Genomic DNA, 56,992 nt, shown 5'->3' with positions numbered 1-56,992 from the left:
TGAAGCGTTCCGATACGGACGGGCTGACGATCCTGAAGGCCGGCAAGCTTGTCGGCGACTGGTCGGCGCCGCATATGCCGTTCGGAGCGCGCCATATCATCTTTTCGATCAGCAAGTCGGTGACGGCGATCCTCGCAGGCATATTGGAAGGCGAGGGGTTGTTCGATCCCAACGCGCCGGTAACGCACTACATCCCTGAAGCCAGAGGCTCGGCCTATGGCGATGCGAGCGTGCGCAACGTGCTCGACATGACCGTCAGCCTCGATTTCGAGGAAGCCTATCTCGATCCGGAAAGCGCCTTCGCCCGCTACCGCCGCTCGACGCTGTGGAATCCCGGCGGCGGGTCCGAAAGCCTCGCGGCATTCCTGATGACCATCCCGCGCCTTGCCGAGCCGCATGGCCAGATCTATCGCTATCGCTCGCCCAATTCGGATGTGCTCGGCATCCTGCTTGAGCGCGCCTCCGGCAGGCGTGTCAGCGAAGTGCTCAGCGAGAAGCTTTGGCTGCCACTGGGGGCTGCGACCGACATGTCTGTGACGGTCGACATGGAAGGCACGGCGCGCACGGCCGGCGGCATGTCGATGACACCGCGCGACCTTGCCCGCATCGGCGAGATGATGCGGCAGGGCGGCACGGCCAACGGCCGCCACATCGTGCCGGAAGCCTGGGTGCACGACACGGTCGCCACCGGCGGCAGTCATGAAGCCTGGCAACGCGGCACGATGGTGTTTTTGTTCCCGAAGGGACGCTACCGCAACAAATGGTACCAGACCGGCCACGACAGCGGCGCCTTCTGCGGCATCGGCATTCACGGTCAGTGGCTCTATGTCAATCCGAAGACGGAAGTGGTCATCGCCAAGATGTCGTCGCAGCCGGAGCCGGTGGACGACAAGCTGGATGGGGAGCTCGTGGCATTCTTCGAGGCGTTGAGCAGCATGGTCTGAGCCGACCAGAGGCTGGTTCCAAGGGCTGTTTTCTGTGGACCTTCGGCGCGTGATGGAACCGTTGCGGTTGGCGCAGCGGTTCTCCCGTCCTATGGTCGCCGCTCTTTTCGGCAGGGACCAGCATGGCATCGGACATCAAGCGCATCGCAGCAATCATCGCGGCCGAGATCGGCGCGCGGCCGGAACAGGCCGCGGCGGCAATCGGGCTGCTCGACGAAGGCGCGACAGTCCCCTTCGTGGCACGCTACCGCAAGGAGGTCACCGGCGGGCTTGACGACACGCAATTGCGCGACCTTTCCGAGCGGCTCGCTTATCTGCGCGAGCTCGATGCACGGCGCGAGACGATCGTCAGCTCGATCCGCGAGCAGGGCAAGCTGACCGAGGAACTGGAAGCCAAGATCGCCGCGGCCGCCACAAAGGCGGAGCTGGAGGACATCTATCTACCCTACAAGCCGAAGCGGCGCACGAAGGCCGAAATCGCCAGGGAGCGCGGGCTTGGGCCGCTCGCCGAGGCGATCCTTGCAGATCGCTCGAAAGTTCCGGCCGAGCTTGCGCTCGCTTATGTCAACGAAGAGGTGGCCGACGCCAGGGCGGCGCTTGAAGGCGCGCGCGACATCCTGTCGGAGCAGTTCGCCGAAAATGCGGATCTGGTCGGCAAGCTGCGCGCCTATATGAAGGAACGTGCCTTCCTGCGTGCTCGCGTCTGTGACGGCAAGCAGGAGGCCGGCGCGAAGTTCTCCGACTATTTCGACCATGTCGAGCGCTGGGCAGGCGTGCCCAGCCACCGTGCCCTGGCCATGCTGCGCGGCCGCAACGAGGAAGTGCTGTCGCTCGACATCGAGGTCGATGCCGACGATCAATCGCCGGTGAAACCGATCGAGCGGATGATCGCCAATGCCTATGCGATTGGCGCGACGCTACCCGGCGATAAATGGCTGATGGAAGTGGCCGGCTGGACCTGGCGGATCAAACTGTCGCTGCATCTGACGCTCGACCTGATGCGTGACCTGCGCGAGCGGGCCGAGGAAGAAGCGATCCAAGTCTTTGCCCGCAACCTGAAGGACCTGCTGCTGGCCGCGCCCGCCGGCTCGCGGCCGACCATGGGGCTCGATCCAGGCATCCGCACCGGCGTCAAGGTTGCGGTGGTCGACGGCACCGGCAAGCTGGTGGCGACCACCACCGTCTATCCGTTCCCGCCAAGGAACGATGTGCGCGGCACGCAGGCCGAGCTCGCCGCCCTCATCCGCCAGCACAAGGTCGAGCTGATCTCGATCGGCAACGGTACCGGCAGCCGAGAGACCGAGAAGCTGGTGGCCGACATGCTTTCGGACCTGCCGGCAGGTGCCGGGCCGAAGCCGCTCAAGGTGATCGTCAGCGAGGCTGGCGCCTCGGTCTATTCGGCCTCGGCGACGGCAGCGGCGGAATTCCCCGGTCTCGATGTCTCGCTGCGCGGCGCGGTGTCGATCGCCAGACGTCTGCAGGATCCGTTGGCCGAACTGGTCAAGATCGAGCCGAAGTCGATCGGCGTCGGCCAGTATCAGCACGATGTCGACCAGTATCGGCTCGGCCGTTCGCTGGAAGCTGTGGTCGAGGATGCGGTGAACGCCGTCGGCGTCGACCTCAACACGGCCTCGGCGCCGCTTTTGGCGCGCGTGTCGGGACTCGGGCCGTCGCTCGCCGAGGCGATCGTTGCGCATCGCGACGCGGCCGGGCCGTTTGCAAGCCGCAAGGACCTGCTCAAGGTGGCGCGGCTCGGGCCGCGCGCATTCGAGCAAAGCGCCGGCTTTCTGCGCATCCCGAACGGGACAGAGCCGCTTGATGCGTCATCGGTGCATCCGGAAGCCTATGGCGTGGCGAAGAAAATCGTCGCCGCTTGCGGCCGCGACGTGCGCGCGCTGATGGGCGACAGCACCGCGCTGAAGGCGCTTGACCCGCGCGTCTTCGTCGACGAGCGGTTCGGCCTGCCGACGGTGCGCGACATCATCGCCGAGTTGGAAAAACCCGGACGCGACCCGCGCCCCGGTTTCAAGACGGCGAGCTTTGCCGAGGGCGTCGACGACATCAAGGATTTGAAGCCGGGCATGCTGCTCGAAGGCACCGTCACCAATGTCGCGGCCTTCGGCGCCTTCGTCGATATCGGCGTGCACCAGGATGGGCTGGTGCATGTCTCGCAACTGGCCGACCGCTTCATCAAGGACGCGCATGAGGTGGTGAAGGCTGGCGATGTCGTGAAGGTGCGGGTCGTCGATGTCGACATCAAGCGCAAGCGCATCGGTCTGTCGATGCGCAAGGACGGCGGCGAGGGCGCGCCTCGCGGTGGCCAGCGGGACCACGGCGGCGGCAAGCCTGCCTCGCGCTCGCCAGCGCCGCAGCGCCAGCCGGAGCGGCCTTCGCAGGGCGCGTTCGGCGCGGCGCTCGCCGAGGCGATGAAGCGCAAATAGCTACCAGGCCAGGACAGCCGGCTCCTTGCCGATCTGACCCAGCAGCCAGTCGCGAAAACTGGCGACCGGCGGGTGCGCGCGCTTGTCGTGCGGCACGACCAGGTAATAGGCGCTGCGGCTCTGCATCGGTTGGCCGGGCGCCGGGACCAGCTGGCCGCGCTGCAATTCGCCGGCAATCAGGATTTCAGGCAGCAGCGCCACGCCAAGCCCGGCCATGCAGGCCTGGGCGACCGTGCCGAACTGCTCGAACTGCATGCCGGGACCGGTCGGCGCCTCCAGCCCTTGATGCTCGAACCATTCGCCCCAGGCGCCGGGGCGGGTCGCCATATGCAGCAGCGGCAGGCGGTTGATATCGGCCGGCGTGGCGATGACGCGGCTGGCGAGGAAACCGGGCGAAGCCACCGGCATCACGGTCTCGCGCATCAAGAGCGTGCAGTCGGCGTCCGGCCAGTCGGGCATGCCGTGATGGATGGCGGCATCCAGCCGCTCGCGGGCGAAGTCGAACCGTCCGATGCGGGTGGCGAAGTTGATGGTGATGTCGGGGTGGCGGGCGACGAAATCCGGGATCAGCGGCATCAGCCAGCGCGTTCCGAAGGTCGGCAGGATGGCAAGGTTGAGAACACCGCTATGCCGATTGCTCATCAGTCCGAGCGCGGCGTCGCGCAATTGGCCAAGCGCCGAACGCACCGCTTCGGCATAGATCTCGCCAGCCGGCGACAGCCGGACATTACGGCTGTCGCGTTCGAACAGCCGGCGACCGAACTGCTCTTCCAACAGGTTGACCTGCCGGCTGACGGCGCCTTGCGTCAGGTCGAGCTCACGCGCGGCGGCGGTGAAGGAGCCGAGGCGCGCGACGGCTTCGAAGGCAGCAAGGGCGGCGGTGTTCGGCAAAAGACGGCGTTGGACATTCATGATCCATTACTAACGCTCATTGATCCGTGATGCAATTTCGTTTGATTTTTCCTCTGCGGAAGCCGATAAGCCGCGCAATCCAAGAATTTGCCGGGAGTGTTGGCCATGGCCGCCGAGAAGAACGCCTTCGTCTGGAACGATCCTTTCCTGATTGAGGACCAGCTTTCCGAGGACGAGCGCATGGTGCGCGACGGCGCGGCAGCTTTCGCGGCCGACAAGCTGGCGCCGCGCATCGAGGAAGCCTATGCCGACGAGAAGACCGACCCGTCGATCTTCCGCGAGATGGGCGAGGCGGGTCTGCTCGGCATCACCATTCCGGAAGAATATGGCGGGCTCGGCGCCGGATACGTGACCTACGGCTTGGTGGCGCGCGAAGTCGAACGGATCGACTCCGGCTACCGATCGATGATGAGCGTGCAGTCCTCGCTGGTCATGTATCCGATCCACGCCTATGGCTCGGAAGCGCAGCGCAAGAAATACCTGCCGAAGCTGGCGTCGGGCGAATGGATCGGTTGTTTCGGGCTCACCGAGCCGGATGCTGGCTCCGACCCGGGCGGGATGAAGACGCGCGCCGAGAAGACCGCGAACGGCTATAAGCTCTCCGGCTCCAAGATGTGGATCTCGAACGCGCCGATCGCGGATGTGTTCGTCGTCTGGGCCAAGCTGAAGGGCGATAGCGGCAAGGATGAGATCCGCGGCTTTGTGCTGGAAAAGGGCATGAAGGGACTGTCAGCGCCGAAGATCGGCGGCAAGTTGTCGTTGCGGGCGTCGATTACCGGCGAGGTGGTGCTGGAACGCGTCGAGGTCGGCGAAGACGCGTTGCTGCCCAATGCCAAGGGCCTCGGCGGTCCGTTCGGCTGCCTCAACCGGGCTCGCTACGGCATCTCCTGGGGCGCCATGGGCGCGGCCGAGGATTGCTGGCACCGGGCGCGGCAATACGGCCTCGACAGGAAACAGTTCGGCAAGCCGCTCGCCGGCACGCAGCTCTTCCAGAAGAAGCTCGCCGACATGCAGACCGAGATCGCGCTTGGACTGCAGGGCTCGCTGCGCGTCGGCAGGCTGATGGACGAAGGCAAGATGGCGCCGGAGATGATCTCGATCGTCAAGCGCAACAATTGCGGCAAGGCGCTCGACATCGCCCGGCAGGCCCGCGACATGCATGGCGGCAACGGCATCCAGATCGGCTATCACGTGATGCGCCACGCGCAGAACCTGGAGACGGTGAACACCTATGAGGGCACGCATGACGTGCATGCGCTGATCCTCGGAAGGGCGCAGACGGGGCTGCAGGCGTTTTTCTAAGCCGGCAAGGCTGCTTAAATTAGGTGCAGTGCAGCATCTCTGCTTGGAGAATGGCCGCCAGATGTGTCAGGGTCTGGCGATAAAACGCCATTCTCCGGGGCACCATGGCAATTCTGGCAGCCGTCCATCACCTGACCCATTACAGATATGACCGGCCGGTGGTGCTCGGTCCCCAGGTGATCCGGCTGCAGCCGGCGCCGCATTCGCGCACCAAGGTGCTCAGCCACTCCCTGAAGGTCGAGCCGGCAAACCACTTCGTCAACCTGCAGCAGGATCCCTACGGCAACTTCCTTGCCCGCTTCGTCTTTCCGGAGCCGGTGACGGAACTGAAGATCGAGGTCGACCTCGTCGCCGACATGACGGTCTACAATCCGTTCGACTTCTTCGTCGAGGAGATCGCCGAGACCTTCCCGTTCGACTATCCCGAAGAGATCAGGGAAGACCTCGCCATCTACCGCGCGCCGGAGCGCGCCGGACCGCTGCTGTCGAAATTCCTGGCAAGCATCGACCGCAGCCCGAGAAACACCGTCAATTTCCTCGTCGACCTCAATGCGAGGCTGCAGCGCGAGATCGCCTACATCGTGCGCATGGAGACGGGTGTTTATTCGCCCGAGGAGACATTGGCCGCCGGCAAAGGCTCGTGCCGGGATTCCAGCTGGCTCTTGGTGCAGATCCTGCGCAATCTCGGCATCGCCGCGCGCTTCGTCTCCGGCTACCTGATCCAGCTCAAGCCGGATCTCGTCTCGCTCGACGGACCGCCCGGAACAGCTGTCGACTTCACCGACCTGCATGCCTGGTGCGAAGTCTATATTCCGGGCGCCGGCTGGATCGGCTTCGATCCGACCTCCGGACTGCTCACCGGCGAAAGCCATGTCCCGCTTACCGCGACGCCGCATTTCCGGAATGCCGCGCCGATCTCGGGCATGGCGAGCTTCGCCAATGTCGATTTCAACTTCGACATGCAGGTCGACCGGATTGCCGAGCATCCGCGCATCACCAAGCCGTTCTCGGACGAAAGCTGGGAGGCACTCGATCGACTGGGCGAAAAAGTCGACGCGGCGCTGAGGGATGGGGACGTGCGGCTCACCATGGGTGGTGAGCCGACCTTCGTGTCGATCGACGATTTCGAGTCCGCCGAATGGAATACTGCAGCCGTCGGCCCGACCAAGCGCGACAAGGCGGATGAGTTGATCCGCCGGCTGCGCGAGCGCTTCGCGCCGGGTGGTTTCCTGCATTACGGCCAGGGCAAGTGGTATCCGGGCGAGAGCCTGCCGCGCTGGACCTTCTCGCTCTACTGGCGCGCCGATGGCGAGCCGGTGTGGCGCGATCCATCGCTGATCGCGCGAGAAAAGAGTGGCGCTGCCGTGGGACCGGAGCAGGCCGAGAGCCTGCTCAAGGCAATCGCCGGCGAGCTCGGCATCGACAAGGCGATGGTGAGCGAGGCCTATGAGGATCCGGGCGAGTGGCTGCTCAAGGAAGGCAAGCTGCCGGACAATGTCGATCCGTCCAATTCGAAGCTGGAAGACCCGGAGGAGCGCAGCCGCATGGCCCGCGTCTTCGAGCGCGGCCTGACCAAGCCGTCCGGCTATGTGCTGCCCGTGCAGCGCTGGAACAGCCAGGCCGCGGGACAGCGCTGGCGCTCGGAGAAATGGAAGACCAGGCGCGGGCGCCTGTTCCTGGTGCCCGGCGATTCTCCGGTCGGCTACCGCCTGCCGCTCGGCACGTTGCCCTATGTTCCGCCGGCGCAGTTCCCTTACATCGTGCCGGTCGACCCCTCAGTGCCGCGTGGCCCGCTGCCGGCGCGCGCCGAAATCCTGCCGGAAGGTCCGGTCGGCGTCGCGGACGAAATGGCGCGCCAGCAGGCTGAGGCCTCGTTCACCGCCGCCACCGCCAAGCAGGACCGCGTCGAGCAGCGACTGACCGAGATCGGCGGCGCGGTGCGGACCGCGCTCACCGTCGAACCGCGCGACGGCCGGCTCTGCGTGTTCATGCCTCCGGTCGAGGCGCTGGAGGACTATCTCGAACTGGTGGCGGCGGCGGAGAACGCGGCGAAGACTATCGGCCTGCTGGTGCATATCGAAGGTTATGCCCCGCCGCACGACCCGCGCCTCAACGTCATCCGCGTGGCGCCGGATCCAGGCGTCATCGAGGTCAACGTCCATCCGGCCGCCAACTGGCGGGAATGCGTCGCGACGACCAGCGCGATCTATGAGGAGGCGCGGCAATCGCGGCTCGGCACCGACAAGTTCATGATCGACGGCCGCCACACCGGCACCGGCGGCGGCAACCACGTCGTGGTGGGCGGCGCAACGCCGAACGACAGCCCGTTCCTGCGCCGGCCTGACCTTCTGAAGAGCCTGGTGCTGCAATGGCAGCGGCATCCGTCGCTGTCCTACCTGTTCTCAGGGTTGTTCATCGGCCCGACCAGCCAGGCGCCGCGCATCGACGAAGCGCGGCACGATTCGCTCTATGAACTTGAGATCGCGCTGGCACAGGTGCCGCATCCCGACAAGGGAGAGGCGCCCTTGCCGTGGCTGGTCGACCGGCTGTTCCGCAATCTCTTGACCGACGTGACCGGCAACACGCATCGTTCGGAGATCTGCATCGACAAATTGTTCTCGCCGGATGGCCCGACCGGCCGGCTCGGCCTGGTCGAGTTCCGCGGTTTCGAGATGCCGCCCAATGCGCGTATGTCGCTCGCGCAGCAATTGCTGGTCCGCGCCATCATTGCGCGCGCCTGGAAGAACCCGCTGGACGGCCGTTTCACGCGCTGGGGGACCTCGCTGCATGATCGTTTCATGCTGCCGCACTACGTCTGGGCAGATTTCCTCGACGTACTGGAGGATCTAAAGCTCAACGGCTTCGACTTCCGCCCCGAATGGTTCGCAGCCCAGCTGGAATTCCGCTTCCCGTTCTGCGGCGAGGTGCAACATGCCGGCGTCAAGCTGGAGTTGAGGCAGGCGCTGGAGCCCTGGCATGTGATGGGCGAGCAGGGCGCGATCGGCGGCACGGTCCGCTTCGTCGATTCCTCGGTCGAGAGGCTGCAGGTGAATACGGAAGGCCTCAATCCGGAACGCCACGCCATCGTCTGCAACGGGCGCCTCGTGCCGATGAAAATCACCGACAATCGCGAGGTCGCGGTGGCCGGCGTTCGCTTCAAGGCCTGGCAGCCGGCGTCCGGCCTGCATCCGGCGTTGCCGGTCAACACGCCGCTGGTCTTCGACATCTACGACCGCTGGTCGGGTCGCTCGGTCGGCGGCTGCGTCTACCATGTCGCGCATCCGGGCGGCCGCAACTACGACACCTTCCCGGTCAACGGCAACGAGGCCGAAGCGCGACGGCTTGCCCGGTTCGAACCGCGCGGCCACACGCCGGGTGGCTACGTGCTGCGTGACGAAGAAGCCTCTGAAGAGTTTCCCATGACCCTTGACCTCAGGCGGCCGGCGAGATTCTGATCGACGATGGCCAAGGGGAATCAGAGACGGGCGGGCGGCAGGCCGCGGGCGCAGAGCCTGCTGGAACGCTACCGGCCAATCGAAGGCGTCGTCGACGAGATGGTCGACGCGTCCGGCAGCCCGCGCCCGGCCTGGCGCTTCTTCATCGACGCGCTCGACGATCTGGGGGCGGAGCGGCTCGGGCAGCGCTTTGCCCGCGCCGACCAGTATCTGCGCGACGCCGGCGTTTATTATCGCGTCTACGAACAGGCCGGGGCCAATGAACGCGAATGGCCGCTCGCGCATGTCCCGCTGCTGATCGACGAAAAGGAATGGGCCGAGATCAGCGCCGGCCTCGTCCAGCGCGCCGACCTGTTCGAGGCGATCCTGTCCGACATTTACGGGCCGAACCGGTTGGTTGAGCAGGGCATTCTGCCAGCCGGTCTGATTGCAGCCAGTCCGGAATATCTGCGCCCGATAGCTGGCGTTCGGCCGGCCAACGGGCATTTTCTACACATGGTCGCCTTCGAGCTCGGCCGTGGCCCGGACGGTAGCTGGTGGGTGCTTGGCGATCGCACCCAGGCGCCGTCGGGCGCGGGCTTTGCGTTGGAGAACCGGGTCGCCACAACGCGTGCGCTGTCGGACATCTATGGCGAGATGCATGTGCATCGGCTCGCCGGCTTTTTCCGCCGCCTCCGCGACACGCTGAACGCCATGGCCAAGGAATCCGGCGGCCGTGTCGCCATCCTGACGCCAGGGCCGCTCAACGAGACCTATTACGAGCACGCCTATATCGCCCGGTATCTCGGCATCATGCTGCTCGAGGGCGAGGACCTGACCGTTTCCGGTGGCAGGCTGATGGTGCGAACCGTTTCCGGCCTGATGCCGATCGGTGTCTTGTGGCGGCGGCTCGATGCCGCCTTCGCCGATCCGCTGGAGTTGAGGCCGGAGTCGCAAATCGGCACGCCGGGCCTCGTCGAGGCAATAAGGCGCGGCTCCGTTTCGGCGGTCAATGCGCTGGGCTCGGGCCTGATGGAGACGCGGGCGCTGCTGTCGTTCCTGCCCAGGATCGCACGAGAGCTGCAGGGCGAGGATCTCAAGCTGCCGAGCATCGCCACCTGGTGGTGCGGCCAGGAGACCGAGCGCGCGCATGTACTTGCCAATATCGACCGTATGGTGGTCGGTCCAGCGCTGTCGACCCGGCTTGCGTTCGAGGACGATGGCGCGACCCGGCTGGGATTGTCCCTTTCGGCCGGCGAGCGGGCCGATCTTGTCGCGCGCATCGAGGCGGACGGCGCCGGTTTCGTCGGCCAGGAAGCGGTGACGCTGTCGACCACCCCTGTCTTTGTCGATGGCCGGCTGGAGCCACGGCCCGCCAGCCTGCGCGTCTATCTGGCGCGGACGCCGGAAGGCTGGACCGTGATGCCCGGCGGCTTCGCCCGCGTCGGCTTTTCGCTCGACCCGACGGCGATCGCCATGCAGCGCGGCGGCCAGGCGGCGGATGTCTGGGTTGTCAGCGACACGCCGGTCGAGCGCGAGACGCTGCTGCCGCAGGAGCATGACGGCTTCACCCGCACCATGCCGGGCAGCTTGCCCAGCCGCGCCGCGGAGAACCTGACCTGGCTCGGGCGCTATATCGAGCGCTCGGAAGACACGGTGCGCGTGCTGCGTGCCTATCACGTGCGGCTTGCCGAGACATCCGATCAGGATATGCCGCTGCTTGCCGATGTCAGGGACTATCTGGAGCCCTTCGGTATCGAGGTCGAAATGGCGATACCACCGGGGCTGATCGGCACTTTGGACAGCGCGGTCTACAGCGCCGGCCAGATCCGCGACCGTTTCTCGCCCGATGGCTGGCTGGCGCTGAAGGATTTGTCCAAGACCATCCATAGGTTCGCGCAGACCGTGGCGCCGGGCGACGACGCGACACGGGCAATGACGGTGATGCTGCGCAAGCTCGCCGGCTTTTCCGGCCTGCTGCATGAGAACATGTATCGCTTCACCGGCTGGCGTTTCCTGGAAATCGGCCGCAGGCTGGAACGCGGCATCCAGATCGCCCGCACGCTCAGCCGGCTGACCAGGAACGGGGCGCCGGAAGGCGCGCTCGACATGATGCTGGAGATCGGCGACAGCGTCATGACCCATCGCCGGCAATATCCGGTGCAGGCGGGGCGGCGCACGGTGATCGACCTGCTCGCGCTCGATCCGCTCAATCCGCGCTCCATCCTGTTCCAGCTCGAACGGCTGAAGGCCGAGATCGGCATGCTGCCTTCGATCAGCGGCGAGGGACATATGTCGCCCGCCGCCAAGGAAATCCTGCAGCTGAACACGGCAATCGCCGTCATGGAGCCGTCCGACATGAGCGCCAAAGTGCTCGACGACCTCGCCGGCCAGATCGGCGATCTCTACAACAGTCTCGCCCGAGCCTATTTCGCTTAGATGCTCTACGACATCAAACTCAATCTGCATTACGACTATGCCGCTGCTGCGGGCGGCGGACGGCATCAGGTGCGCGTGATGCCGCAGACGATTGCGGGGGTGCAGCGCGTCATCGCGGCCTCGCTGTCCTTCCAGCCGCCGCCGGCCGAACGTGCCGATTTTTCCGATTTCTTCGGCAACAACGTCACATCGATCGCTTTTCGCGAGGCGCATGAAACGCTCGACATCCGCATGAGCGCTCGCGTTTCGGTCTCGCGGCCGGAACCGGGCCTCGATGTCTCGCCCGATATCCGCGGGCTCAGGTCGGAACTGGACATGGTGCGGTCGTTATCGCCCTCCGCGCCGCATCATTTCCTCGCCGCCAGCGACCATGTCGGAATTGATCCGGCGATCACCGCCTATGCGCGGGAAAGCCCGGCCTCCTCGGTGGTCGCCACGGCGACCGATCTCTGCAACCGCATCCATCGCGATTTCGCCTATGACGGCAAGGCGACGACGGTTCAGACGCGGGCCAGCGACGCCTTTGCCCTGAAGCGCGGGGTCTGCCAGGATTTCTCCCATATCATGATCGCGGGCTTGCGTGGGCTTGGCATTCCGGCCGGTTATGTCAGCGGCTTCCTGCGCACGATCCCGCCCAAGGGCAAGCCGCGGCTCGAAGGCGCGGATGCCATGCATGCCTGGGTCAAGGCCTGGTGTGGGCGCGATGCCGGCTGGCAGGAATTCGACCCGACCAACGGCATGCGGGCGAGCAACGATCACATCATTGTGGGCTATGGCCGCGACTATTCCGACGTAGCGCCGATCGTCGGCGTGCTGAAGACCACCGGCGGCCAGGTCGGCGAGCAAGCGGTCGACGTCATCCCGGTCTCCGTCGAAAAGGTGTGACGACAACGCGATTGATTGTGGGCGCTTCTCAAATGCGCCTGCCCGTCGGTATCCTGGGCACGGGATTGACGGGGGGGCGCCTGCGTGGCTATGGCGCGCGGAGGCGGATTGGAAGCGGTAAGCGTCATCATTCCGGCACATGATGCGGCTCGGACGATTGCCCGGACGCTCGCTTCGCTGGCATCGGAGAAAGAAATCATCGGCGAGGTGCTGCTGGTCGACGATTCGTCATCCGACGCCACCGCCGCCGTCGCCTCGGAAGCGGCGTTGCGGTTTGCCTTGCCGCTGCGGGTCATCAAATCGAGCTGCCGCGACGCCGGCGGCTCCAGGAATCTGGCGCTGGAGCAGGCCCGCTTTCCCTGGATCTATCTGATCGATGCCGACGACCTCCATCTTGAAGGTGGCCTGCGCGCACTGCTGGCGAAGGCCGTAGCGGAACCAGGGGCGGACATGGCGGTCGGCGCCTACCGCCGGAGAGTCGATGGCGAGGAGCGGCCGACCAAGCTGCCGGGCGGCTACACGGCAAGCGGACCGGCCAATGCCTGCGCCTATCTCGAAGGGCGGATACGGTCGATCGCCGTCGGCAGCGCGCTGGTGTCGCGGCGGGCTGTCGGCGAAACAAGATTCGCGACCGGCCTTGCCTATGACGAGGACACGCTGTTTTGGGCGCGTCTGATGGCCAAGGCCTCGCTCGCGATCGTGACACAGCCCGTCTTCGTCTATTTCGTGTCGGCGGAGCGTTCCGACGATCGTTTCACGGTCAGGCCTGCCGCGCGCTTTCTCGAATGGCGTCTGGCGCTGCGCCGGCTCCGGTCCTGCGGCATCGGGGCGCGGTCGCTCAAGACCAGGGAGGGCCTCGTCGCTTTGAAGATCGCACGCGTTCATTATGCGCGCGGCGATTTCGAAATGGCGACAAGATTCCTCGGCGTGGCCGAAGCCGCGCCAAGGGCGGGCGCGGATGTCTGGCGCTGCATGCGCTATCGGCTGAAGATCGCGCTGCGGCGCCGGTTTTCGGCGCCGGCCGCCCAACTGCAACGCGCCTGATGGCCGAGAGGCCGGATCTCGCGGTCGTGGTGATTGGTTTGCGGGCACCGACCGCGCTGGCGGCCGCGGTAAGGTCCGTTCTCGACCAAAATATTCCGCTCGAGATCGTGGTGGTGAATTCCGGCGGCGGTAACGCCAAGGCGCTGCTTGCCGATTGCGGCATCGACGTAACAGCGATCGAGGTCGAGGAGCGATTGTTTGCCGGCGCTGCGCGAAATCGCGGCATTGCCGCAACGCAAGCTCCGTTCGTCGCCTTTCTCGCCGATGATTGCCTGGCCTGCCCGCAATGGGCCGAAATCCGGCTGCAGCGTCACCGGGAGGGTGCTGCGGCTGTGGCGAGCGCCGTCCTCAACAGCCACCCGCGCAATCTGGTCGCATGCGCGGCGCATCTCGTCACCTATATGCGACGCCTGCCCGGTCTTTCGGCCGGGAAGGCACAGCGCTACGGCGTTTCGTTCGACCGGAAGCTGTTCGAGCGATACGGGATGTTCGACGAGCGAATGAGGTCTGGGGAAGACACCGAGTTCATGGCCAGGCTGCCCGAGGTTTTGCGGCCGGTTTGGGAACCGAGGGTGCTGACCGTTCACCGCAATGAGACGAGCCTATTCGGCTTGCTTGCCGACCAGTATCGCCGCGGGCGCCGCTATGGCGCCTATCTCCGGTCTATCCAGGCCGAAAAACCCGTGCGTCCGTTCCGGAAGGTGTTCCGCGACCGGCGCAATGTCGGCAAGCTGGTCGAGGAGGGGTTGTCCGGCAAGGACAGAACCTTCGCAAGGCTGTCGGTGCCGATCGTGTGGCTGGCGTTGTTCGCTAAGTCGCTGGGGACATGGGTGGGCGCCCGGTATGGCGACACGACGGCGAGCCGGCGATGATCACCATCGAAATGAAGCCGCCGCGCTGGCGGCGCGGCCGATGGCTTTGGTCGCGGCGCAAGACCGTCGCCGTCTTCGATCCATCCGCCAACCGGCGGGACTGAAACCTCTTTCGGAACCAGTCATCGGCGCGCGGCTTTATCTACGGGCCATTTCGCGGAGCCGGCATGTTGCAGCATTCAGGATCGCCTTCGGACCGTTCGACGCGGGCCGAGGAAACACGAGGGAACGGCGCTCGCAGTTCGGCCGAGAGCACGTCGCTCAACTATGTAAGCGATGCCGACCCCGGCATACGCAGATTGCGGAAAGGCACGGGATTTACCTATCTGGCGGCCGATGGCGGAACCGTCGACGAAACGACGCTTGCCCGCATCAAGGCGATCGTCATACCGCCGGCCTGGACGGATGTGTGGATATCACCCGATCCGGACGGCCATATCCAGGCGACAGGCCGGGATCAGCGCGGCCGCAAGCAGTACCGTTATCACCCGCAATGGACCGAGGAACGCGACGGCGTCAAATATTCCAGCCTGGTTGCTTTCGCGGATAGCCTGCCTGCTCTCAGGCGGCAGATCGATGCCGATCTGCGCCGGCACGGGCTGCCGATGGAGCGCGTCGTCGCCTCGGTGGTCTGGTTGCTCGACAACACTATGATCCGCATCGGCAACGCGGCCTATGCACGCGACAACAAGAGCTTCGGACTGACCACGCTGCGCGACCGCCATGTCGAGATTACCGGCTCCAGCCTGCGCTTCGCCTTCAAGGGCAAGTCGGGCAAGGAATGGAAGCTGAAGCTGGTCGATCGCCGCATCGCCAAGGTCGTGCGCGGCGCCCAGGATCTGCCCGGACAGAAGCTGTTCCAATATCTCGACGAGGACGGCGAGCGGCGGCCGGTGCGCTCGGAGGACGTCAACCGCTATATTCGCGAGGCATCCGGCGCCGAATTCAGCTCAAAGCATTTCCGCACCTGGGGCGGCACGATCCATGCGGCGTCGCTGTTTGCCGGGACCGAGCTGCCGGAAAGCAAAACGCAGCAAAACCGGGTGATCAACAGCGTCGTCGACAAGGTCGCCGAGCGGTTGGGCAATACCCGGGCGGTCTGCCGCAAGTGCTACATCCATCCGCTGGTGTTCGAGGCGTGGAGCAAAGGGCGCCTGCTTGACGAAATGGCGGAGGCCAACAAGCGCAAACGCCTGATATCCGGCCTGGACGAGGAAGAAACGCTGGTGCTCAGATGGCTGCAGGCGCACGGCGCCTGATAGGCGGGCGCAAAGATCGCCAAATCCGTGATCTCTCGATAAATTTTTTTATCGACCTCGTGTCGGGAAGGGTCCTAGTGTCGCGTCCTTTGATACGGAAAGGACGCACCATGCTCTACGCCATCCTCTGCTACGCCTCCGAAGACGTCGTCTGCTCCTGGAGCAAGGAACAGGACGACGAGGTCATGGCAAAGCTCCTCAACGTGCAGGACAAATATGCCAAGGCCGGCCGACTGGGGCCGGTGGCGCGCCTTTTGCCGACGACGGCGGCCACGACACTGCGAAAGGTCAAAGGGGAGTCGATCGTGCTCGACGGTCCGTTCGCCGAGACCAAGGAACAATTCCTCGGCTTCTACACGCTCGAATGCAACGATCTCGACGAAGCCGTCGAATTCGCGCGCGAGCTCTCCGAGGTCAATCCGAGCGGCGGCTCGTATGAGATCCGACCGGTTTCGGTCTTCAATCCGACAAAGGTCGCGGTATGACAGAGTTCGCCTGGATAAGCACCGCAATCAGCAACGCCCGTCCGCAGGCGATGGGCGCGCTGCTGCGCTACTTCCGTGACCTCGACGCCGCGGAAGAGGCTTTCCAGGATGCGTGCCTGAGGGCGCTCAAGAACTGGCCGAAGAACGGGCCGCCGCGCGATCCCGCCGCCTGGCTGATCTTCGTCGGCCGCAACAGCGGCATCGACGCGGTGCGCAAGCGCGCCAAGCAGGCGCCGATGCCGGAGGAAGACCAGGTATCCGATCTGGAGGACGCCGAGAGCGACATGGCCGAGCGGCTGGACGGCGCGCATTACCGCGACGACATCTTGCGGCTTCTGTTCATCTGCTGCCATCCGGATCTGCCGCCAACGCAGCAGATCGCGGTGGCGCTGCGCATCGTCTCCGGCCTCACCGTCAAGCAGATCGCGCGCGCCTTCCTGGTCGGCGAGAGCGCCATGGAACAGCGCATCACCCGCGCCAAGGCGCGCATTGCCGATGCCGGCGTGCCGTTCGAAACGCCGGGCGCGGTCGAGCGCTCGGAGCGGCTCGCCGCAGTGGCCGCGATGGTCTATCTGATCTTCAACGAGGGATATTCGAGCAATGGCGGCGAGGCGCCGGCCCGCGCGCCGCTATGCGAGGAGGCGATCCGGCTCGCCCGGCTGCTGCTCAGGCTGTTCCAGCAGGAACCGGAAATCATGGGGCTGACGGCGCTGCTGCTTCTCCAGCATGCGCGCGCGCCGGCGCGCTTCGACGAGAATGGCGAGGTCGTGCTGCTCGAGGACCAGGACCGCTCGCTCTGGAGCCGCAAGATGATCGACGAGGGCTTGGCGCTGGTCGACAAGGCGCTGCGCCACCGCAAGCCCGGTCCCTACCAGGTGCAGGCGGCGATCGCAGCGCTGCATGCGCGGGCGGCGACGGCCGAGGATACCGACTGGACCGAGATCGACCTGCTCTACGGTCTGCTTGAGCAGATGCAGCCTTCGCCCGTGGTGACGCTCAATCGCGCCGTCGCGGTCAGCAAGGTACGCGGCCCGGAAGCCGCGCTTGCCATGATCGAGCCGCTGGAAGAGCGGCTGTCGGGCTATTTTCACTTCTTCGGACTGAGAGGCGGGCTGCTGATGCAGCTTGGCCGCAACGAGGAGGCACGTGTCGCCTTCGACCGCGCCATCGCTTTGGCCAACACCGCGGCCGAGGCGGCGCATATCCGGATGCATATCGACCGGCTGATCAAGGAAAGCGCAGAGAAGTCCTCGATCCAGAAGGCCCGCTGATCCGGCTTCGCCCGCCTGGCCCAATTTTGCGATCCGGCCTTGGACCATGCCGGGGTGGCGGTTTTTCCCCGAAACGAGTAATGCCACGCCATGAAAGGCGCCTGGACGTGTTTGATGGCACGGACAGCGCATGGCGCATGGCTCCACCGCCCTGTGAGAGGCGGGAATCTGAAAAGGGATAAAAAAAATGACATTAGCCAAGGAAACGGCCTCGCTTCTCGAGAAACTGGGCGTGGCTACAGATGCACTTGTCGGAGGCGACCTCATTGTGCGCAGCCCGGTGACGGGCGAACAGATCGCAGCGCTGAAGTCGATCTCGGCGGCTGACGCCGGCAAGGCCATCGATGCCGCGCACAAGGCCTTCCAGAGCTGGCGGCTGGTGCCGGGGCCGAAGCGCGGCGAACTGGTTCGCCTGCTCGGCGAAGAACTGCGCGCGCATAAGGACGAGCTCGGCCGGCTGGTGTCGATCGAGGTCGGCAAGATCCCGTCCGAGGGCCTGGGCGAGGTCCAGGAGATGATCGACATCTGCGATTTCGCCGTCGGCCTGTCGCGGCAATTGTACGGCCTCACCATCGCCACCGAACGTCCCGGACACCGCATGATGGAGACCTGGCATCCGCTCGGCGTCGTCGGCGTCATCTCGGCCTTCAATTTCCCGGTCGCGGTATGGTCGTGGAATGCGGCGCTTGCCTTCGTCTGCGGCGATGCGGTGGTGTGGAAGCCGTCGGAAAAGACGCCGCTGACCGCCCTTGCCTGCGAGGCGATCTTCAACCGCGCCGCAAAGCGTTTCGGCGCGGACGCGCCGGCAGGGCTGCTCCAGGTGCTGATCGGCGACCGCGCCGCCGGCGAAGTGCTGGTCGACCATCCGAAGGTGCCGCTGGTCTCCGCCACCGGCTCGACCCGCATGGGCCGCGAGGTCGGTCCCAGGCTCGCCAAGCGCTTTGCGCGCGCGGTGCTGGAGCTCGGCGGCAACAATGCCGGCATCGTCTGTCCGACCGCTGATCTCGACATGGCGCTGAGAGCAATAGCCTTTGGCGCCATGGGCACGGCCGGCCAGCGCTGCACGACGCTCAGGCGCCTGTTCGTGCATGACAGCGTCTATGACGCGCTCTTGCCGCGGCTGAAGAAGGCTTATGAGACGGTTTCGGTCGGCAATCCGCTGGAGGGCAAGGCGCTGGTCGGTCCGCTGATCGACAAGGCGGCCTTCGACAATATGCAGAAGGCGCTAAAGGAAGCCCAAGCGCATGGCGGCAAGGTGACCGGCGGCACGCGCGTCGAAAACGGCCATCCGGACGCCTATTATGTGCATCCGGCGCTGGTCGAAATGCCGGAGCAGGTCTCGCCGGTGACGGAAGAGACCTTTGCGCCGATCCTCTATGTCATGAGATACAGCGATTTCGACGAGGCGCTCGAGCAGCACAATGCGGTGGGCGCCGGCCTGTCGTCGTCGATCTTCACACGCGACCTGCAGGAATCGGAGCGGTTCCTCGGCGTCGACGGCTCGGACTGCGGTATCGCCAACGTTAATATCGGCACCTCGGGCGCCGAGATCGGCGGGGCGTTCGGCGGCGAGAAGGAGACGGGCGGCGGCCGCGAGAGCGGCTCGGACGCCTGGAAGGCCTATATGCGCCGCGCCACCAACACGGTGAACTATTCGAAAGCGCTGCCGTTGGCGCAGGGCGTGTCGTTCGACATCGATTGAGGACGAAGCGACGGGTCAGCCTCGTCCGCGAGCTGACCCGCTCGACTATCGATCAGGCCATGAGGGTGGACGGCGGGCGATTTGCTCAAAAAGCCTTGCCGGTAGCCGGATCGAAGAGACGAAGCGCGGCCGCATCAAAGACAAAGGCGCATGGCTGGCCCTTGGCGACACGGGCCTGCGGCGGCAAGGTTGCCGTCAATTTCTGCGCGCCAATCCGGGCGGTGGTGACCTGTTCCGGTCCCGTCAGTTCAACGACGTCGATCTCGACCGGCAGCGACAATTCGGCGCCGCCCGGACTAAGGCGAAGCGCCTCGGGCCTGATGCCGGCGACAACCGAAGCGCCTTCGCGGGCGGTGTCAGCGTAGCGCGCGGGCAACGCCAGCCGCACATCCGTGCCGACGATCGCGAGCTTGCCGTCCTCGACAACCGCTTCCAGCATGTTCATCGAAGGCGCGCCGACGAAGCCCGCGACATAGAGCGTCGCGGGATGGTTGTAGATTTCTTCCGGCGTGCCCAGCTGTTCGATGCGGCCGTCGCGCATGACGGCGATGCGGGTCGCCAGCGTCATCGCCTCGATCTGGTCATGGGTGACGTAGACGACCGTGGTGCGCAGCATCTCGTGCAGGCGCTTCAATTCGGTGCGCATTTCCAGGCGCAGCTTGGCGTCGAGGTTGGAGAGCGGCTCATCGAACAGGAAGACCTGTGGCTTGCGCACCAGAGCCCTTCCGATCGCGACGCGCTGGCGCTGACCGCCGGACAACTGGCCGGGCTTGCGGTCGAGCAGGTTCTCGATTTGCAGGAGCTTCGCCGTCTCGCGCACCGCCTTGTCGCGCTCGGCGGCGGGAACCTTGCGCATCTCCAGGCCGAAGCCGATGTTGCGGCTCACCGTCAGGTTCGGATAGAGCGCGTAGGACTGGAAGACCATGGCGATGTCGCGGTTCTTCGGATGCACGCCAAGCACCGACCGGCCGCCGATCAGCACGTCGCCGCTGGTTGCTTCGGCGAGACCGGCGATGATGTTGAGCAAGGTGGACTTGCCGCAGCCCGAGGAGCCGAGCAGCACCAGGAACTCGCCGTTTTCGAGTGCGATGTCGATGCCTTTCAGCGTCTCGACGCTGCCGTAGTTCTTGCGGACATCGCGGATTTCAAGCGCGCTCATGGGCGGCATCCTCGAATTGAATCGGCCCGCCATAGTCGCGGGGCAGGGTTGAGATGGCGCGCGAGGCCACTTGAATGGCGGCGGACAGGCACTTTTCCAGCGATCGCCCCTGCGCCAGCGCCGCCAGGAACGCGGCGTTGAAGACATCGCCGGCGCCGATTGTGTCGATGACGGTGACGCGGGGCGCGGCCGCTTCAATGAGTTTGCGGTCGGCGCCGATGGCGATCGCGCCGTCCGGTCCGCGCTTGACGACCACCGTCGCGCCGTCCCTCATACCGTCACGGATCTTTCGCGCCGCTTCCCCCGGGCTTGCCAGCCCGGCCAGTGTGGTCGTCTCGACCTCGTTGAAGAGCGCCAGTTCGCAGCGCGACAGCCAGCCGCGCGCAGCGGTGCAGTTCGCTTCCGTCCAGCCGTCGATCGGCCAGCCTGTGTCGAGCGCGACGGCGATGCGGTGCGCCTCGGCCCAGTCGAAAAAAGCGCCGTAATCGCGCGTCAGGTCGTCGGTGAGGAAAGAGCCGCAGAGCAGCGCATAACCACCGGAAAGCCGATTGCCGTCCAGCGCGGAGAGCGCGTCGTCCAGGCTGAACCGGGGCAGGTGGCCGCGCGTGGTGAAGAAGGTGCGCTCGCCGTCCGGGTGGGTCATGCCGACCGACAATGTCGTGCCTTCGGGACGAACCGGCCATTTCTGCGCCCGGCCCCCGAAGGCTTCGCGCAGCCAGCGCCCGAACTGGTCGTCGCCGAGATTGGCTGCAATGTCGAAATCGATACCCAGCGCTTGCCACGCAAGCGCCGTATTGCCGGCCTGGCCACCGACCCGCAGGTCGTCATGATCGACGACGGTCTCCGTGCCGGCCTTCGGCCAGGGTGCGACCGGCCCGACGATCAGATCGACATTGACGTTGCCGATCACCGCAAGCGGCTGCATCACTCGCTCCTGGTGATCTTGGTGGTACGCACCGGCGTTCCGGCATTCTCGACGCGGGAATCGGCGAAGGCGATCATCAGGCGCTGCGCCACCGGCAGCATGGCAAAGACCGCCGCCAGGCCCGTGGCGGGTTTGAAGGCGAGTGTCACGGCGCCTGCGACTGGCGGTTTGCCGGAAGCGTCGAACACGATCAGCGGCGCACCGGTCTCGACAACGGACAGGGCCATCGCGGTGACAAGGTCGGCGGTCGGATCGTCGCCGCGGAAAAGAACGACGCCAATGCTTGGACCCAGCATCTCCATTGGCCCGTGGCGCAGCTGACCGCCTTCGAGCGAGAAACAAGGCAGGCGCGACAGTTCGGTGAAGCCGAGCGCAAGGGCTTCAGCCACGCCTTGAAGCTTGCGGCCGGAAGTGACGATGGTCGTGACCGTCCTCAGCGCCGCGAGCGCGGTATCGATCTCGACCGCCTGAGGCGCCTTGAGCACGGCAAGGGCGCCGGCGGGATCGTCGCCAAGCGCAGTCAGGATGGCGAGATGCAAGGCGAAGGTCACGGTCAGGCTGCGGGTCGCGGCAAAGGCGAGCTCGGTACCGCCGGCGCCGACAAGGCAAGGCACCGTACGGCCAAGGAGCGAGCCGGCCTCCAGCGTCAGGCCGAAGGTTTCGGCGCGATCGCGGGTCTCGGCAAACCAGCGCAGCACCTCGGCGCTTTCGCCCGACTGCGAAGTCACGATCACTGTCCTGCCTTCAAGCGGCAGCGGCTGTCCAAGCTGTTCCGACAGCGGCAGCGCGATGGCGTCGATCCCATGTGCGCGATAGAGCGGCTCGACTGCGCGAGCGACGGCGTGCGAGGCGCCCATGCCGAGCAGGACGAGCCGGCCGGTCTTCCTGATCGAGGCTGCGACCTTAGCGGCGGCATCCGTGTTATTCTCGAAGGAAGCAAGCGCGTCCTGATGCTGGCGCGCCATCTCGCGGTCGATGGCGAGGAGGCCTGTCGGCCGTTCTTTCTTTGCAGTCATGATTATCCTTTCACTCCGCCGCTGGTCAGACCTGAGATCAGAGCGCGTTGCATGAAGAGGCCGATCAGCACGGGCGGCAAGGCCGCGAGCACGCCGGCAGTGGCAATCAGTCCGTAGTCGGAGACGCGCCCGCCGGCGAGATCGGCGATGGCGACCGTCAGCGTCTTTGCCCGCTGATCCGAGGTGAAGAGCAGGGCGTAGAAGAACTCGTCCCAGGCAAGCAGCACCGCAAACAGCGCCGACGTTGCCACCACGGGCGCGGCCAGCGGCAAGGTGATGATGCGCCAGGTCTGGAGCAGTCCCGCTCCGTCGATCATGGCCGCTGCCTCGATCTCGCGCGGGATGGAATCGAAACCCGATTTCATCAGCCAGGTGGTGAAGGGCGCGAGGATGGTCAGATAGATCAACGCCAGGCCGAAGACGTTGTTGAGCAGGCCGAGATAGGACAGGCCCATGTAAAGCGGCACGGAGAGCGCCACCGGCGGCAGCATATAGGTGGCGATCACCATCGACAGCGACCAGCCGACCGAAGGCGTGCGCGAAACGGCCCAGCCGGCCGGCACGGCAAGGACAACAGCGGCGAGCGTCGCCATGCCGGCGACTTCCAGGCTGTTGCGCAGCGATGACGTGAAGGCGGCGCCGGCACTGTTCTCAGCCCTCGACAGAAGCTGGGCGTAACGGGAGAAGTCGGCCGCCTGCGGCCACCAGCGCAGCGGCTTGGCGGCGAGGTCGGCTGCCGGCGATATGCTCATGACGAAGAGCCAGGCGAGCGGCGCCAGGATCACGGCGCCAAGCAGGATGGCGCAGACATAGACGAAGGCGGTGAAGACCGGGCTTTTGCGTTCCATCAGGCTGCACTCCCGGCGGTCTTCTTGACCAGCGTCGCATAAGCGACGGCCAACACGGTGACGAGCAGGGTGACGATCAGCGCCAGCGAGGCGCCGGAGCCGGCGCGCTGGAAGGAGAAGGCTTCCTGGTAGACGAGGATCGACAGCGAGCGTGTGCTGTTGGCGGGGCCGCCGCGTGTCATCACCCAGATGATGTCGAAGACCTTGAACGCCTCGATGGTGCGCAGCACCAGCGCCACCATCAGCGGGCCTGCCAAATAGGGCAGGATGACGAAACGGAAGCGGTTGAACGGCCCGGCGCCATCGACAAGCGCCGCGGCGGTGATGTCGCGCGGCACCGCCTGCAGGGCGGCGAGCGCGATCAGCGCCACGAGCGGAAAATTCTTCCAGCAGTCGGCGACGATCAGCGCCGCGAGCGCCGTGCCCGGCTCACCCAGCCAGGAGCGATAGTCATCAATGAGATGGAGTTGCGTCAGCGCCGCGTTCAGCGCGCCATATTCGGGATTGTAGATCAGCCGCCAGAGCGTTGCGTTGACGACGGTGGGCAGCGCCCAGGGCAGGATCATCAGCCCGCGCAAGACGGCGCGGCCACGGAATTCCTGATTGAGCAGGAGAGCCGCAAGCACGCCGAGCACCATCTCGGCGGCGACCGAGATGACCGCGAACCAGGTGGTGGTCGAGAGCGTGCGGGTGAAGTTCGAGCTGGTCAGCATCTTGGTATAATTGTCGAAGCCGACGTAGTTGCCCGCCGTGCCGACCAGTTGGGCGTCGGTGAAGGAAAGCCTGACGGTATCGACCAATGGCCAGCCGATGACGGCCACCATGATCACCAGAAGCGGCAGCATCAACAGCCACGCGCGCGTCGTCATCCAGGTGCCCGACATCAGAGGCGCCTCTCTCCTGTCATCCGGTCAGAAAATAGCACGGGCGGCGCTCCTGGATGAGGCCGCCCGCGTCGAGGAACGCCAGATCAGAGGCCGCTGTTTTCGGCGGCGGTCTTGAGCGCGTCTTCCGGCGTCGCCTGGCCGAGCAGCGATTCCTGGATCGCCTGCTGCAGCGCCGTCGACAGTTGCTGGTATTTCGGCGTGGTCGGGCGCGGATACATCGCGGCGAGACCGAGCTTGGCGGCGGCAATCAGCTCTTCCTGGCCCTTGGTGACGGCGGGATCGTCATAGGACGAGGCCCAGATCGGCAGCGAGAGCTTGGCATACTTGTTCTGGGTCGCCTGCGAGGTCATGAACTCGATGTATTTCCACGCTTCGTCCTGATGCTTCGACACCGCCGTGATGCCGAGGCCCATCGAACCGTTGACGGCCGAGACCTCGCTGGTGCCGGCAACGCCCGGCGCCGGCTCGACGCCGACCTTGCCTGCGACCTTGGAGTCCTTCGGATCGTTGGCCATGTTGTACATGTAGGTCCAGTTCAGCGCGAAAGCGGCATCGCCGTTCTCGAAGACCTTGCGGACGTCTTCCTCGAGGAATTCCTTGGAATTCGGATTGGTCAGGCCCGATTTGTAGCTGTCGACCATGTATTTCAGCGCCGAGAGGCCGCCGCCATTCTGGAAGTCGGGCTTGCCGTCCTTGAGGAAGTCGCCGCCATAGGCGCTGACCAGTGTGGTGTAGTCGCAGATTGCGGCTTCGGCCTGTGCCCAGCTCCAGGCGATCGGCGTCTTCAGCAAGCCTTTGTCCTGGATGATCTTGGCCTGCTGGCCGAGCTCTTCCCAGGTCTTCGGCGGCGCCTTGATGCCGGCCTTTTCCAGGATCTCCTTGTTGTAGAACAGGTATTTGGTGTCGAGGATCCACGGCATGCCGTAATACTTGCCGTCATACTGGACAGTGGTCCAGGCGCCGGGCAGCACACCCTTTTTCATGTCGTCGGTGATCTTCGACGATACGTCGACCAGCACCTTGTTGGTCGCGTATTCGGCAGGCCAGATGACGTCGAACAGCACCACGTCATAGCCGCCGCCGGATCCTTGGGCGAGCACCGTCTTGTCGTGCAGGCCTTCATAAGGGACGAATTCGAGATTGACCTTGATATCCGGATTGGCCTTGGTGAAGGCCTCCGTCATCGAGCGCACGTCGGCCTCGCTATAGGCGGCCTGCGCCATGAAGAGCGCGTTTAGGGTGGTTTCGGCGAAGGCGTGGGGGATGAACAGTCCGCCGACGAACACCGCGCCCAGAAGTGTCTTACCGATCGATTTCAGCATTTGTCTTCTCCCATTTCGACAGCTGCGAGTGGGCGGCCAGGACCATGCCGCTTCCTCGAATTTGCGTCGCGTATGACCGGATTCGTCCCCCACGGCTTGCAGCGGAGCTCGAAAGCCTTGCTGTCTTTTTGTGGAACCGTGCGGGTCGCACTATTAAGTCAATTCGCTTGACTTAATTAGTCGATCAATCCTTTAATGGAGTCAAGAGGGGAAGCGACCGTGCACGACATTAGCCCGATCCGTGCCAAGAGCGGCACCAACCAGGAGGGTACCAGCGCGCATAACCGCCGCGTCATGATCGAGGCGCTGCGGCTCAACGGCGCGCTTTCGCGCGCGGACCTTGCGCGGGCGACGCAGCTTACCAAGCAGGCGGTTTCCAACATTATCGAAGACCTCGAGCGGGACGGCCTGGTCGTGGCGCTGGATGCGGTGCGCAAGGGTAGGGGACAGCCCTTCACGCCCTACCGGCTGGTTCCCGAAGGGGCTTTCGCCATCGGGCTGCAGATCGACCGGCATTTGACACGCGTGGTGGTGGTCGATCTCGTCGGTAAGGTGATCGCACGCGCCGAGGCGGGGCTGCCGTTCGACGAGCCTTCAGAGGGTGTGGAAATAATCCTCGGCTTGGTCGACCGTGTCAGAGGCGAGCTGGCCGGGATGTTGTCCCAATCCGAACGAAGGCTGGTCGGGCTTGGCGTCGCCATGCCGGGCCCGTTCGGGGTGAAGAACTCCGACAACAAATGGATGATGCCGGCCTGGCAGCAATTTCCGCTGCTGGAGGCGCTTGCCGCCGGTACCGGGCTCGATGTCGGCCTGCAGAACGATGCGGCGGCCTGCGCGACGGCGGAGCGGATCGTCGGCGCAGCGCATGGCGTCGATCACGCCGTCTGCCTTTATGTCGGTTACGGCATAGCCGCCGGGCTGATCCTCAACGGTGAACTCTACAGCGGCGGCAACGGCAATGCGGGCGAGGTCGGCATGGCCCTGCTTTCGCCAAGCGGCCCTGGCTCGGCGCCATTGGAACACCGCGCCTCACTCGCCTCGCTCTACCAGCATCTCGGCCTCGACCCCACCGACAAGGGGCTTTACGAGACGCTCGGCGCGCTGGGGCTCGCGCAAGACCCGCGGGTCATGGGCTGGGTCGAAATAGCCGCGTCCGACCTGCGCTGGAGCGTGCATCTGATCGAAACGATCTTCGACCCGCAAACCGTCATCCTCACCAGCAGCGCGCCCGAGGCGCTGGCCCGGTTGCTGCTTCAGGCCATGCACCCGCTGCTGCCGTCGATCGCGGACCGGCCCGCCCGGCGCCTGCCACGGCTGCAACTCGGCACCACTGATCCATGGGCGATCGCGGTAGGTGCCGCGGCGGAGCCGATCAGCCGGGCCTTCGATCCGCGCTTTTCCGCCATCCTGAAAGCCGGATAGAAAGCCGAACACTGTCAGTCCGTTGCTTGTTTCGCGGTGGTGGCGAAAGCCGCGTCGACGACGGCGAGCTTGGACGCCTGGACGGCCATGTATTCATCGAAGAATTGCCGCGAAACCCACATCACGGAATGGCCGCGCTGGCCGACCCAGCCGATGCTGCCGAGCGCCTCGGCATCATGGAGTTTGCGCGCCAGATGCGTGCGTGAGAGTTTCAGCCAGTGCGCAAATTCGCTGACCGAAATGACGCTGGTCGGTATCCTGTCGAGATGGGCGTCCTCCGGATCGACTCCGGACATCAGCCAGTCCATGACGATGCCGCCGTTGTTCAGCCAGATAAATAACGAGAAGGTCGGTCCGGGCTCCCGCACGCCGTCGCTGGTGAGCAACCCGTCGGCGATCAGCGGCTGCAGGATGGGCAGCATTTCCGGCCGGTCGAGGAAGGCTGCCAGCCGCATTCCGCCATCTATGCGGTCGAGTGTTCTCAGATGCGCGTGGATCCAGCCGGTGAAGGTCTCGATGGTGCCCGCCGTGGCCCGCATTGGGCGTGTGCGGCCATCGCCGCTGGCCGAGATGTATTCGGCGATGTTGTAGTGCAGCATCTCCTTGACGAAAGCCTCGGCGGTGTTGCGGCTGGCCACCGAATTGCGGCGCACGACCTCGATGAAACGCGCCATCGTCATTTCGGTGCGGCGGTCATTGGGATCGCGCCGGAAGTGCAGGGCGAGGCCGACATGGCCGAGCAGCCAGCGCTGCTGGGTGGCAAACACGGCCGCCAGCCGCGGGCTCGTTTCGTAGATATGGATGAGCGCCTTGGCCTGTTCCTGGACACTGCGAAGCGTCGCCGGATGACGGACGATTTCTGCGGCACTCAGCGGCATTTCCTGCGGTACTCCATGCGATTCCAAGCAATGACGAAATGAAGATTCCCAATCTTGACCGGTCGTGTCCAGTTGCCCATTGGAACAACGATTAGGCGGTGAATTCATTGCTAACTCTTTGCATAGGTTCGGGAAACCCGTCGCATAGGTTCGGGAAACCCGTCCCATATCGATGTGCCGGCCAGCCAGGTTCAATTCACCGCCCTGCTTCAGGCAGCCGGCGTGGTTTCGGGCTTCACGACGACACGCATGCACGGCAAGCCCGGCAATGCTCCGTCGACGGTTTCGGCATCACGACGCTCGAGTGGGATGATCGCAGGCGTCACGGCACGCTGAGATCATTGTTTTGCCTGGCTGGTCCATGCGACATGGCCTAATGACGTGGTTGCCTTTGCCGAACTGCGTTGCGTGGAGCTTATCGAATGGCTGGCAGGACTGTCCTGATCGCCGGCGGCGCCGGGGGGATGGGTCTCGCGACCGGATTGCGTTTCGCCGCCGACGGCGAGCGGATCGCGCTCGCCGATCTTGCCGGCCCCAAGCTCGACGCCGCCGTTGCGACGATTGCCGCGACCGGGGCGGACGCGATCGGTTTGCCGCTCGATATCCGCTCCGTCGTCGCCTGCCGCGACGTGGTGGGCAAGGCCAGGGATTGGGGCGGCGCGATCGACATCCTCGTCAACGCCGCCGGCGTCTGGCTCGAAGGACCGGCGAGCGAGGTCGCAGAAGAGCAGTGGGACCTGGTGCTCGACGTCAATCTCAAGGGAGCCTTCTTTCTGATCTCGGCGGCCATCTCGCATCTGTCGGCGGCGCAAGGCGTGATCGTCAACATTGCCTCCGACGCCGGCATCGTCGGCAACAACGGGGCGGCCGTTTATTGCGCCTCGAAGGGCGGGCTGGTGCTCTTGACGAAGGCTCTTGCCCTGGAACTCGCATCGCAGGGCATCAGGGTCAACGCCGTCTGTCCCGGCGACACGGCAACGCCGATGATCGAATATCAGGCCAAGACTTATGGCGGAGACGACCCCGACGGCTACAAGCGCCGGCTTCTCGGGCACTATCCGCAGGGCGACAAAGCAAGGTTCATCCGGGTGGAGGAGATCGCTTCCTTCATCCACTATCTTTGCCAGCCGGGCGCGGCGCCGATCACCGGAGCCGCGCTTTCGATCGATTTCGGCGTCAGCGCCGGTTATTGAACCGGGCCCTAGTCGGTTTCATTGCGGGTATGACGGACCGCGCCGGCATGCCGGCATTCCAACCGTGGAGAGGAAATGATCGTGTTTGGCAAATCCCGCAAGGCGCTGGTGACCGGCGCGGGCGCCGCCGACGGCATCGGAATCGCGACCGCGCGGGCGCTGGGCGAGGCCGGTCTTTCTGTCATCATCACCGCTTCGTCCGCACGCGTCGAGCAGCGCGCGGAGGAACTGCGGGCGGAAGGGCTCGATATAAGCGCTTTGATGGCCGACCTGACGCTCTCCGGTGATGTCGAGCGTTTACGCTCCGAGGCCGGCGAAATCGACATCCTCGTCAACAATGCCGGGATGGGCACAATTGCCCAGCCGGCATTGCAGCGGCGGTTTCTCGACCTCAGCGAAAGCGACTGGGACCGCGGCATCGACGTCAGCCTGAAAACCGCCTTTTTGAGCACGCGCGGATTTCTGGCCGGCATGGTGCAGCGCGGCCATGGGCGCGTCGTCAACATGGCTTCGGTGACGGGACCTTACGTGTCCAATGAAGGCGAGGCCGCCTATTCGGCAGCCAAGGCAGGCATGATCGGGCTGACGCACGCGCTCGCCCTGGAGGTCGGCCGCAGCGGCGTCACGGTCAACGCCGTGGCGCCCGGGTGGATCGCAACGGGCGCTTCGACGCCGGAGGAGCTCGTCGCTGCCCGAAACACGCCGCTCGGCCGCGCCGGCAGCCCCGCGGAAGTCGCGGCCGCCGTGCTGTTCCTGGCATCCGACGCGGCGAGCTATGTCAATGGCGCCGTTCTGGTCGTGGACGGCGGCAATATCCTGCAGGAACGCAAAGGATGAGAGCGGGGATGCGCGACCAATAGTCAGGAGCAGCTCTGTCGACTATACAGGCGTTTTTTCAGCCTGATCATTGTTCCGTGACTCCTGCCGCCTGCCTGCAAGCCACAATCGAACTTATGTACGAAGTCGACAGCATTGCGCGTCCCGCGGATGCTGTCGTCTCGGCTTGGTTTCGAGCCCGGCGCTATATCCACGACAAGGACCGTGGTCAGATTTTGGAGTTGCTCTATGCGCTTCTGAGGCACCATGCACGGCTTGGCTGGTGGCTGGCCAAGCATGGGCGCGAGGACATGCCCCGCAACCGGCTGCTTGCATGGCTGACGCTGAAGGAAGGCAAGGCCCTCGATCAGATCAAACGCTTGTTCAATGGCGCGAAATTCGCGCCTGCCAGCCTGATGGATCACGAGCACGCGCTGCTGGTCAAATTGCAGGGATGCACAATCGACCATCCCGGCATGCCGGAAGAGGTCAAGCTTGAATGCCCGTCCTGGGCGGCCGATCCCCTGCGGCGCCGTTTCAAGGAAGCGTTTGGAAACGAGATGGCCGCACTTCTGACGTCGGCGCCGCTTGACCTGCGCGTCAATCCGATCAAGTCGACGCGCGAGGCCATGCTTGGCGCCTTGAAGGATCTTGGCTTGCGGGCGGAGGCGTCGGCCATGGCTCCGTACGGCATTCGTGTGAATGAACGCCCCTCGCTGACGAGCCTGCCGATGCTGAAAACAGGCGAGGTCGAGATTCAGGACGAGGGCTCGCAGCTTGTCGCTCTGCTGGTCGATGCCCGGCCGGGTGAGCGCGTGGTCGATTTCTGCGCCGGAGCTGGCGGCAAGACCCTGGCCATCGCCACGCAGATGAACAACAAGGGCCACGTTGTCGCCTGCGACGTCATGGACGGCCGCTTAAAGCGCAGTGCCGAGCGCTTCCGGCGCGCAGGATTGCACAATATCGAGACCAGGCTTCTGGCCAGCGAGACGGATCGCTGGATCAAGCGCCACAAGGGTGGTTTCGATCGCGTTCTGGTGGACGCGCCATGCAGCGGCACCGGCACTTGGCGACGCAATCCCGATGCACGCTGGCGCGCGCCGGAGGAACAGGGTCTGGACAACCTCGTGTCGTTGCAGGCCAGAATTCTGGCGAGCGCGGCGCGTCTGGTGAAGCCCGGCGGACGGCTGGTCTACGCGACATGCTCCATGCTGCCCGCGGAGAATGAGGAGCAGGTGGCCGCTTTCCTGGCGAGGAATCCGACCTTTCGTGCAGTGCCGCTGCACGAGGCCGCGCCGCAGCTGACGAATTCAGCCCATTCGGACTACCTGTCGCTGACGCCCGCCCGCAATGATACCGACGGCTTCTTCGCGGCCGTCATGCAGCGTGAGGCTTCGCCTCCTCCAAACGCGTGCGACAAAGCACAATAGAGGAGACCGCTCGTCCTCGCAGGCGGCTCACTTCTTTGGCAAGGGCACGCCCTTGGTGGTGAATTTCTGTCCTCTGCCGATGGGACGCAAGGGGCGCTTCGTGCCGGCAGCCTTGCCCGTTCCGGGCGGCTGGTGGGCGGGCACGAGCTGGTCGGGGCGGGGACCGATAAGCTCGGCGCGCCCCATCTCCTTCAAGGCATCGCGCAGCAAGGGCCAATTGTCAGGGTCGTGGTAGCGCAGGAATGCCTTGTGCAATCGGCGCTGCCGCCCGCCGCGAACAGTCTCGACCTTGTCCGTCGCGCCGCGCCGGACGCCCTTCAGCGTGTTGACGCCGGTATGGTACATGGCCGTCGCCGTGGCCATAGGCGAAGGCAGGAACGTCTGCACCTGGTCGGCACGGTAGCGGTTCTTCTTTAGCCAGAGCGCCAGGTTCATCATGTCCTCGTCGGTCGTGCCGGGATGGGCGGCGATGAAATACGGAATGAGATAGTATTTTTTGCCGGCCTCCTTGGCCGCGGCGTCGAACATCTCCTTGAAGCGGTCATAGGTTCCGATGCCGGGCTTCATCATCTTGTCGAGCGGCCCGCGCTCGGTGTGCTCGGGCGCGATCTTGAGATAGCCGCCGACGTGGTGGGTCACCAGTTCCTTGACATATTCGGGGCTCTTGACGGCCAGGTCATAACGCACGCCGGAGGCGACCATCACCTTCTTGACGCCCTTGACCTCGCGGACCTTGCGGTAGAGCCGGATCAGGTCGTCATGCGAGGTATTGAGGTTGGGGCAGATGTCGGGAAATACACAGGACGGCAGACGGCAGGCCGCCTCGATCTTGGGGTCCTTGCATGCCATCCGGTACATATTGGCGGTCGGCCCGCCGATATCGGAGATCACGCCGGTAAAGCCCGGGGTCTTGTCGCGGATCTTCTCGATCTCGCGCAGGATCGAGCCCTCGGAGCGGTTCTGGATGATGCGACCTTCGTGCTCGGTGATCGAGCAGAAAGTGCAGCCGCCGAAGCAGCCGCGCATGACCGTCACCGAGAACTTGATCATGTCCCAGGCGGGGATTTTGGCATTGCCATAGGACGGGTGCGGGGCGCGCGCGTAGGGCAGGTCGTAAACGGCGTCCATCTCTTCGGAGGTCAGCGGGATCGGCGGCGGATTGAGCCACAGGTCGCGGTCGCCATGGCGCTGGACGAGCGGGCGGGCATTGCCGGGATTGGCCTCGCGATGCAGCACGCGCGAGGCGCGGGCATAGGCATCGCGATCGTCCTCGACCTGTTCGAAGGATGGCAACCGGATCACTATGTCGCCAGGTTTGCGGCTCGCGCCCTCGTCGGCGGAATCGAGATCGTCGGCATTGAGTTCCGTGAAGTGCTCGGGCACGCGGCGGAACAGGGCGACGCCCCTGATGGAGTCGAGCTGGCGCGGCGTTTCGCCGGCGGCAAGCCGGTTCGCCACCTCGACGACGGCGCGCTCGGCATTGCCGTAGATCAAAAGATCGGCCTTGGCATCGGCCAGGATCGAGCGGCGCACCTTGTCGGACCAGTAGTCGTAATGGGAGATGCGACGCAGCGAGGCTTCGATGCCGCCCAGCACCACCGGCACGTCCTTATAGGCCTCACGGCAGCGCTGCGTATAGACGATCGTGCAGCGGTCCGGCCGCTTACCGCCCTCACCACCCGCCGTATAGGCGTCGTCATGGCGGAGCTTGCGGTCCGAGGTATAGCGGTTGACCATGGAATCGAGGTTGCCCCCGGTGACGCCGAAGAACAGCCTCGGCCTGCCCAGCGCCTTGAACGGCTCTGCCGACTGCCAGTCGGGCTGCGAGATGATGCCGACCCGGAAGCCCTGGGATTCGAGCAGACGGCCGATGATCGCCATGCCGAAGCTCGGATGATCCACATAGGCGTCGCCTGTGACAAGCACGATGTCGCATTCATCCCAGCCGAGCGCCGTCATCTCGGCGCGGCTCATCGGCAGGAACGGCGCCGCCGATCCCGTATGAGGCTTGCCGCCGGACAGAGGAACTACATTTTTCTGGGCGCTTGCTATGGTTTCCATGGCCGACGTATAGGCCGCCGCCAAAGCGAATTCAATTAAGCTCGATTTTGGTCCCGGAAGGGATGCATTGTGACGTGTCAGGGCACAACGCCTAGGGGCGTCCATGACTTCATTGAATTTTGGATGCCCTCAAGGGGCTGGTAGCGGGGGAGGGACTTGAACCCCCGACCCCAGGATTATGATTCCCGTGCTCTAACCAACTGAGCTACCCCGCCAGGGTGGCAAATGGCCCGGAAAACCGTCCTTGATGGACAGGCATCTCGAGGCGTTTCGCCGAGGTCGCGCGGATATAAGGTTGCGAGGGTGAGCCTGTCAAGCTTGGAAGAGGCCGACATGCGGGCGTAATCCGGCCGGCATAATCTCATCCCGGAAAGCTTTGCCGGGCAGGCACTCAGCTTATGTCGCGGGGTTGAGTTCGGCGGGGCACGTCGCTATGTCTCGGCCAAGAAATTCTAGAGTTCGAACGAATGAAGCCGCGCATCGCCGTCCTCGGTTGCGGATACTGGGGCAGCAACCATATCCGCACCCTCAAGGCGCTTGGCGCGCTGCATGCCGTTTCCGACGCCAACCGCGCCCGCGCCGAAGGTTTCGCCAGCGAGCAGGACTGCCTGGCGATCGAGCCGGACAGACTGTTCGAGCGGACGGACATCGACGCCATCGTCATGGCGCTGCCGCCGCAATTCCATGCCGACACCGCGGTGCGCGCCGTCGAAAGCGGCAAGGACGTGCTGGTGGAAAAGCCGATCGCGCTGACGGTCGACGACGCCGAGCGCGCGGTGAAGGCGGCAAAGGACAATGGCCGGATCTTCATGGTCGGCCATGTGCTGCGCTTCCATCCCGCTTTCGAGACGCTGAAGGCTCTGATCGACAATGGCGAGCTCGGCGAGGTGCGCTACATCCACTCGCACCGGCTCGGCCTCGGCAAGTTCCACACCGAGAACGACGCGCTTTGGGACCTTGCCCCGCACGATTTGTCGATGATCCTGGCCATCACCGGCACCGAGCCGATCGAGGTCAGGGGCGAGGGGGCAGCACTCCTCGACAATCTCAGTGACTTCGCGCATCTGCATATGCGTTTCCCGAACGGCCTGCGCAGCCATCTCTTCGCCTCGCGCCTCAACCCTTATCGCGAGCGGCGGCTGACGGTGGTCGGCACCAAGGCAATGGCGGTGTTCGACGACGTCGAGCCCTGGGAGCGCAAGCTTGCCGTCTACCGCCACGCAGTCTGGCAGGACAGCGGCCAGTGGGCCTTCACCGCCAATGAGCCTGCCTATGTGGCCGTCGGTGAGGGGATGCCGCTGACGCGCGAGCTTGCCCATTTCATGCAATGCATCGAGACGCGCGCCGAGCCCCGCACCGATGGCGAGGAAGCAATCCGGGTGCTTCGCATCCTGACCGCCGGCACGGTGATCCACACCGGCTCGTCTGCATAAAGCGATCAGATCGAGAATTTACTCAGCGGGAATCTGCGCCGGCCTGGCCGCCAGCCTGGACAGCATTGCCTCGGCTTCCGCGCCGCGCTCGGAACGCTCGATGAAGCCGCCGCCGAAGACACGCGCCTCGTTGCCGTCGTCGGAATAGAGCACGCAGGCCTGCCCCGGCGCGATGCCCGATTCGCCGTCGGCCAGCTCGACGGAGGTCACGCCGTTGCGGTAGTGCAGCACGGCCGGACGGGGCGGCCTGGTCGAGCGGACTTTCGCGAAGAGCTCTATACCGCCGGCCGGAACATCCGACAGAGGCCCGTCGCCCAGCCAGTTCATGTTGCGCAGATAAATCTTGTGTGTCTCCAGCGCCTCGCGCGGGCCGACGATGACGCGCGCGCGGTCGGCGTCGAGGTGAACGACGTAGAGCGGCTCGCCGGAAGCGATACCGATACCGCGGCGCTGGCCGATCGTGTAGCGCAGGATGCCTTCATGGCGGCCGAGCACGCGGCCGTCGATATGGACGATGTCGCCGGGATTGGCCGCAGCTGGCTTCAGCTTGGCGATGATGTCGGAATACTTGCCCTGCGGCACGAAGCAGATGTCCTGGCTATCCTGCTTGGCGGCGACGGTGAGCCCCATTTCCTCGGCGATGGCGCGGACCTGCGGCTTCGACAGGCCGCCGAGCGGGAAGCGCAGATAGTCGATCTGCGCCTGCGTGGTAGCGAACAGGAAATAGCTCTGGTCGCGGTCGGCGTCGACCGGCCGGTAGAGCGCGCGATGCGCGCCATTGGCGCTCGAACGAATATAGTGCCCAGTGGCCAAAGCGTCGGCGCCGAGATCCTGAGCGGTCGCCAGAAGATCGGCGAACTTCACCGTCTGATTGCAGGACACGCACGGGATCGGCGTCTCGCCGGCGACATAGCTCTCGGCAAAAGGATCGATGACCGCCTTGCGGAAGCGCTCCTCATAGTCGAGCACGTAGTGCGGGATGCCGATCGTCTCGGAAACGCGGCGAGCGTCGTCAATGTCCTGCCCGGCGCAGCATGAACCGGCGCGATGAGTGGCCGCGCCGTGATCGTAAAGCTGCAGCGTTACGCCGACGACGTCATAGCCTTCGCGCTTCAGGATGCCTGCGACCACAGACGAATCGACACCGCCCGACATCGCGACGACGACACGGGTTTCTTCTGGGCGGCGAGGGAGATCGAGGCTGTTCATGATGCTTTCACTGTGCGGCGCTCAATGCCAATGGCCGGAATATAGGTCAAGCGCCACGTCTGCGCCAGCTTGCGGCCCAGGACGAGATTACCGGCAATTTCAGCGCCTGGAGGCCCGTGTTTCAAATTCTAAACGATATCCTAACCGGGCGTTCACGATCCTTACCTAGTGATTAGGGTTCGCTTAGGCAATTTTTAAAGCTGTGGCGGTACTGTGGCGGGGATTGGGTCTTTGAGTTTTTAGTAGAGAGTACGATGACCGATCTGGTTAGACCTAGAGTCAAGTATGTTATCGGGCCCGACGGCAGCCCTCTTACGATCGCCGATCTGCCGCCGACGAACACGCGGCGCTGGGTTATTCGGCGCAAGGCAGAAGTGGTCGCCGCGGTACGCGGCGGCCTGCTCAGCCTTGAAGAAGCCTGCCAGCGCTACAAGCTCACCACCGAAGAATTTCTCTCCTGGCAGGCATCGATCGACGAGTACGGCCTTGCCGGGCTCCGCACCACGCGGATCCAGCAATACCGGCATTAAGCTGCCGGCCGAAAACGAGCGAAGGGCGCGGAACTCCGCGCCCTTCGCCTTGAAGCGGCCTTCCATCAGACAGTCAGCACGACCTTGCCGATGGGGCGGGTCGCAAGGAAGGCATGGGCGGCTGCTGCCTGGTCGAGCGGGAAAGCTTTGGCCACATGCGGCATCAGCTTTTTGGCATCGACCAGCCTGGCGAGTTCGACAAGGCCCTCGCGATCAGGCACTACAGACATGCGCTCCACGCGAACACCGCGTGCGCTGGCCTTCGCCTTCGTAGCGTCGTGAACGTCGAGCAGCGACACCAGAACGCCGCCATCACGCAACGCTTCCAGCGACTTATCGGCATGATCGCCGCCGATCGGATCCAGCACCAGATCGACATTGCCGACCTTCACGGTGAAATCGTCGCTGGTGTAGTCGATCACCTCGTCCGCTCCGATCGAACGGACATAGTCGGTTTTGTCCGGACTGGCGGTCGAGGCCACCCAGGCGCCGAGCGCCTTGGCGATCTGCACCGCCAGATGGCCGACGCCACCGGCTCCGGCATGAACCAGCACGCGTTGCCCCGCTTGCAGGCCGCCATGGCGGACGAGGCCTTGCCAGGCCGTCAGACCGGCCAGTGGCAAGGCTGCGGCATGCGTGTGGTCGATGGCGGCTGGTTTCGTGGCGATCTCATTCGCCGGCGCCGCGGCAAGCTCGGCATAGGCGCCGGCCTGTTTGGGGAAGCGCGGCATGCCGAATACCTCGTCGCCGAGCTTGAAGGCGGTCACGCCAGAACCGAGCGCCGCGACGGTCCCCGAAATATCCCAGCCAAGGATGAAAGGCGGTTCGCCGAGCAGCGGAACGAAACCGCCGCGCACGGCGCCATCGACCGGGTTGATGCCCGCCGCCTTGACGCGGACGAGCACTTCACCGGGCTTTGGCGCGGGGTCGGGCTGCTCGGCGGCGAAAAGGACCTCGGGTCCGCCGACGGAAGTCTGGATAACGGCACGCATGAACGCCTCCTGCTCGAGTAGATGTGCCGCTATCATTTGGATAGTAATATTCGATTGTCGAGTATGTACTTTTTATATATATAGATACCTCATGGATAGCGAGGACATATCCCCCTTCGGCTACGATGCGTTCCGGCGCTCCTGCCCATCGCATACCGTGCTCGAGATGCTTGCGAGCAAATGGGTTTATCTCACCGTCTGCGCGCTGCGGCGCGGCCGGCTGCGCAATGGCGAACTGGCGCGCAAGCTGGAGGGCATCACGCCCAAAATGCTGACGCAGACGCTGCGCGTGCTGGAGCGTGACGGCCTTGTGCGGCGCGAGGTGTTTGCGGTCATTCCGCCGCGCGTCGAATATGAGCTGACGGAGCTTGGCCAGAACCTCGCGGGCCTGCTCAGCCAGATCCGCTCCTGGGCGGAAGAGCATGCATCCGAAATCAAGGATGCCCGAGCCCGGGCATCGGCCGATCACGGCGAGAAGGCTGCTATGCCGTGAAGACGGCGAGGCCGGTTTCTGCCGATTGCCGGTTCTGAAGATGCCGGGAGGTCTCCGGCAGGACTGAGAATATTCCCGGCGATCAGCCGATCATGGCGCTGCGGCCGCCTATTTCGGCCTCGCGGATCTTGGTGTCCCGCGATTCCAGCATCTCCGCCTTGGACAGCTCCGCTTCAGCTTCGCCGAGTAATGATTCGGCGGTGCTTCGCTGCTGGGCGAGGTCGCTTTGTGAGTTCCTGAGGTTGTCGCGGCGCAGGCGAGCCGCCTTGGCGAAGGTCGGATAGGCGAAATGGTTGATGTCGGTGATGCCGGCTTTTTTCTCTTCGGCGATGATCTGCGCTTCCAGCTCGACGGCCATGCGCTCGAACTCGGCGATCATCATGTCCAGCTGCAAGAGCTGCCGCCGCTTCTCATTCACCTGAAACTGCTTCAGTCGAACGAGGTTTTCACGTGACTTCATGACTCGATACTCCGCAAACGCACACCTGCATACCGCCCAGTACGCCCGGAACGATCCAAGCGCCGCCCGTTTCCCCCGGCTTTCCCTGGGCTATGGGAAACAAAGCCCTAAAGATTTTTGCCGGCGGTAACCATTCGTTTACGGGCATTGTTAATCATACGGGCGAGGACTTAAGGCCGGGTAAAAATTCCGGCTGCGGCGGGAAGCCCTGGCCAGCGAGTCTCTGGAGTCACTTAGGCTGGCTTATTAATGTAGTGCATTAGCGGTTTTGGTCTGTGATTCGTTATTAGATTCAAGTGGGTGTAGAAAGGGGTTAAAAAATCTGATATCGTGAACGACACGAAATTAGGATTTGTTAACCATTCAGTGTCACCTTCTGTTCAGGCAATCACTGCTCCGGGTCCCGGACGGGTCGTGAGATGGTCCGGCAGCAGAAAAGGGGAATGAAATGCGTGTTCTGCTGATTGAAGATGACAGTGCAACCGCACAGAGCATCGAATTGATGCTGAAATCGGAGAGCTTCAACGTCTATACGACCGATCTCGGCGAAGAGGGGGTCGATCTCGGCAAGCTCTACGACTACGACATCATCCTTCTGGACCTCAATCTGCCCGACATGTCGGGCTATGAAGTCCTGCGCACGCTGCGCCTCTCCAAGGTCAAGACGCCGATCCTGATCCTTTCCGGCATGGCCGGCATCGAGGACAAGGTGCGCGGCCTCGGCTTCGGCGCCGACGACTATATGACCAAGCCCTTCCACAAGGACGAACTGGTGGCGCGCATCCATGCGATCGTGCGCCGTTCCAAGGGCCATGCCCAGTCGGTCATCACCACCGGCGACCTGGTGGTCAATCTCGACGCCAAGACGGTCGAGGTCGGCGGCCAGCGCGTGCACCTGACCGGCAAGGAATATCAGATGCTGGAGCTGCTTTCGCTGCGCAAGGGCACCACGCTCACCAAGGAAATGTTCCTCAACCATCTCTACGGCGGAATGGACGAGCCGGAGCTGAAGATCATCGACGTCTTCATCTGCAAGCTGCGCAAGAAGCTCGACGCGGCGTCCGGCGGCCAGAACTACATCGAGACGGTGTGGGGCCGCGGCTATGTGCTGCGCGAGCCGGAAGATATCCGCGTCAGCGCGTAGGCGATCCAAGTGATTCGAACGAAAACCCGGCTCCGGCCGGGTTTTTTGTTCGAATCGGTTGCCGCGAATCAGGCGGCGATCTTGAGGAAACGGAAGCTTTCGAGCAGTTGCGCGCGGTTGAAGGGCTTCAGCAGATAGCCTTGAGCGCCGGCCCGCTTGGCGCGCATGATCGCCGCGACGTCGACCTCGACAAGCGAGACCAGGATCTGCGGCTTGACGGGAGTTTCGATGGCGCGGATGCGGCGAATGAGATCGACCGCCTGGATATCGGCAAGCCCACCGTCGATGACAATCACGTCCGGCATGTCGCCGGCGCAGATTTCGGCAGCCTCGACCCCGGTCGACGCCTCGATGACAATCAGATCCGAGCCGCCAAGAATGCGTTTTGCGACCTTCCTGATGACGCTCGAATTATCGACGAACAGGCAGCGCTTCATGTCTGGGTCCTCTTCGCCATCTGCAGAACCGGCAACCTCCGGGTAACCGGAAAGCACCATAGCCCAATCCGGTAAAGAAGCCGAAAAGCCGTTAGGTAAAGTTTTTCCAAACAGGCACATCGCGCGGCTCGTGGCGCCGTTACATGGATTGCGGCTGGCATTGCTCGACCTGCACTGCCAGCACAAAACATCAGCGGTAAAGGATATTTCGGCTTTTCTTATGCAGCCGTCAGCACGATCTCGTCGGCTGTCGCGTGGATCGAGATCGTCATATTGGCCTCACGCGCCAGAAGCAGCGTGTAGTAAGGCTGGACCGAATGGGCGTCGATCGGCTCCTCCGGCTTGTGGCCGGAATGCAGTTCGAGGAACTTCGGCGGCACGCGCAGCATCGGGCCGCGGGCCGACAGCGAAAAACGCGGCTCGGTTTCGAGACTCTCCAGCGTGATCACTAGCTTGCCGCCGCGCGGTATGGCCGCGTTGGCGACGAGAATGAGGTTGAGCAGCAGCTTGACCTTGTTCTTGGGCAGGAGTGCCCGGGGGCCGTTCCAAACCAGTTCCGGCTTTTCGTTCTTCAAGAAGGCAATGGCCACGGCCTCGGCATCGCCGGTGTCGATCATCATGCCGGCGGAGCCCGCGGCGCCGAAGGCGATGCGGGCAAACTGCAGCCGGGCCGAGGCGTTCTTGGCGCTCTGGCGAATGAGCTTCATGGCGTCTTCGTCGGCGCCGCCCTCGTCGAGCAGTTCGAGGCCGTTGTTGATTGCGCCCACCGGCGAAATGATGTCGTGGCAGACGCGGCTGCAAAGCAGCGCCGCGAGATCAGGCGCGGAAAGGGTGAAAAGCTCGGCCATCGGCGAAATCCCTGCTTAAGTCACTTGTTCATGGCCGAGCGACAGTTTCGCGCCTGCCAACACGAATCACGCTCTTTCCAACGCTTTCTGAATACACAGGGCCCGCGCGCGCATCAACAAATCCAAAATTGTCGACGGCGAAAATGGTGTGTTCGCGGGGGAAACCCGCCGCCGAGACGCAAGTGCAGCCTTCGAACCGCCATCTTCGTGTGGGAGCTTAATGGTTGAAAAAGGATTACGGCATAATTTGCACGGGATAGCCACCCTGAACGGCCGGCAAGAGCCGCAGGGGTGCGAGGCGTCGGCGAAAGTGCTCCCTGACGGAGATTGGAAGCATGTTTTCCCGATACTACGACCGGACGTTCGTCCGTGTCCTCACCATGACCATCACACTCCTGGCGGCTCTGGTCCTTTCGACCTCAGCGTCGCGGGCTCAGCAGTACACCGCTCAGGAAATCGTCGATTCCGGTCATAAATTCTTCGGCGAGACGTCCGGCGGCCTGGCCACCGTCGTCGAGAAGATCTTTGCCTCCTATGGCCTGCCCAATGGCTACCTGCTCGGCGAGGAAGGATCTGGCGCCCTGATCGGCGGCCTGACCTATGGCGAGGGGACGCTCTACACCAAGAACGCCGGCGACCATAAGGTGTTCTGGCAAGGTCCTTCGCTCGGCTGGGATTTCGGCGGCGAGGGCTCCCGGGTGATGATGCTGGTCTACAACCTCGACGACATCAGCAGCCTCTATAACCGCTTCGGCGGCGTTGCCGGCTCCGCCTATGTCATCGCCGGCGTCGGCTTCAACGTGCTGCAGAGCAACCGGGTGCTGCTCGTGCCGATCCGCACCGGCGTCGGTGCCCGTCTCGGGGTCAATCTCGGCTATCTGAAGCTCACCGAAAGGCCGACCTGGAACCCGTTCTGATCGGATTGCGCTCGCGACAACCGCTCGGGCTGTGCTGATCGCGCCGCGGCAAGCTCTTGCCGCCGCGTTGAATTTCCGCCATGCCAAGGCGGCACAATCCTGCGATTGCCGCTCCTTAAAGTGGATAGCACGCCTTGGTCCAGTCGGTCCTGTTCTTCGTACTCGGCTTCCTTTGCGCCGTTTTTCTCGTGACGCTAGTCGCGCCGGCGGTCTGGCGACGGGCCGTTGTCCTGACGCGCAGGCGCATCGAGGCTTCGTTACCGCTGACACAAGCCGAGATCCAGGCGGACAAGGACCGGGTCCGTGCGGAATATGCCATGACTACGCGCCGGCTGGAGATTACCGTCAAGAATCTGCAGGAGAAGGTAGCCGAACAACTCGTCGAGATCGGTCGCGGGCGCGAGGCCTTGAAGGGGCTCGCGGTTGAAAAGAAGGATAAGAACCAGGCGCTCTCCGATCTGCAGGCCAAAAATGCGGAGCTCAGGCAGCGCGAGGAGGATCTGCACCGCCTGTCGGAAAAGCTCGCACAGACGGAGCGGGCTTTGGAGAAGCGCACGCTGGACCTGCAAAAGCTCGAGCAGATGTATGACGACGCCAGCTTCTCGTCCTCCAACCGCCAGATCGAGCTGGTCGCGCGCGAATCCGAGCTGGAAAAGCTCGCCAGCGATATCGCGTTGCTCAAAGGCCAGCGCAAGGAGGCGGACCGGCGCAACCAGGAAATCGCATCCGAAAGCAAGGCCGCGCGCGAAGCGTTGAAAGTCGAGAAGAAGAAAACGGCCGAGCTCGAGAAGAAGGTGGAGCGGCTGCTCGCCACGCTTGCCGACCGCGAGGAAAAGCTCGACCGGCGCGAGAAGGAACTCGCTCGAATGCGCGAACGTTCGAAGGAGACCGCTGTGCCAAACGGCGTCGCGCGACTGGCTGCCGGCTCGGATGTGAAAAGTGACGATGTCGACAAGGCAATCGCCAAGCTCGACGGCGACCGGGAACGGCTGGAGGCAAGGCTGACGGCGCTGGCGCGTGAGAATAAGCGGCTGAAAATCGATCTTGCCGCTTCGGGGACGGCAATGCCCGAATCGGCGGGCGACGCACGCTCCGGCGCCGGTCTTCGCGAACAGATGAACGAACTGGCGGCCGAGGTCGTCAATCTGACGATGAAGCTCGATGGGCCGGACTCGCCCATCGCCAAGGCACTGGCGGGCGAGGGGCAGCAAACTGGGCGCGGCCTCAGCCTTGCCGACCGCGTGAGGGCTTTGCAGAAAGCCGGCTCGTCCAACTGAGGTGTGTTGATATTCAGGTGAGGCCGGCCTGCAAATGCCGGCTTCCTGCGCTTCCGGCCTGCGCTGGCCGAAGCCCTCACAAGTGTCTTTGCCCTATGAAGGCTACGGCCGGCGTAGGCCGGTTCTCGCAAACCGCCATTTTCGACTCGGCCTGACCGAATCTCGACACCTCAAAGCGTTGCAGCTGTGCGGTCCAGGTCGGGACCGCTAGCGGTTTGAAAAATGATGCAGGGCGATCGCCGACGCGGCCGCGACGTTCAGGCTTTCGAAGCCTTCCGCCATGTTGATCCGTACCGTGCGCAACCGGGCAAGCAGGTCTTGGGACAGGCCTTCGCCTTCGGCGCCGAGATAGAGCGCCAGCCTGGCCGAATTTTGCGCAGTCCGGATGTCTGTGGTGCCGCCCGGCGATAGCGCGAACTGGCTGAAGCCAAGCCGATCGAGCGTCGCGGTGAGGGCTGCGGTATCGCCGAAGAAGGCGAAGGGAACCTTCAGCGCCGCGCCGACCGAAACACGGATTGCCTTGCGGTAGAGCGGATCGCAGCAGGTCCGGTCGAGCAGCACCGCGTCCGCGCCGAAGGCCGCGGCGTTGCGGAAGATCGCCCCCATATTGTCGTGATTGGATATGCTGACCAGGACGACGGCCAACGCCCGCCGAGGCAAGGTTTCCACCAGAATTTCGGCGGGTGCCGGCGCGCCCCGTATGCCGACCGCCAGGATGCCGCGGTGCATGTGGAAGCCGGCGATCCGGTCCATGACCTCACCGGCGGCGACATAGACCGGAAAATCCGGCGGCGCCTTACGCAAGATCCCCTGCACGCCAGCCAGTCTGTTTTCGAGGATGAGGGCAGACGCGGCGGCGAAGCGCCCCGTCGACAACAGGAGGTCGAGCACCACCTTGCCCTCGGCGACGAAGCGGCCGTGCCGGCCGACGAGGTCGCGCTCGCGAATGTCGAGATAAGCGGCGACGCGCGGGTCCTGGGGATCGTCGATAGGGATGAGGTTCATGCATGCCTCGCCGAGAGTTGTCGGCGAGGTATGAGCGACTGGAACCGCGGGTCAAGCCCCGGCGCGGCGCAACCGGTAGGCCATCTGGGAAAGATCGCCTTCGCCGAAAATGCCTTCCAGCATGCGCAGCAATTCGCGCACCGCTTCGGATTTGCAGGAATAATAGATCATCTGGCGGTCGCGCCGGGTCTCGACGAGATCGAGTCCCCTCAGCTTGGCGAGATGCTGCGACAGAGCCGACTGGCTGAGCTGCACCTTTTCGGCGATGGCGCCGACCGACATTTCGCCATCCATCAGATAGGCCACGATCAGGAGGCGCTTTTCGTTGCCCATGAGAGTGAGAAACGCGGCTGCCGATTCCGCATTGGCGATAAGCTTATTTGAGATCATAGATCCCCCAAGGGTCCTGGCTCATCCTGGCGCCAGGGGGCAATGGCGCCTGAATCCACAATGTTCAGATGTCGATGGGCGCTTCTGAATCAGCGCCGTAACAAAGGTAGATCATTTCGTTTAAATCTCAAGCGTTGCTTTCGCCGGCGCGCGATCAACTATCGCTCTTGCTCTGCTGCGCGTCCCGCCTTGGCCATCTCGACCAGCACGGAACGCAATTCGCGCGCGGTTTGCAAAGGCTGGGGAAAGAAGATCCGACAGGCCGCATCCGCGGTGGCGAGATCCATGCCGTCGGGGTCGAAGCCGGTGGCGATCCAGCCATCACCTTCGGCACGACCGAAATGGCGGGCATAAAGGGCAAGCGCGTCGCGATGATCGGCATTCATGTGATCGAGCGCCGCCTGCTCGCTGCCGGCGAACTCTTCGACAAGGGCGGGACCGGTCATGAAATCGTCGCGGTCAAGAAGAAAGGCCTTGCCGAAGCCGCCGTTCAGGCTGGCGCGCTCGGGCTCGAGCCGGAAGAATGAGAAGTCGCTTAGCCCGGCGTAGAGCTTCGCTTTCGGATTGCGGTTGAGGTAGCGCCGTTCGGCTCGGATCTGATCGGCCGATCCCCGTTCCAGCCGCAGGGCGCGGCACGCTAGGCTGATGCGCGGATGCGCCAGCGGATCGCCCTTGCCGGGCTCGCCAAGCAGCAGCGAACAGCGCGGATCGGCGAGCAACGCCCCGGTGTGCGCGGACAGCATCGAGATCAGGATCAGCGGCGCGCCATCGATGTCGGTAGCGACGCCAACCCGGCTCGCCAGCGGCGCGCCGGTGCCGGGCTCGATCGCCGCGAGCGCGCCGAAACGCGCCGAGCGGATCAGGGTTTTCGCCAGCCTGATCGCCTCGGCGTCGGTCTCGCGGACGACATCCTTCTTCGGTTCGGTCACAAGCTCACCCGAGATAAGTTGATTTCTGTTCTCCGGTTATCGGCCTATTACATCCGCCTTTGCAAGGGGTCCGACTTCCTCTTCGCTCAAGCCGAAACGGGTCAATATGCCCGCGGGCTGGCGATCGGCGGCGGCCGGCGCCGCGGCAAGAGTCTGCGGGTTTTGCGAGAAACGCGGCGCGGGCGCCGGACGCTGGAGACCACCCAACGTCACGAAGCTTTGCCTGGCGCGATTGTGCGGGTGGTTCCTGGCTTCGACCAGTGACAGCACGGGCGCCACGCAGGCATCGGTCGCGGCGAAAAGCCCGGCCCACTCGTCGCGCGTCCTTTCCATGACCCGGCCAGCAATGGCGGCGCGCATCGCGGGCCACGACGACCTGTCGTACTGGCTGCGGACAAAATGATTGTCGAGCGGCAGCAGCCTGGCGAATTCGGCGAAGAAGCGCGGTTCGAGGCCGCCGACGGCAATGTGCCTTGCGTCAGCCGTCTCATAAGTATCGTAGAACGGCGCACCGGAATCGAGCAGGTTCTCGCCGCGCCTGTCGCTCCAGAGACCCGCCGCCATGTAGGCGTGGATCGGCGCGGCGAGCATCGAGGCTCCCTCGATCATCGAGGCATCGATCACCTGGCCCTTGCCGGTCAGGGAACGCTGGAAAAGGGCGGCGAGCAGGCCTGCGACCAGCATCATGGCGCCGCCGCCTTGATCGGCGACGAGGTTGAGCGGCGGCACCGGCGGCGCGTCCTGCCTGCCGACCGCATGCAAGAGGCCCGCATAGGCGAGATAGTTGATGTCGTGCCCGGCTCGCCCGGACAGCGGCCCGTCCTGGCCGAAACCGGTCAGGCGGCCATAGATCAGCGCCGGATTGCGCAGCAGAACGACATCCGGCCCAAGCCCGAGCCGTTCCATCACGCCGGGGCGGAAGCCTTCGACGAGGATGTCGGCCTTTGCCGCAAGGCGCAGCAGCAGTTCCGCGCCCGCCGGACGCTTCAGGTCGAGCTTGAGTATGGAACGGCCGTAGCGGTCGAGATCGTATTCTTCCGGCAGGCTCAGAAGCGGCTGGCTGGCATCGGCGCGTTCGATGCGCAGCACCCCGGCGCCCATCTCGGAAAGCATCAGGGCGGCAAACGGCACCGGACCAAGCCCGGCCATCTCGATCACTTTCAGGCCGGCGAGCGGCCCGGTCTTTTCGGCAGAGGCACCGGCGCCTGTCGGCGAGCCAGCCATCCCGCTTATTTCGGCGCCATGCGGATGGCGCCGTCGAGGCGGATGGTCTCGCCGTTCAGCATTTGGTTCTCGACGATGTGGAGGGCAAGTGCCGCATATTCCGACGGCTCGCCGAGCCGGGGCGGGAAGGGGACGGAGGCGCCGAGCGAATCCTGCACTTCCTGCGGCATGCCGGCCATCATCGGCGTCTTGAAGAGGCCGGGCGCGATGGTGCAGACGCGGATGCCGGACCGCGCCAGGTCGCGCGCCACGGGCAGCGTCATGCCGACGACGCCGCCCTTGGACGCCGCGTAGGCCGCCTGGCCGATCTGGCCGTCATAGGCGGCGACGGATGCGGTGTTGACGATGACGCCGCGCTCGCCGCCGGCAAGCGGTTCGAGTTTCGCTGCCCGGTCGGCAACGAGGCGGATCATGTTGAAGGTGCCGATCAGGTTGATCTCGATCACCTTGCGATACTGGTCGAGCGAATGCGGTCCGTCCTTGCCGATCGTCTTCATGCCGATGGCGATGCCGGCGCAATTGACCAGGATGCGCGGCTGCCCAAGCTTTTCAGCCACTTCGGCGATCGCGGCCGTAGCGCTGTCGCCGCTGCCGACATCGCATTGGACGGCAACGCCGCCGATCTCGGCTGCAACTTTCGCCGCGCGCTCGATGCCCACGTCGAGGATGGCGACGCGGGCGCCCTTGGCCGCCAAGGCGCGCGCCGTTGCCTCGCCAAGGCCCGACCCGCCGCCGGTGACGATCGCGATCTGGCCGTTCGGGTTCATGCAGGCCTCCCAGGATTCGCGATTATGCTACGAAGCGCGCAAAGGAGGCGCAACCGCAATAGGCGGGTCGATCGACGGCTGCACACTCGCAGTCGAACGCGACATGGCCGGGGCGAATTCCGCAACCTTTGCCGTGTTGGCGTGACAGACATCGCCGGCAAAGCGGGCGACGGCGCCTGGCTTGATCTCGTGATACAGCAGCCGGTCGAGATCGACCGGGCGCGGCATGGTGATCTGTCCGCGCGGGAAGCGCTTGAAGCCAAGCGGTCCATAATATGGTTCGTCACCAACCAGAATGACGGCAGGCGCACCGGCCTTCCTGGCCGCCTCCAGCGCGATCGCGACCAGCTTGCGGCCGATGCCGAGATTCTTGAAGGCCGGGCGCACCGCAAGCGGGCCGAGCATCATGGCGCGACCTGCGCCTGCGGCCACGCGCGTCATGCGCACCGAAGCGATAACCTTATCGTCCTTGACGGCGACAAAGGACATCGAGCGGTCGTGCCCACCGGCCTCGCGGATCTTGTAGGCGGCAAGAACGAAACGGCCGGGGCCGAAGGCCTCGTCATTGATGGCTTCGATTTCGGCATCATGCGCCGGGGTTTCCGGCAGGTATTTCACGTCGGCAAGGCTCATGGTCTTTGCGTTCCGGTATGCGAGGAAGGTTTGCTGCAAGCGGCAGCGTTCGCCAGTCAGCGCTTCTTAAGCGCGGGCGCCCTTTCGTCGTCGGTCGAACCGGATCGAGGCAAAGTCGAACATGGGCGCCTCCGCTAGCACCAATTTTGTGTCGCTGCAATCGGTGCCTTTTGCCTTTCTTTGCTCCAGACGAGCCGGTTCGTCGCTTGACGAACTGGTTCGTCGTTTGACGAACTGTTCAGTGCCCGAAGGCTTCGCCAGTCCGGTTATCGGTCTAGATATGTGTGAGCACAGGGAGATTTTCGATGGGATTGCTGATCGAAGGCAAATGGCGGGATAGCGCGCCCAACACCGACAGCGGTGGGCGGTTCGTGCGGACGGAGTCGCAATGGCGCGACTGGATCACGCGCGACGGCAGGCCGGCAGAGGGGCGAAGGGGCGGCTTCAAGGCGGAACCCGGCCGCTATCATCTCTACGTGTCGCTCGCCTGTCCCTGGGCGCATCGCACGCTGATCTTCCGCGCTCTGAAGAAGCTGGAGGGCATCATCTCCATTTCCGTTGTGCACCATTTCATGGGCGAAAACGGCTGGACCTTCAAAGCCGAGGACGGCGCCACCGGGGACACGCTTTACGGCCTCGATTTCCTGCACCAGATCTATGCCAAGGCCGATCCGGCCTATTCAGGCCGCGTGACGGTGCCGATTCTGTGGGACAAGCAAGAAAAGACGATCGTCAACAACGAGTCCTCCGAGATCATCCGCATGCTCAATTCCGCCTTCGACGAATGGGGCGATGCGCGTCTCGACTTCTACCCGGCAGGGCGGCGCGCGGAGATCGACAAGATCAATGCGCTGGTTTATCCGGCGATCAACAACGGCGTCTATCGCGCCGGCTTCGCCACGACGCAGAAAGCCTATGAGGAAGCGTTCGGCGAATTGTTCGCGGCGCTCGATACGATCGAGGAGCGGCTTTCGAAGCAGCGCTATCTGGCTGGCGAGCACATCACCGAGGCGGACTGGCGGCTGTTCACGACGCTGGTGCGCTTCGATCCGGTCTATGTCGGCCACTTCAAGTGCAATCTGCGCCGCATCGCCGACTATCCGAACCTGTCGAACTACCTGCGCGATCTCTATCAGGTGCCCGGCGTCTCTGGCACAGTCAACCTGCATCACATCAAGGCGCATTATTACGGCAGCCACAGATCGATCAACCCGACGGGGATCGTTCCGGCAGGGCCGGAACTCGATTATGCCGCGCCGCATGACCGCAACAGGTTCAGGAAGGCGGCGTGACCCGATCTAACGGAAGGCCTCGGTATCGCTGCGGGCTCGCCTGGCAAGTTCGACTTTCAGCAGAGTTTTGCCAAATCGGCTTGAATACCAGGCGGCATTCAAGCCAAACGTCAACAGGAAAGCGAACAGAACACTTCCAACCCACACGGCCAAGGGAACGCCGCTCAGGTCGTGCCGTTTCGCTTCTCCTAAAATGGCTAGCCAACCCAGCGGCGCCGAAATCAAAAAGGCTGCCAGGGTTGAGAGCAGAACTATCGTCCAATATTCCCTGTGAATGAACAATCGGCCGTTTCTTCTTATGAACTTAGAGAGCGCGATGTTGGCCGATCCGAAGCTTATCGCAAATCCAGCGGCCTTGCCGATTACCTCTGAAAACGCTGGGACGGCGATCACCAATATACCAAGTGCGATCGTCAAGGCCACCATCGTTAAAGCATAGTATCCAACATAGGGCCAGACGCTTATGGAAGTGTCATCGCTGTTGCTCACTGCTTCCCCAATCCCCAAATTGACGGAAGTAGAGCATAAAGTTTTTTGCAACAAGAAAGCAAGCCTACCAAAATTCTGACACAGGCTGACTCTCAAAAATCTCCGCTATCCGCCGCAGCGTCGCCGGGGTCGCGTCTTCCGGCAACCGGTCGAGCGGGAAGAAACCCGCTTCGGCGATCTCGTGGTCCGGCAGTTTCGGCGCCGTCTGGCTGAAGGCTTCGATCAGATAGAGAGCGACATGGTCGCGCTTGCTGGGGCGGCGGTTGAAATGCATCGACTTCAACACTGGCGGAGCGGTCAAAGTGATGTTGCCTTCCTCGGCCAATTCGCGCGCCAGCGCTTCCTCAAGGGTCTCGCCGACCTCGACGCCGCCGCCGGGGAGCTGCCAGCCGGGAACATAGGTGTGGCGGATCAGGAAGACGGAGTTGGAGGCGCGGTCATAAACCAGCCCGCGCACGCCAAGCGTCATCGGGCGGCGCAGCAGGAAGTAAAAATGGAACAGCTTTGCTCGCAACCCCGGCCAGCCGGTCTGGCGGAATGCATCTTCCGGATCGGCTCGGCGATTCATCCGACAATCCCCAAGCAGATGTCCATGGGTTGCCCCACGGACATCTGCTTGGCTTTCCTTGTTTTTCGCAGGTTCTGGCCGCAAAACCGTGAGGCGCTTTTGCGGAACCTGCTTGGGCGAACAGCAAAGGGTGAGTGGAAAGCCTCGCCGGCGTCGCTTAAGAATGGGCCATGTTCAGGCTCGCGCATATTTCCGATGCTCATCTGGGACCGCTGCCCGATGTAACCTATCGCGATCTCGCGTCCAAGCGCGTGCTGGGCTATGTCAACTGGCAGCGCAACCGCCGCCGCCATATGCACGACGCGGTGATCGACACTATCGTCGCCGACATCAAGGCTGGCGCGCCGGACCATCTCGCCGTCACCGGCGACCTCGTCAACCTGGCGCTCGACGGCGAGATCGAGATGGCCAAGCACTGGCTGGAGACGCTTGGATCGCCGCATGATGTTTCCGTGGTCCCCGGCAATCACGACGCCTATGTGCCGGGCGCTTTCGACAAGGTCTGCCGGTCGTGGGCTCCGTGGATGACGGGTGACGGCGTCAACAGTCCGGTCGACCGCAATTCCTTTCCGTATCTGCGCGTGCGCGGCAATGTCGCGCTGATCGGCGTCACCACGGCGCGCGCCACCGCGCCCTTCATGGCCAATGGCTTCTTCATGGAAGGGCAGGCCGAGCGGCTCGGCAGGATTCTCGACGATGCGGCGAAACAAGGGCTGTTCCGCGCCATCATGATCCACCATCCGCCGGTGCGCGGCGCCGTCCAGCAACATAAGCGGCTGTTTGGCATCGCTCGTTTTCACAAGGTCATTCGTCGGCATGGCGCGGAGCTCGTCCTGCACGGGCATTCGCATCTGCCGTCCTTGTTCGCCATCGGCGCACGTGGCGCCAAAGTGCCAGTGGTCGGGGTTGCCGCCGCGGGCCAGGCGCCGGGCGGCAAGCATCCGGCCGCTCAGTACAATCTGTTCGAGATCGATGGCGAAAAGGGCGCTTGGCGCGTGCGCTTGACGCGGCGCGGCCTGACCGGGCCGGCACTGCCGCCTTCGGATCTGCAAACGACGGATCTCGATGTGCCGGGCGTGAAGGACCGCGAACTCGTCAGAAGCTGATCTTCATGTGCACGATGCGGTCCCAGAACATCGCCAGCGAAACCGCCAGGCCGACAAGCGCACCGGCGGCTATCAGGCCGAGGCCGGCGAAGAAGGTCGTCCAGCCATTGAGGCGGCTTTCGGATTGAATGGGCGTCTCCGCCTCCCGGACCACGGGACGATGCAGGCCGGGAACGGCACTCTCCACGCCGCCCTCCATCATGTGCTGCCGCTCGACGACCCGTTCGGCCACGTAGCGCGTCACCGCATCGGCGACGGCTTTCATCTCGGTCGTCTCGGCCAGCACCACACGGCCGACGCGCGTATCCTTGAGGAAGCGGTAGGTGCGGCGGTCGCGCCCCATGGCGACGTGACTCACCGCATCGATCCATAGCCGGGGCTGCAGGCCGGACGAGACGGCGAAGTCGAAGCTGTCCATGTCGGCCGGGACATCGGCAAAGACCGGTGCAAGCTCGGTTGCCAGCAGATCAAGCCGCATGCGATGCGCCTCGCGCATGTCGACGACCACGTCATCGCGGTCGGCGAAGGCGTTCTTGACATCGCGTATGGCGTCCGAGAGCTTTCGCGACGGCTCCATCGGGTTGATTTTGTCGCCTGCATCCTTCATGGCGGCTGTCTCGCTGTTGGTTAACAGCGAATTAACACAGTCGCCGGAAAAATGCACTGCCGACGATGAGCGGCGCGGCCGCCCCAGTCCGCATAAAGCGCGTCAAGGATGCTTCGAGGTCGGTCGGGAGAGCCGATCCCGGCAGGGTACTCAGCAATCAACTCGCCGCGGCGCCCAGCGGCGGGCGCAACCGTCTGCCGCGCCGTCGCGTGTTGCGACGCACGATTTCGGCAACGAGGTCCGGAGCTTCCTCGATCAGCATATGACCTGCGTCAAGGACATGGTGCAGATGGAAATGCGACGGCAGCGCCTCGGCCTGCTCGGCCGGCAGCACCGGATCCTCCGCTCCCAAGACGACCATCACCGGCATGTCGAGCATATCCAACTGCGCGCGGGGGACGACCCCTTGCCGGTCATCCCTTGTCATCGACGCCGCCATATCGATCAGGGTCTGCAACTGGCCCGGCCGTTTGCGCATCCGGAACAGTGCATCCACCACATGGTCGGGCGGCACGCTGCGCGGGCCCGACATGGCGGCAAGGCTGGCGCGGACTTCTCTCCTGCCGGCCGCGGCGGCATAGCGGCGCAGCAAGTCTGCATTGATTTCCGGGCCGAAGCCGCCGGGCGCCAACAGAGTGAGCGAGGCAACCCTTTCGGGGTCGGCAAGCGCCATCAATGTCGCGATCGCGCCGCCCATGGAGTGACCAACGAGATGGACTTTGCCCAACTGGCGCCCGGCCAGATCGGCGAGGATGGCTTGCGCTGCCGGCTTGGCGCCGCCCATGCCTTCGCACTCCAGGGACTCCCCATGGCCCGGCAGATCATAGGCCAGGACCCTCGCCTCCGCCGCCAGCGAGGTCGCGACATCACGCCAGATCTCACCACAGGCTCCGAAGCCGTGCAGAAGCACGATCGTCCTCGGACCAGCGCCACGTTCGACGGCATAAGGGAATGGAAGCATGAAAAATGGAGCGGTAAACAAGACAGGAGCTACTTCAACTTGTGGCTGAATTGCTCCCGAACCAGACCTATGGCCAGTAAAATTTTCGCGACCGCAGCATCCCGTCAGCGCCCGACGCGCAAGCATGAATTAATATTTGGCGGATCACAGCATCATAATTCCGGTCCAAATACCCACGAAGAGCTGGATTAGCTCGGGTTGCCGATCCCGGCGGCGCGCAAAGACTGGACCAGCCGGTCGGTGAGATCGGCGGGGTATTTGCGGTCGACGAATGTTGCGCGCGGGTTGGCGACAAAGTTCGGGAATTCGGCGGTGAGTTCGTTGGCAAGCTCGCGCGCCAGCTTCTCGCGCCCGGAAATCCTCGCGCCGATCAGGCGCGCGGCCAGATAATGCGACTTGGACGACGTCGTGCGCAGTGACTCGCTGGCGATCGCGGCCTTCTTCATATCACCCTGCATGAAGGCTCCGATGAACAGGCCATAATCCCACCATGTCGGATGGCCGCTGAAGGCCTCGACCGCATGGCCCAGGATCGGCGTTCCCTCATCATATTTGCCGGCGAAGATCAGCCCGTAGCCATAGGCGGCGGCCATGCCGAGATCATACGGGTTGAGTTCGTAAGCCTTGCGCATCAAGCGGATCGCTTCGTCCGTGTTGCCGAGGCGCGAGTTGAGGTAGCCGAAAGCGCGATGCGCGTGCGGGCTCATCGGCCCCATCTGGACGGCGCGATGGGCAAGCGACATGGCCTTTTCGAGCGTCGCTTGCGGTGGATAGGCGTAGTGCGCGGTGACGGCTTCCACATGAAGGGCGGCCAGCTCCGCGTAGACAAGCGACGATTTGGTGCCTTCGCTGACCAGCTTCTCCAGGCAGCGATACGCAATTTCGTGCGTCTGGGCGCTCATGTCGAGATAATAGCGGTCGTCGAGCACCAGACACCCGATCTGGCTCGTCCGGATGTCGCTCTGGTCGATGTAGCTGTAGATCGCGCCCGAAGCGGGAACTGTCGAGGTGAGAAGGCTGGCAATGTTGCTTTCAACCGCGCCAGGGGCGCTTTCGGCCGATGTCAGGTTGCGCGACAGGAGAACCCGCCCGGTCGCGACGCTCTGCAATTCCACCGTGACGTCGCCGGCAGCGGGCCCGGGAACAATTTCGAAAACGAAACTGATCGGATCGGCGGACCGATCGCGCGTCGAATCCGCATCGCGCCCAATAAAATCGATGGTGTCGAAACCAGCAAGCCCGGCGCGCAGCGACGACGCGACGCGAGCCGCTTCCGCTCCATCGGCTTTCACCGCAATGTAGATCAGCGGCAGGGAGTCGAATGTCGGCTGGGCAGCGATGCTCGCCGTGCCCGCCGTTTCGACCGTGTCGCCGCCCTCAAGGAAGGCATTGCTTTGACGCACGATAAGCACGCCGAGCATGACAATGACGAGGACCATGGCAGCCCAGAAGAAGCGCAGTTGGCGGGTGAGCGACTGCGCAGGTGCCGGCGCCATCAGCGCTACAGGTTCGCTCGGCGCAGAGGTGTCCAGGTGCCCGGTCGCGGCCGGAGCGGCTTCGGCCAAAGCGTCGGGCCGCTGCGCGGTGTTGCCGGAGGCGGACCTGGCGTCGCCAGGCATCCGGATCGCGTTCAGCTCATAGGAAGGGACATAGCCGCCGCGCGGGATCGCGATGCGCACTGGCTCGGCAACGCCTTCATTGGCGAAATACTGCTCCAGAAGTTCGCGCAGACGTCCGGCCTGGACCCTGACCACGGCATCGGTGGAGGCATCGAAATCGCCGTCCTTGCCGAAGACGTCCATGGCGATGGAAACGCCTTTCAGCCTGTCGGCCTCGCCGGCCTGCTCACGTTCGACCAGATAGCGTAACAGCCTGCGGGCACGCTCGGATCGTCCGAACGTTTCGCTGGCAAGCAGTCGCTCCAATGTCTCGCGCACTGCGGGGGCGGCAGGCGGGGCATGCTCCAAGTGTCGAACCTTTCGAAGTCGGCACAGGTTAGGGCGCGATAATATAGCGCTCGCGCCGGCGCACAAGGATGCTTCTATTATGCGATCGCGTAAGCCACCGGAAATTCCTCCGGCGGTTAACGAATGGCAGGTTCGCGTCCGCTTCTGCAGCGTGACGCAAGCTGGAATGCGCCACGCTGCAGACAGGTCCATCCGGTCAGCCTGTCGCCGAACCGGGTCGTTTCACATCAGCTGCCCCGGCGGCCGACGATACGGTTGGCCGCCGAAACAACGGCCTCCAGCGAGGCGGCGACGATGTTGGTGTTGATGCCGGCGCCGAACAGCTTGCCGCCCGGATACTCCATTTCGACATAGGAGATCGCCGAGGCATTGGAGCCGCGCTGCAGGGAATGCTCGGAATAGTCCAGTACCGACATGTCGATACCGACATGGCGCGAGAGCGCATCGACAAAGCCGTCGATCGGGCCGGTGCCCGAGCCGGTGATGGTGACTTCCTTGCCGTTGTCGAGGATCTCCGCCTCCACGATGCGCCGGCCCTTCACCTCGGTATCGGGGAAAGTGCGATGGTCGAGGAATTTCAGCCGCGCGCCGGGCTGGTCGACATAGGTTTCAAGGAAGCGTTCGTGGATGCGCTTGGCAGGCACTTCCTTGCCTTCCGCATCGGTGATCGCCTGGATCGCCTGGCTGAACTCGATTTGCAGATTGCGCGGCAAATTGAGGCCGTAATCCGCCTGCAGCACATAGGCGATGCCGCCCTTGCCCGATTGCGAATTGATGCGGATGATCGCTTCGTAGGTGCGGCCGACATCGGCAGGATCGATCGGCAGATAAGGCACTTCCCAGATGGGGGTATTGGCCTTCTTCAGGGCTTTCATGCCCTTGTTGATGGCATCCTGATGCGAGCCGGAGAAGGCCGTGTAGACCAGTTCGCCGACATAGGGATGGCGTTCCGAGATCTTCAGCTGGTTCGAATATTCGTAGACGTCCTTCATCCGGTTGATGTCGGAGCAGTCGAGTTCCGGATCGACGCCTTGGGTGAACATGTTGAGCGCCAGCGTGACAATATCGACATTGCCGGTGCGCTCGCCATTGCCGAACAGCGTGCCTTCGACGCGGTCGGCGCCGGCCATCAGGCCGAGCTCGGTGGTGGCGATGCCGGTGCCGCGATCGTTGTGCGGATGCAGCGAGACGATCAGGTTCTCTCTGGCGTCGAGATTGCGGCACATCCACTCGATGCGGTCGGCATAGACGTTGGGCGTCGACATTTCGACCGTCGACGGCAGATTGATGATCAGCTTGTTGTCGGCCGTCGGCTTCACGATCTCGGTGACCGCGTTGCAGATCTCCAGCGCGACTTCGAGCTCGGTGCCGGTGAAGCTCTCCGGCGAATACTCGAAGCGGTAGCCGCCGCCGGCCTTGGCGGCCATGTCGGTGATCATCTTGGCGGCGTCGGTGGCGATGCGCTTGATCCCGGCGACGTCCTTCTCGAACACGACGCGGCGCTGCAGTTCGCTGGTGGAATTATAGAAATGCACGATCGGGCGGTGCGCGCCCTTGAGCGCCTCGAAGGTCCGCGTGATCAGCTCGGGCCGGCACTGCACCAGCACCTGGAGCGACACGTCGGCGGGCACGCCGCCTTCCTCGATGCACCAGCGGGCAAAATCGAAATCCGTCTGCGAGGCCGAGGGGAAGCCGATCTCGATTTCCTTGAAGCCCATGTCGAGGAGCAGCGCGAACATGCGCGCCTTGCGCTCATGGCCCATCGGGTCGATCAGCGCCTGGTTGCCGTCGCGCAGGTCGACCGAGCACCAGATCGGCGCCTTGTCGATGATCTTGTTCGGCCAGGTGCGGTCGGTCAGGCCGACCGTCGGGTAGGATTGGTATTTACGTGCTGCATCCGGCATGTGGCCGGCCGCGCGCTTCCGGCTTTCAGCCTCGCCGGCGCGGATTTCTTCTCGTGCGTTCATCGTCGTTTCTCCCGGCGGCCCGCATGCCCGCTTCAGGCGGATGGGTGGCGAGCGTCGCCTTTACCAAAAATTCGTTCGCTTGATGTGACTTTGCCAAAGTCTGGCCAAGGAGCATGCGCCTTAGGCGGCGGTATCGACCGCCGGGCGCTCCTTCAGCGAACCCGGCGATCGCCGATAAGGCCGAGAAGAAGCAGGGTCGAGGCGAGCGCGCGCGCGGTCTCGCCGGCAAAGCCGGTGCGAGAGGAGGCGACGGAGCGGACGCGCGTGGTCATGGCGGCTCTCTTACAGGAGCTGCCCGCCGGAGGCAAGCGGGACGCGACGGCGTGTCGTAAGCGCATGAGTTGTCCGGGTTAGGTAGCACATGAGTTGTCCGGTTTTATCGCCAGCGAATGGAGGCTGG

Annotated in this window: 50 protein-coding genes and 1 tRNA gene (1 of these 51 cut by a window edge); 24 read left to right on the top strand and 27 right to left on the bottom strand. The window is 64.1% G+C overall.

Translation table 11 applies throughout. The features are described 5' to 3' along the window. Positions 1-944, top strand: partial view of a serine hydrolase domain-containing protein gene (locus tag LB553_RS15120; RefSeq protein ID WP_224514412.1) — the 3' portion only. Its footprint begins 235 nt before the window's first position; the window shows 944 of its 1,179 coding nt (coding positions 236-1,179); the start codon falls outside the window, past its left edge; its stop codon occupies positions 942-944. A gap of 122 nt (positions 945-1,066) precedes the next feature. After that, on the top strand, positions 1,067-3,385 hold the full coding sequence (locus LB553_RS15115; protein ID WP_224514411.1) for a Tex family protein: 2,319 nt from the start codon (positions 1,067-1,069) through the stop codon (positions 3,383-3,385). On the opposite strand, the gene LB553_RS15110 is transcribed toward LB553_RS15115, so the two are convergent. Then, complete coding sequence (locus LB553_RS15110) at positions 3,386-4,297, bottom strand: LysR family transcriptional regulator (protein WP_224514409.1); 912 nt, start codon at positions 4,295-4,297, stop codon at positions 3,386-3,388. A 105-nt stretch (positions 4,298-4,402) separates the two neighbouring features. On the opposite strand from LB553_RS15110, the gene LB553_RS15105 reads away from it, so the two are divergent. The 10 genes from LB553_RS15105 (at position 4,403) to LB553_RS15060 (ending at position 18,990) form a co-directional block, all read left to right on the top strand. Further along, on the top strand, positions 4,403-5,599 hold the full coding sequence (locus tag LB553_RS15105; RefSeq protein ID WP_224514407.1) for an acyl-CoA dehydrogenase: 1,197 nt from the start codon (positions 4,403-4,405) through the stop codon (positions 5,597-5,599). A 104-nt stretch (positions 5,600-5,703) separates the two neighbouring features. Further along, complete coding sequence (locus LB553_RS15100; protein WP_224514405.1) at positions 5,704-9,054, top strand: DUF2126 domain-containing protein; 3,351 nt, start codon at positions 5,704-5,706, stop codon at positions 9,052-9,054. Between the two features lie 6 nt (positions 9,055-9,060). Beyond that, entirely contained in the window at positions 9,061-11,472 is a 2,412-nt protein-coding gene (locus LB553_RS15095; RefSeq protein WP_224514403.1) for a circularly permuted type 2 ATP-grasp protein, read from the top strand. Then, positions 11,473-12,357, top strand: a complete 885-nt coding sequence (locus LB553_RS15090; protein ID WP_224514401.1) for a transglutaminase family protein — start codon at positions 11,473-11,475, stop codon at positions 12,355-12,357. 108 nt (positions 12,358-12,465) lie between these two features. Continuing rightward, the gene (locus LB553_RS15085) at positions 12,466-13,401 is read left to right on the top strand and encodes a glycosyltransferase family 2 protein (protein WP_224514399.1); all 936 of its coding nucleotides are present in this window, start codon (positions 12,466-12,468) and stop codon (positions 13,399-13,401) included. Further along, positions 13,401-14,273 carry a glycosyltransferase family 2 protein gene (locus LB553_RS15080; RefSeq protein ID WP_224514397.1) on the top strand — a complete coding sequence of 291 codons (873 nt, stop codon included), beginning with the start codon at positions 13,401-13,403 and terminating at the stop codon, positions 14,271-14,273. The genes LB553_RS15085 and LB553_RS15080 overlap by 1 nt, the downstream gene beginning before the upstream one ends. A gap of 167 nt (positions 14,274-14,440) precedes the next feature. Next, entirely contained in the window at positions 14,441-15,532 is a 1,092-nt protein-coding gene (locus LB553_RS15075) for a DNA topoisomerase IB (protein WP_224514395.1), read from the top strand. Positions 15,533-15,642: 110 nt separating this feature from the next. Next, positions 15,643-16,017 (top strand): YciI family protein, encoded by a 375-nt coding sequence (locus LB553_RS15070; protein ID WP_095766415.1) that lies wholly within the window; start codon positions 15,643-15,645, stop codon positions 16,015-16,017. Then, positions 16,014-17,288: an RNA polymerase sigma factor gene (locus LB553_RS15065; protein ID WP_224514392.1), complete on the top strand. Its 1,275-nt coding sequence runs from the start codon at positions 16,014-16,016 to the stop codon at positions 17,286-17,288. Before LB553_RS15070 ends, LB553_RS15065 begins: the two co-directional genes overlap by 4 nt. Positions 17,289-17,475: 187 nt before the next feature. Then, positions 17,476-18,990: an aldehyde dehydrogenase family protein gene (locus LB553_RS15060; protein ID WP_224514390.1), complete on the top strand. Its 1,515-nt coding sequence runs from the start codon at positions 17,476-17,478 to the stop codon at positions 18,988-18,990. An 85-nt stretch (positions 18,991-19,075) separates the two neighbouring features. On the opposite strand, the gene LB553_RS15055 is transcribed toward LB553_RS15060, so the two are convergent. From LB553_RS15055 to LB553_RS15030, 6 genes are all read right to left on the bottom strand, one after another. Beyond that, on the bottom strand, positions 19,076-20,149 hold the full coding sequence (locus LB553_RS15055) for an ABC transporter ATP-binding protein (RefSeq protein ID WP_224514388.1): 1,074 nt from the start codon (positions 20,147-20,149) through the stop codon (positions 19,076-19,078). Beyond that, positions 20,136-21,074 carry a PfkB family carbohydrate kinase gene (locus LB553_RS15050; protein ID WP_224514386.1) on the bottom strand — a complete coding sequence of 313 codons (939 nt, stop codon included), beginning with the start codon at positions 21,072-21,074 and terminating at the stop codon, positions 20,136-20,138. Before LB553_RS15050 ends, LB553_RS15055 begins: the two co-directional genes overlap by 14 nt. After that, positions 21,074-22,090: an SIS domain-containing protein gene (locus LB553_RS15045; RefSeq protein WP_224514385.1), complete on the bottom strand. Its 1,017-nt coding sequence runs from the start codon at positions 22,088-22,090 to the stop codon at positions 21,074-21,076. Before LB553_RS15045 ends, LB553_RS15050 begins: the two co-directional genes overlap by 1 nt. Positions 22,091-22,092: 2 nt before the next feature. Further along, positions 22,093-22,938 carry a carbohydrate ABC transporter permease gene (locus LB553_RS15040; protein ID WP_224514384.1) on the bottom strand — a complete coding sequence of 282 codons (846 nt, stop codon included), beginning with the start codon at positions 22,936-22,938 and terminating at the stop codon, positions 22,093-22,095. Then, positions 22,938-23,822, bottom strand: coding sequence for a carbohydrate ABC transporter permease (locus tag LB553_RS15035; RefSeq protein WP_224514383.1), 885 nt, complete (start codon positions 23,820-23,822; stop codon positions 22,938-22,940). Before LB553_RS15035 ends, LB553_RS15040 begins: the two co-directional genes overlap by 1 nt. An 86-nt stretch (positions 23,823-23,908) precedes the next feature. Further along, positions 23,909-25,147, bottom strand: coding sequence for an extracellular solute-binding protein (locus tag LB553_RS15030; RefSeq protein WP_224514382.1), 1,239 nt, complete (start codon positions 25,145-25,147; stop codon positions 23,909-23,911). Between the two features lie 219 nt (positions 25,148-25,366). Here LB553_RS15030 and LB553_RS15025 point away from each other — a divergent pair, with 219 nt between their 5' ends. Further along, a complete protein-coding gene (locus tag LB553_RS15025; protein ID WP_224514381.1) occupies positions 25,367-26,569 on the top strand; it encodes an ROK family transcriptional regulator in 1,203 nt (400 codons plus the stop codon). A gap of 14 nt (positions 26,570-26,583) precedes the next feature. On the opposite strand, the gene LB553_RS15020 is transcribed toward LB553_RS15025, so the two are convergent. Continuing rightward, on the bottom strand, positions 26,584-27,447 hold the full coding sequence (locus tag LB553_RS15020) for a hypothetical protein (RefSeq protein ID WP_224514380.1): 864 nt from the start codon (positions 27,445-27,447) through the stop codon (positions 26,584-26,586). A 422-nt stretch (positions 27,448-27,869) separates the two neighbouring features. Here LB553_RS15020 and LB553_RS15015 point away from each other — a divergent pair, with 422 nt between their 5' ends. From LB553_RS15015 to LB553_RS15005, 3 genes are all read left to right on the top strand, one after another. Continuing rightward, positions 27,870-28,640, top strand: a complete 771-nt coding sequence (locus LB553_RS15015) for an SDR family NAD(P)-dependent oxidoreductase (RefSeq protein WP_224514379.1) — start codon at positions 27,870-27,872, stop codon at positions 28,638-28,640. Positions 28,641-28,721: 81 nt separating this feature from the next. Beyond that, the gene (locus tag LB553_RS15010) at positions 28,722-29,477 is read left to right on the top strand and encodes an SDR family NAD(P)-dependent oxidoreductase (protein WP_224514378.1); all 756 of its coding nucleotides are present in this window, start codon (positions 28,722-28,724) and stop codon (positions 29,475-29,477) included. 116 nt (positions 29,478-29,593) lie between these two features. Then, positions 29,594-30,886 carry an RsmB/NOP family class I SAM-dependent RNA methyltransferase gene (locus LB553_RS15005; protein WP_224514376.1) on the top strand — a complete coding sequence of 431 codons (1,293 nt, stop codon included), beginning with the start codon at positions 29,594-29,596 and terminating at the stop codon, positions 30,884-30,886. Between the two features lie 27 nt (positions 30,887-30,913). Here the strand turns inward: LB553_RS15005 and LB553_RS15000 are convergent, their stop codons facing one another. Then, a complete protein-coding gene (locus LB553_RS15000) occupies positions 30,914-32,947 on the bottom strand; it encodes a YgiQ family radical SAM protein (RefSeq protein WP_224514374.1) in 2,034 nt (677 codons plus the stop codon). A gap of 138 nt (positions 32,948-33,085) precedes the next feature. Next, positions 33,086-33,162, bottom strand: a tRNA-Met gene (locus tag LB553_RS14995). 252 nt (positions 33,163-33,414) lie between these two features. Between LB553_RS14995 and LB553_RS14990 the strand changes: the two genes are divergently transcribed. Beyond that, positions 33,415-34,380, top strand: a complete 966-nt coding sequence (locus tag LB553_RS14990; protein ID WP_224514372.1) for a Gfo/Idh/MocA family protein — start codon at positions 33,415-33,417, stop codon at positions 34,378-34,380. An 18-nt stretch (positions 34,381-34,398) separates the two neighbouring features. On the opposite strand, the gene mnmA is transcribed toward LB553_RS14990, so the two are convergent. After that, complete coding sequence (mnmA, locus tag LB553_RS14985) at positions 34,399-35,589, bottom strand: tRNA 2-thiouridine(34) synthase MnmA (RefSeq protein WP_224514370.1); 1,191 nt, start codon at positions 35,587-35,589, stop codon at positions 34,399-34,401. A 254-nt stretch (positions 35,590-35,843) separates the two neighbouring features. On the opposite strand from mnmA, the gene LB553_RS14980 reads away from it, so the two are divergent. Next, complete coding sequence (locus LB553_RS14980) at positions 35,844-36,119, top strand: DUF1153 domain-containing protein (protein ID WP_006203587.1); 276 nt, start codon at positions 35,844-35,846, stop codon at positions 36,117-36,119. A gap of 65 nt (positions 36,120-36,184) precedes the next feature. On the opposite strand, the gene LB553_RS14975 is transcribed toward LB553_RS14980, so the two are convergent. Further along, positions 36,185-37,111, bottom strand: a complete 927-nt coding sequence (locus LB553_RS14975; protein ID WP_224514369.1) for an NADP-dependent oxidoreductase — start codon at positions 37,109-37,111, stop codon at positions 36,185-36,187. A gap of 91 nt (positions 37,112-37,202) precedes the next feature. On the opposite strand from LB553_RS14975, the gene LB553_RS14970 reads away from it, so the two are divergent. Further along, positions 37,203-37,604, top strand: a complete 402-nt coding sequence (locus tag LB553_RS14970; RefSeq protein ID WP_224514366.1) for a winged helix-turn-helix transcriptional regulator — start codon at positions 37,203-37,205, stop codon at positions 37,602-37,604. A gap of 82 nt (positions 37,605-37,686) precedes the next feature. Here the strand turns inward: LB553_RS14970 and LB553_RS14965 are convergent, their stop codons facing one another. After that, complete coding sequence (locus LB553_RS14965; protein WP_224514364.1) at positions 37,687-38,064, bottom strand: flagellar export protein FliJ; 378 nt, start codon at positions 38,062-38,064, stop codon at positions 37,687-37,689. Between the two features lie 448 nt (positions 38,065-38,512). Between LB553_RS14965 and ctrA the strand changes: the two genes are divergently transcribed. Next, on the top strand, positions 38,513-39,208 hold the full coding sequence (gene ctrA, locus LB553_RS14960; RefSeq protein WP_006203583.1) for a response regulator transcription factor CtrA: 696 nt from the start codon (positions 38,513-38,515) through the stop codon (positions 39,206-39,208). 68 nt (positions 39,209-39,276) lie between these two features. Here the strand turns inward: ctrA and LB553_RS14955 are convergent, their stop codons facing one another. Further along, positions 39,277-39,645 carry a response regulator gene (locus LB553_RS14955; protein ID WP_224514362.1) on the bottom strand — a complete coding sequence of 123 codons (369 nt, stop codon included), beginning with the start codon at positions 39,643-39,645 and terminating at the stop codon, positions 39,277-39,279. Between the two features lie 218 nt (positions 39,646-39,863). Next, a complete protein-coding gene (gene chpT / locus LB553_RS14950) occupies positions 39,864-40,493 on the bottom strand; it encodes a histidine phosphotransferase ChpT (RefSeq protein ID WP_224514361.1) in 630 nt (209 codons plus the stop codon). Between the two features lie 380 nt (positions 40,494-40,873). Here chpT and LB553_RS14945 point away from each other — a divergent pair, with 380 nt between their 5' ends. Then, positions 40,874-41,410, top strand: coding sequence for a DUF1134 domain-containing protein (locus tag LB553_RS14945; protein ID WP_224514585.1), 537 nt, complete (start codon positions 40,874-40,876; stop codon positions 41,408-41,410). Between the two features lie 134 nt (positions 41,411-41,544). Then, a complete protein-coding gene (locus tag LB553_RS14940; RefSeq protein WP_224514359.1) occupies positions 41,545-42,687 on the top strand; it encodes a hypothetical protein in 1,143 nt (380 codons plus the stop codon). A 207-nt stretch (positions 42,688-42,894) separates the two neighbouring features. Here the strand turns inward: LB553_RS14940 and LB553_RS14935 are convergent, their stop codons facing one another. From LB553_RS14935 to LB553_RS14910, 6 genes are all read right to left on the bottom strand, one after another. Next, entirely contained in the window at positions 42,895-43,692 is a 798-nt protein-coding gene (locus LB553_RS14935; protein WP_224514357.1) for a TrmH family RNA methyltransferase, read from the bottom strand. A 51-nt stretch (positions 43,693-43,743) separates the two neighbouring features. Further along, a complete protein-coding gene (locus LB553_RS14930) occupies positions 43,744-44,082 on the bottom strand; it encodes an ArsR/SmtB family transcription factor (protein ID WP_224514355.1) in 339 nt (112 codons plus the stop codon). A gap of 158 nt (positions 44,083-44,240) precedes the next feature. Beyond that, positions 44,241-45,011 (bottom strand): HugZ family protein, encoded by a 771-nt coding sequence (locus LB553_RS14925; RefSeq protein WP_224514353.1) that lies wholly within the window; start codon positions 45,009-45,011, stop codon positions 44,241-44,243. Between the two features lie 36 nt (positions 45,012-45,047). Then, positions 45,048-46,235, bottom strand: a complete 1,188-nt coding sequence (locus tag LB553_RS14920; protein WP_224514351.1) for a CaiB/BaiF CoA transferase family protein — start codon at positions 46,233-46,235, stop codon at positions 45,048-45,050. Positions 46,236-46,240: 5 nt separating this feature from the next. Then, positions 46,241-47,002: a 3-hydroxyacyl-CoA dehydrogenase gene (locus tag LB553_RS14915; protein ID WP_224514349.1), complete on the bottom strand. Its 762-nt coding sequence runs from the start codon at positions 47,000-47,002 to the stop codon at positions 46,241-46,243. Between the two features lie 27 nt (positions 47,003-47,029). After that, the gene (locus tag LB553_RS14910; protein WP_224514346.1) at positions 47,030-47,635 is read right to left on the bottom strand and encodes a GNAT family N-acetyltransferase; all 606 of its coding nucleotides are present in this window, start codon (positions 47,633-47,635) and stop codon (positions 47,030-47,032) included. Positions 47,636-47,940: 305 nt separating this feature from the next. Between LB553_RS14910 and LB553_RS14905 the strand changes: the two genes are divergently transcribed. Further along, positions 47,941-48,927 (top strand): glutathione S-transferase family protein, encoded by a 987-nt coding sequence (locus LB553_RS14905; RefSeq protein ID WP_224514343.1) that lies wholly within the window; start codon positions 47,941-47,943, stop codon positions 48,925-48,927. A 6-nt stretch (positions 48,928-48,933) separates the two neighbouring features. On the opposite strand, the gene LB553_RS14900 is transcribed toward LB553_RS14905, so the two are convergent. Continuing rightward, positions 48,934-49,416: an ABZJ_00895 family protein gene (locus LB553_RS14900; RefSeq protein ID WP_224514339.1), complete on the bottom strand. Its 483-nt coding sequence runs from the start codon at positions 49,414-49,416 to the stop codon at positions 48,934-48,936. A 64-nt stretch (positions 49,417-49,480) separates the two neighbouring features. Then, the gene (locus tag LB553_RS14895; RefSeq protein ID WP_224514335.1) at positions 49,481-49,984 is read right to left on the bottom strand and encodes an NUDIX domain-containing protein; all 504 of its coding nucleotides are present in this window, start codon (positions 49,982-49,984) and stop codon (positions 49,481-49,483) included. Positions 49,985-50,154: 170 nt separating this feature from the next. On the opposite strand from LB553_RS14895, the gene LB553_RS14890 reads away from it, so the two are divergent. Further along, positions 50,155-51,090 (top strand): metallophosphoesterase family protein, encoded by a 936-nt coding sequence (locus LB553_RS14890; RefSeq protein WP_224514333.1) that lies wholly within the window; start codon positions 50,155-50,157, stop codon positions 51,088-51,090. Here the strand turns inward: LB553_RS14890 and LB553_RS14885 are convergent. The 4 genes from LB553_RS14885 to leuA form a co-directional block, all read right to left on the bottom strand. Further along, a complete protein-coding gene (locus LB553_RS14885; protein WP_224514331.1) occupies positions 51,080-51,697 on the bottom strand; it encodes a hypothetical protein in 618 nt (205 codons plus the stop codon). The genes LB553_RS14890 and LB553_RS14885 overlap by 11 nt on opposite strands. 157 nt (positions 51,698-51,854) lie before the next feature. Beyond that, the gene (locus LB553_RS14880) at positions 51,855-52,658 is read right to left on the bottom strand and encodes an alpha/beta fold hydrolase (protein ID WP_224514583.1); all 804 of its coding nucleotides are present in this window, start codon (positions 52,656-52,658) and stop codon (positions 51,855-51,857) included. Positions 52,659-52,846: 188 nt separating this feature from the next. Further along, complete coding sequence (locus LB553_RS14875) at positions 52,847-54,625, bottom strand: tetratricopeptide repeat protein (protein ID WP_224514330.1); 1,779 nt, start codon at positions 54,623-54,625, stop codon at positions 52,847-52,849. 227 nt (positions 54,626-54,852) lie between these two features. Continuing rightward, positions 54,853-56,529: a 2-isopropylmalate synthase gene (leuA, locus tag LB553_RS14870; RefSeq protein ID WP_412033343.1), complete on the bottom strand. Its 1,677-nt coding sequence runs from the start codon at positions 56,527-56,529 to the stop codon at positions 54,853-54,855. Positions 56,530-56,992 lie beyond the last annotated feature (463 nt).

It is taken from the genome of Mesorhizobium sp. CA8 (genome assembly GCF_020164955.1).
In the GTDB taxonomy this organism is placed as follows: Bacteria; Pseudomonadota; Alphaproteobacteria; order Rhizobiales; family Rhizobiaceae; genus Mesorhizobium.
Note: the sequence above shows the minus strand (reverse complement) of the source record. Positions and strands in the feature narration are given on the sequence as shown.

Excerpts from the sequence above, each read along its gene's own strand:
- LB553_RS14970 (WP_224514366.1), top strand. The coding sequence starts at position 37,203 with ATGGATAGCGAGGACATATCCCCCTTCGGCTACGATGCGTTCCGGCGC.
- LB553_RS14990 (WP_224514372.1), top strand. The coding sequence starts at position 33,415 with ATGAAGCCGCGCATCGCCGTCCTCGGTTGCGGATACTGGGGCAGCAAC.
- LB553_RS15005 (WP_224514376.1), top strand. The coding sequence starts at position 29,594 with ATGTACGAAGTCGACAGCATTGCGCGTCCCGCGGATGCTGTCGTCTCG.
- LB553_RS15055 (WP_224514388.1), bottom strand. The coding sequence starts at position 20,149 with ATGAGCGCGCTTGAAATCCGCGATGTCCGCAAGAACTACGGCAGCGTC.
- LB553_RS15015 (WP_224514379.1), top strand. The coding sequence starts at position 27,870 with ATGGCTGGCAGGACTGTCCTGATCGCCGGCGGCGCCGGGGGGATGGGT.
- LB553_RS15095 (WP_224514403.1), top strand. The coding sequence starts at position 9,061 with ATGGCCAAGGGGAATCAGAGACGGGCGGGCGGCAGGCCGCGGGCGCAG.
- mnmA (WP_224514370.1), bottom strand. The coding sequence starts at position 35,589 with ATGAACAGCCTCGATCTCCCTCGCCGCCCAGAAGAAACCCGTGTCGTC.
- LB553_RS15090 (WP_224514401.1), top strand. The coding sequence starts at position 11,473 with ATGCTCTACGACATCAAACTCAATCTGCATTACGACTATGCCGCTGCT.
- LB553_RS15000 (WP_224514374.1), bottom strand. The coding sequence starts at position 32,947 with ATGGAAACCATAGCAAGCGCCCAGAAAAATGTAGTTCCTCTGTCCGGC.
- LB553_RS15030 (WP_224514382.1), bottom strand. The coding sequence starts at position 25,147 with ATGCTGAAATCGATCGGTAAGACACTTCTGGGCGCGGTGTTCGTCGGC.
- LB553_RS15020 (WP_224514380.1), bottom strand. The coding sequence starts at position 27,447 with ATGCCGCTGAGTGCCGCAGAAATCGTCCGTCATCCGGCGACGCTTCGC.
- LB553_RS15050 (WP_224514386.1), bottom strand. The coding sequence starts at position 21,074 with ATGCAGCCGCTTGCGGTGATCGGCAACGTCAATGTCGATCTGATCGTC.
- LB553_RS14945 (WP_224514585.1), top strand. The coding sequence starts at position 40,874 with ATGACCATCACACTCCTGGCGGCTCTGGTCCTTTCGACCTCAGCGTCG.
- LB553_RS14895 (WP_224514335.1), bottom strand. The coding sequence starts at position 49,984 with ATGAATCGCCGAGCCGATCCGGAAGATGCATTCCGCCAGACCGGCTGG.
- LB553_RS15035 (WP_224514383.1), bottom strand. The coding sequence starts at position 23,822 with ATGTCGGGCACCTGGATGACGACGCGCGCGTGGCTGTTGATGCTGCCG.
- LB553_RS14955 (WP_224514362.1), bottom strand. The coding sequence starts at position 39,645 with ATGAAGCGCTGCCTGTTCGTCGATAATTCGAGCGTCATCAGGAAGGTC.
- LB553_RS15100 (WP_224514405.1), top strand. The coding sequence starts at position 5,704 with ATGGCAATTCTGGCAGCCGTCCATCACCTGACCCATTACAGATATGAC.
- LB553_RS14890 (WP_224514333.1), top strand. The coding sequence starts at position 50,155 with ATGTTCAGGCTCGCGCATATTTCCGATGCTCATCTGGGACCGCTGCCC.
- chpT (WP_224514361.1), bottom strand. The coding sequence starts at position 40,493 with ATGGCCGAGCTTTTCACCCTTTCCGCGCCTGATCTCGCGGCGCTGCTT.
- LB553_RS15115 (WP_224514411.1), top strand. The coding sequence starts at position 1,067 with ATGGCATCGGACATCAAGCGCATCGCAGCAATCATCGCGGCCGAGATC.
- ctrA (WP_006203583.1), top strand. The coding sequence starts at position 38,513 with ATGCGTGTTCTGCTGATTGAAGATGACAGTGCAACCGCACAGAGCATC.
- LB553_RS14885 (WP_224514331.1), bottom strand. The coding sequence starts at position 51,697 with ATGAAGGATGCAGGCGACAAAATCAACCCGATGGAGCCGTCGCGAAAG.
- leuA (WP_412033343.1), bottom strand. The coding sequence starts at position 56,529 with ATGCCGGATGCAGCACGTAAATACCAATCCTACCCGACGGTCGGCCTG.
- LB553_RS14915 (WP_224514349.1), bottom strand. The coding sequence starts at position 47,002 with ATGAACCCGAACGGCCAGATCGCGATCGTCACCGGCGGCGGGTCGGGC.
- LB553_RS14930 (WP_224514355.1), bottom strand. The coding sequence starts at position 44,082 with ATGATCTCAAATAAGCTTATCGCCAATGCGGAATCGGCAGCCGCGTTT.
- LB553_RS15110 (WP_224514409.1), bottom strand. The coding sequence starts at position 4,297 with ATGAATGTCCAACGCCGTCTTTTGCCGAACACCGCCGCCCTTGCTGCC.
- LB553_RS14880 (WP_224514583.1), bottom strand. The coding sequence starts at position 52,658 with ATGCTTCCATTCCCTTATGCCGTCGAACGTGGCGCTGGTCCGAGGACG.
- LB553_RS14935 (WP_224514357.1), bottom strand. The coding sequence starts at position 43,692 with ATGAACCTCATCCCTATCGACGATCCCCAGGACCCGCGCGTCGCCGCT.
- LB553_RS14980 (WP_006203587.1), top strand. The coding sequence starts at position 35,844 with ATGACCGATCTGGTTAGACCTAGAGTCAAGTATGTTATCGGGCCCGAC.
- LB553_RS15060 (WP_224514390.1), top strand. The coding sequence starts at position 17,476 with ATGACATTAGCCAAGGAAACGGCCTCGCTTCTCGAGAAACTGGGCGTG.
- LB553_RS14905 (WP_224514343.1), top strand. The coding sequence starts at position 47,941 with ATGGGATTGCTGATCGAAGGCAAATGGCGGGATAGCGCGCCCAACACC.
- LB553_RS15070 (WP_095766415.1), top strand. The coding sequence starts at position 15,643 with ATGCTCTACGCCATCCTCTGCTACGCCTCCGAAGACGTCGTCTGCTCC.
- LB553_RS15045 (WP_224514385.1), bottom strand. The coding sequence starts at position 22,090 with ATGACTGCAAAGAAAGAACGGCCGACAGGCCTCCTCGCCATCGACCGC.
- LB553_RS14965 (WP_224514364.1), bottom strand. The coding sequence starts at position 38,064 with ATGAAGTCACGTGAAAACCTCGTTCGACTGAAGCAGTTTCAGGTGAAT.
- LB553_RS15075 (WP_224514395.1), top strand. The coding sequence starts at position 14,441 with ATGTTGCAGCATTCAGGATCGCCTTCGGACCGTTCGACGCGGGCCGAG.
- LB553_RS15040 (WP_224514384.1), bottom strand. The coding sequence starts at position 22,938 with ATGGAACGCAAAAGCCCGGTCTTCACCGCCTTCGTCTATGTCTGCGCC.
- LB553_RS14975 (WP_224514369.1), bottom strand. The coding sequence starts at position 37,111 with ATGCGTGCCGTTATCCAGACTTCCGTCGGCGGACCCGAGGTCCTTTTC.
- LB553_RS15065 (WP_224514392.1), top strand. The coding sequence starts at position 16,014 with ATGACAGAGTTCGCCTGGATAAGCACCGCAATCAGCAACGCCCGTCCG.
- LB553_RS14920 (WP_224514351.1), bottom strand. The coding sequence starts at position 46,235 with ATGGCTGGCTCGCCGACAGGCGCCGGTGCCTCTGCCGAAAAGACCGGG.
- LB553_RS15080 (WP_224514397.1), top strand. The coding sequence starts at position 13,401 with ATGGCCGAGAGGCCGGATCTCGCGGTCGTGGTGATTGGTTTGCGGGCA.
- LB553_RS14910 (WP_224514346.1), bottom strand. The coding sequence starts at position 47,635 with ATGAGCCTTGCCGACGTGAAATACCTGCCGGAAACCCCGGCGCATGAT.
- LB553_RS15105 (WP_224514407.1), top strand. The coding sequence starts at position 4,403 with ATGGCCGCCGAGAAGAACGCCTTCGTCTGGAACGATCCTTTCCTGATT.